This window comes from Antrihabitans spumae (assembly GCF_043944905.1).
GTDB lineage: Bacteria > Actinomycetota > Actinomycetes > Mycobacteriales > Mycobacteriaceae > Antrihabitans > Antrihabitans spumae.
This window is the reverse complement of record NZ_JBIMSN010000038.1, coordinates 1-54,858: the sequence shown is the minus strand read 5'-3', so window position 1 is coordinate 54,858 and position 54,858 is coordinate 1. Positions and strand designations below refer to the sequence as shown.

The 54,858-nt window shown below is 63.8% G+C and carries 59 protein-coding genes and 1 tRNA gene (1 of these 60 only partly in view); 29 read left to right on the top strand and 31 right to left on the bottom strand.

Annotated elements, in window-relative coordinates:
* On the top strand, positions 1-1,163 hold the 3' portion of the coding sequence (locus ACHIRB_RS09700; RefSeq protein ID WP_395113423.1) for an acyl-CoA dehydrogenase family protein. It extends 232 nt beyond the left edge of the window; 1,163 of the gene's 1,395 nt are visible here — the last part of the coding sequence; its start codon lies beyond the left edge, outside the window; it ends in the stop codon at positions 1,161-1,163.
* Between the two features lie 74 nt (positions 1,164-1,237).
* Here ACHIRB_RS09700 and ACHIRB_RS09695 read toward each other — a convergent pair whose 3' ends face one another.
* From ACHIRB_RS09695 to ACHIRB_RS09675, 5 genes are all read right to left on the bottom strand, one after another.
* Positions 1,238-2,176 (bottom strand): catalase family peroxidase, encoded by a 939-nt coding sequence (locus ACHIRB_RS09695; protein WP_395125467.1) that lies wholly within the window; start codon positions 2,174-2,176, stop codon positions 1,238-1,240.
* Between the two features lie 69 nt (positions 2,177-2,245).
* Positions 2,246-3,136 carry a hypothetical protein gene (locus ACHIRB_RS09690; RefSeq protein WP_395125466.1) on the bottom strand — a complete coding sequence of 297 codons (891 nt, stop codon included), beginning with the start codon at positions 3,134-3,136 and terminating at the stop codon, positions 2,246-2,248.
* Between the two features lie 33 nt (positions 3,137-3,169).
* Positions 3,170-3,982 (bottom strand): hypothetical protein, encoded by an 813-nt coding sequence (locus ACHIRB_RS09685; protein ID WP_395125465.1) that lies wholly within the window; start codon positions 3,980-3,982, stop codon positions 3,170-3,172.
* Positions 3,979-5,004 (bottom strand): hypothetical protein, encoded by a 1,026-nt coding sequence (locus tag ACHIRB_RS09680; protein WP_395125464.1) that lies wholly within the window; start codon positions 5,002-5,004, stop codon positions 3,979-3,981. Before ACHIRB_RS09680 ends, ACHIRB_RS09685 begins: the two co-directional genes overlap by 4 nt.
* On the bottom strand, positions 5,004-5,999 hold the full coding sequence (locus ACHIRB_RS09675) for a hypothetical protein (protein ID WP_395125463.1): 996 nt from the start codon (positions 5,997-5,999) through the stop codon (positions 5,004-5,006). The genes ACHIRB_RS09680 and ACHIRB_RS09675 overlap by 1 nt, the downstream gene beginning before the upstream one ends.
* A gap of 104 nt (positions 6,000-6,103) precedes the next feature.
* On the opposite strand from ACHIRB_RS09675, the gene ACHIRB_RS09670 reads away from it, so the two are divergent.
* The gene (locus ACHIRB_RS09670) at positions 6,104-6,226 is read left to right on the top strand and encodes a hypothetical protein (protein WP_395125462.1); all 123 of its coding nucleotides are present in this window, start codon (positions 6,104-6,106) and stop codon (positions 6,224-6,226) included.
* 7 nt (positions 6,227-6,233) lie between these two features.
* On the opposite strand, the gene ACHIRB_RS09665 is transcribed toward ACHIRB_RS09670, so the two are convergent.
* Entirely contained in the window at positions 6,234-6,416 is a 183-nt protein-coding gene (locus tag ACHIRB_RS09665) for a hypothetical protein (protein ID WP_395113430.1), read from the bottom strand.
* Between ACHIRB_RS09665 and ACHIRB_RS09660 the strand changes: the two genes are divergently transcribed.
* Genes ACHIRB_RS09660 through ACHIRB_RS09645 form a run of 4 tightly spaced genes read left to right on the top strand, consistent with a single transcriptional unit; the run spans position 6,415 to position 8,937 of the window.
* A complete protein-coding gene (locus ACHIRB_RS09660; protein ID WP_395113431.1) occupies positions 6,415-7,242 on the top strand; it encodes a lysophospholipid acyltransferase family protein in 828 nt (275 codons plus the stop codon). The genes ACHIRB_RS09665 and ACHIRB_RS09660 overlap by 2 nt on opposite strands.
* Positions 7,243-7,246: 4 nt before the next feature.
* Positions 7,247-7,684 carry a hypothetical protein gene (locus ACHIRB_RS09655; protein ID WP_395125461.1) on the top strand — a complete coding sequence of 146 codons (438 nt, stop codon included), beginning with the start codon at positions 7,247-7,249 and terminating at the stop codon, positions 7,682-7,684.
* A 58-nt stretch (positions 7,685-7,742) separates the two neighbouring features.
* Positions 7,743-8,351 (top strand): ClpP family protease, encoded by a 609-nt coding sequence (locus tag ACHIRB_RS09650; RefSeq protein WP_395113433.1) that lies wholly within the window; start codon positions 7,743-7,745, stop codon positions 8,349-8,351.
* 4 nt (positions 8,352-8,355) lie between these two features.
* Positions 8,356-8,937 carry a ClpP family protease gene (locus ACHIRB_RS09645; RefSeq protein WP_395113434.1) on the top strand — a complete coding sequence of 194 codons (582 nt, stop codon included), beginning with the start codon at positions 8,356-8,358 and terminating at the stop codon, positions 8,935-8,937.
* Positions 8,938-9,397: 460 nt separating this feature from the next.
* Here the strand turns inward: ACHIRB_RS09645 and ACHIRB_RS09640 are convergent, their stop codons facing one another.
* The gene (locus tag ACHIRB_RS09640) at positions 9,398-9,748 is read right to left on the bottom strand and encodes a helix-turn-helix domain-containing protein (protein ID WP_395113435.1); all 351 of its coding nucleotides are present in this window, start codon (positions 9,746-9,748) and stop codon (positions 9,398-9,400) included.
* 180 nt (positions 9,749-9,928) lie between these two features.
* Between ACHIRB_RS09640 and ACHIRB_RS09635 the strand changes: the two genes are divergently transcribed.
* The 7 genes from ACHIRB_RS09635 (at position 9,929) to ACHIRB_RS09605 (ending at position 18,469) form a co-directional block, all read left to right on the top strand.
* Positions 9,929-11,329, top strand: coding sequence for an FAD-binding oxidoreductase (locus ACHIRB_RS09635; RefSeq protein ID WP_395125460.1), 1,401 nt, complete (start codon positions 9,929-9,931; stop codon positions 11,327-11,329).
* A 107-nt stretch (positions 11,330-11,436) separates the two neighbouring features.
* Positions 11,437-12,543 carry a saccharopine dehydrogenase family protein gene (locus tag ACHIRB_RS09630; RefSeq protein WP_395125459.1) on the top strand — a complete coding sequence of 369 codons (1,107 nt, stop codon included), beginning with the start codon at positions 11,437-11,439 and terminating at the stop codon, positions 12,541-12,543.
* A 93-nt stretch (positions 12,544-12,636) separates the two neighbouring features.
* A complete protein-coding gene (locus tag ACHIRB_RS09625; RefSeq protein WP_199706008.1) occupies positions 12,637-13,287 on the top strand; it encodes an ABC transporter permease in 651 nt (216 codons plus the stop codon).
* Positions 13,280-14,524, top strand: a complete 1,245-nt coding sequence (locus ACHIRB_RS09620) for an ABC transporter ATP-binding protein (protein ID WP_395113438.1) — start codon at positions 13,280-13,282, stop codon at positions 14,522-14,524. The genes ACHIRB_RS09625 and ACHIRB_RS09620 overlap by 8 nt, the downstream gene beginning before the upstream one ends.
* Positions 14,525-14,574: 50 nt before the next feature.
* A complete protein-coding gene (locus ACHIRB_RS09615; protein ID WP_395113501.1) occupies positions 14,575-15,351 on the top strand; it encodes an ABC transporter permease in 777 nt (258 codons plus the stop codon).
* Positions 15,351-16,349, top strand: coding sequence for a glycine betaine ABC transporter substrate-binding protein (locus ACHIRB_RS09610; RefSeq protein ID WP_395113439.1), 999 nt, complete (start codon positions 15,351-15,353; stop codon positions 16,347-16,349). The genes ACHIRB_RS09615 and ACHIRB_RS09610 overlap by 1 nt, the downstream gene beginning before the upstream one ends.
* Before the next feature lie 41 nt (positions 16,350-16,390).
* Positions 16,391-18,469: an FUSC family protein gene (locus ACHIRB_RS09605; RefSeq protein ID WP_395125458.1), complete on the top strand. Its 2,079-nt coding sequence runs from the start codon at positions 16,391-16,393 to the stop codon at positions 18,467-18,469.
* A gap of 14 nt (positions 18,470-18,483) precedes the next feature.
* Here the strand turns inward: ACHIRB_RS09605 and ACHIRB_RS09600 are convergent, their stop codons facing one another.
* On the bottom strand, positions 18,484-19,683 hold the full coding sequence (locus ACHIRB_RS09600; protein WP_395125457.1) for a sensor histidine kinase: 1,200 nt from the start codon (positions 19,681-19,683) through the stop codon (positions 18,484-18,486).
* A 2-nt stretch (positions 19,684-19,685) separates the two neighbouring features.
* A complete protein-coding gene (locus tag ACHIRB_RS09595; RefSeq protein ID WP_395125456.1) occupies positions 19,686-20,324 on the bottom strand; it encodes a response regulator in 639 nt (212 codons plus the stop codon).
* 218 nt (positions 20,325-20,542) lie between these two features.
* Between ACHIRB_RS09595 and ACHIRB_RS09590 the strand changes: the two genes are divergently transcribed.
* Together ACHIRB_RS09590 and ACHIRB_RS09585 are read left to right on the top strand one after the other, a co-directional pair.
* The gene (locus tag ACHIRB_RS09590; RefSeq protein ID WP_395125455.1) at positions 20,543-21,493 is read left to right on the top strand and encodes an alpha/beta hydrolase; all 951 of its coding nucleotides are present in this window, start codon (positions 20,543-20,545) and stop codon (positions 21,491-21,493) included.
* A gap of 130 nt (positions 21,494-21,623) precedes the next feature.
* Positions 21,624-21,926: a putative quinol monooxygenase gene (locus ACHIRB_RS09585; protein ID WP_395113443.1), complete on the top strand. Its 303-nt coding sequence runs from the start codon at positions 21,624-21,626 to the stop codon at positions 21,924-21,926.
* On the opposite strand, the gene ACHIRB_RS09580 is transcribed toward ACHIRB_RS09585, so the two are convergent.
* The 5 genes from ACHIRB_RS09580 to ACHIRB_RS09560 all read right to left on the bottom strand — a co-directional run bounded on the left by ACHIRB_RS09580 (position 21,923) and on the right by ACHIRB_RS09560 (position 26,329).
* Positions 21,923-22,348: a hypothetical protein gene (locus tag ACHIRB_RS09580; RefSeq protein ID WP_395113444.1), complete on the bottom strand. Its 426-nt coding sequence runs from the start codon at positions 22,346-22,348 to the stop codon at positions 21,923-21,925. The genes ACHIRB_RS09585 and ACHIRB_RS09580 overlap by 4 nt on opposite strands.
* A gap of 111 nt (positions 22,349-22,459) precedes the next feature.
* Positions 22,460-22,975, bottom strand: a complete 516-nt coding sequence (locus tag ACHIRB_RS09575) for a VOC family protein (protein WP_395113445.1) — start codon at positions 22,973-22,975, stop codon at positions 22,460-22,462.
* Positions 22,976-23,000: 25 nt separating this feature from the next.
* Entirely contained in the window at positions 23,001-24,050 is a 1,050-nt protein-coding gene (locus tag ACHIRB_RS09570; protein ID WP_395113446.1) for an alpha/beta hydrolase, read from the bottom strand.
* Positions 24,051-24,191: 141 nt separating this feature from the next.
* Positions 24,192-24,938: a 3-hydroxybutyrate dehydrogenase gene (locus ACHIRB_RS09565; RefSeq protein WP_395113447.1), complete on the bottom strand. Its 747-nt coding sequence runs from the start codon at positions 24,936-24,938 to the stop codon at positions 24,192-24,194.
* Positions 24,935-26,329 carry an MFS transporter gene (locus ACHIRB_RS09560; RefSeq protein ID WP_395113448.1) on the bottom strand — a complete coding sequence of 465 codons (1,395 nt, stop codon included), beginning with the start codon at positions 26,327-26,329 and terminating at the stop codon, positions 24,935-24,937. Before ACHIRB_RS09560 ends, ACHIRB_RS09565 begins: the two co-directional genes overlap by 4 nt.
* Positions 26,330-26,428: 99 nt before the next feature.
* Between ACHIRB_RS09560 and ACHIRB_RS09555 the strand changes: the two genes are divergently transcribed.
* Both ACHIRB_RS09555 and ACHIRB_RS09550 read left to right on the top strand, forming a co-directional pair.
* On the top strand, positions 26,429-27,388 hold the full coding sequence (locus ACHIRB_RS09555) for a LysR family transcriptional regulator (RefSeq protein WP_395125454.1): 960 nt from the start codon (positions 26,429-26,431) through the stop codon (positions 27,386-27,388).
* A 75-nt stretch (positions 27,389-27,463) separates the two neighbouring features.
* Entirely contained in the window at positions 27,464-27,664 is a 201-nt protein-coding gene (locus tag ACHIRB_RS09550) for a CsbD family protein (protein ID WP_199705996.1), read from the top strand.
* 81 nt (positions 27,665-27,745) lie between these two features.
* Here ACHIRB_RS09550 and ACHIRB_RS09545 read toward each other — a convergent pair whose 3' ends face one another.
* The gene (locus tag ACHIRB_RS09545) at positions 27,746-28,345 is read right to left on the bottom strand and encodes an MTB12 C-terminal domain-containing protein (protein WP_395113450.1); all 600 of its coding nucleotides are present in this window, start codon (positions 28,343-28,345) and stop codon (positions 27,746-27,748) included.
* Between the two features lie 35 nt (positions 28,346-28,380).
* On the bottom strand, positions 28,381-28,818 hold the full coding sequence (locus ACHIRB_RS09540) for a DoxX family protein (protein ID WP_395113451.1): 438 nt from the start codon (positions 28,816-28,818) through the stop codon (positions 28,381-28,383).
* A 72-nt stretch (positions 28,819-28,890) separates the two neighbouring features.
* Between ACHIRB_RS09540 and ACHIRB_RS09535 the strand changes: the two genes are divergently transcribed.
* Positions 28,891-30,309, top strand: a complete 1,419-nt coding sequence (locus ACHIRB_RS09535) for an MFS transporter (RefSeq protein WP_395113452.1) — start codon at positions 28,891-28,893, stop codon at positions 30,307-30,309.
* 41 nt (positions 30,310-30,350) lie between these two features.
* Here the strand turns inward: ACHIRB_RS09535 and ACHIRB_RS09530 are convergent.
* Positions 30,351-30,421: transfer RNA gene (locus tag ACHIRB_RS09530), tRNA-Cys, on the bottom strand.
* Between the two features lie 48 nt (positions 30,422-30,469).
* Positions 30,470-31,612, bottom strand: coding sequence for an MFS transporter (locus tag ACHIRB_RS09525; RefSeq protein ID WP_395125453.1), 1,143 nt, complete (start codon positions 31,610-31,612; stop codon positions 30,470-30,472).
* A gap of 92 nt (positions 31,613-31,704) precedes the next feature.
* Here ACHIRB_RS09525 and ACHIRB_RS09520 point away from each other — a divergent pair, with 92 nt between their 5' ends.
* Positions 31,705-32,241 (top strand): MarR family winged helix-turn-helix transcriptional regulator, encoded by a 537-nt coding sequence (locus ACHIRB_RS09520; RefSeq protein WP_395113454.1) that lies wholly within the window; start codon positions 31,705-31,707, stop codon positions 32,239-32,241.
* A gap of 70 nt (positions 32,242-32,311) precedes the next feature.
* Positions 32,312-33,364, top strand: a complete 1,053-nt coding sequence (locus ACHIRB_RS09515) for an Hsp70 family protein (protein ID WP_395113455.1) — start codon at positions 32,312-32,314, stop codon at positions 33,362-33,364.
* A 72-nt stretch (positions 33,365-33,436) separates the two neighbouring features.
* Here the strand turns inward: ACHIRB_RS09515 and ACHIRB_RS09510 are convergent, their stop codons facing one another.
* The 6 genes from ACHIRB_RS09510 to ACHIRB_RS09485 all read right to left on the bottom strand — a co-directional run bounded on the left by ACHIRB_RS09510 (position 33,437) and on the right by ACHIRB_RS09485 (position 39,536).
* Positions 33,437-34,213, bottom strand: coding sequence for an enoyl-CoA hydratase (locus ACHIRB_RS09510; RefSeq protein WP_395125452.1), 777 nt, complete (start codon positions 34,211-34,213; stop codon positions 33,437-33,439).
* A gap of 3 nt (positions 34,214-34,216) precedes the next feature.
* The gene (mmsB, locus tag ACHIRB_RS09505) at positions 34,217-35,128 is read right to left on the bottom strand and encodes a 3-hydroxyisobutyrate dehydrogenase (protein ID WP_395113457.1); all 912 of its coding nucleotides are present in this window, start codon (positions 35,126-35,128) and stop codon (positions 34,217-34,219) included.
* On the bottom strand, positions 35,125-36,189 hold the full coding sequence (locus tag ACHIRB_RS09500) for an enoyl-CoA hydratase/isomerase family protein (RefSeq protein ID WP_395113458.1): 1,065 nt from the start codon (positions 36,187-36,189) through the stop codon (positions 35,125-35,127). Before ACHIRB_RS09500 ends, mmsB begins: the two co-directional genes overlap by 4 nt.
* A complete protein-coding gene (locus ACHIRB_RS09495) occupies positions 36,186-37,325 on the bottom strand; it encodes an isobutyryl-CoA dehydrogenase (RefSeq protein WP_395113459.1) in 1,140 nt (379 codons plus the stop codon). Before ACHIRB_RS09495 ends, ACHIRB_RS09500 begins: the two co-directional genes overlap by 4 nt.
* Position 37,326: 1 nt before the next feature.
* Positions 37,327-38,829: a CoA-acylating methylmalonate-semialdehyde dehydrogenase gene (locus tag ACHIRB_RS09490; protein ID WP_395113460.1), complete on the bottom strand. Its 1,503-nt coding sequence runs from the start codon at positions 38,827-38,829 to the stop codon at positions 37,327-37,329.
* 167 nt (positions 38,830-38,996) lie between these two features.
* The gene (locus ACHIRB_RS09485; protein WP_395125451.1) at positions 38,997-39,536 is read right to left on the bottom strand and encodes a TetR/AcrR family transcriptional regulator; all 540 of its coding nucleotides are present in this window, start codon (positions 39,534-39,536) and stop codon (positions 38,997-38,999) included.
* Positions 39,537-39,596: 60 nt separating this feature from the next.
* Between ACHIRB_RS09485 and ACHIRB_RS09480 the strand changes: the two genes are divergently transcribed.
* Positions 39,597-40,103: an LIC_13387 family protein gene (locus ACHIRB_RS09480; protein WP_395125450.1), complete on the top strand. Its 507-nt coding sequence runs from the start codon at positions 39,597-39,599 to the stop codon at positions 40,101-40,103.
* Here the strand turns inward: ACHIRB_RS09480 and ACHIRB_RS09475 are convergent.
* Positions 40,071-40,847 carry an SWIM zinc finger family protein gene (locus tag ACHIRB_RS09475; protein ID WP_395125449.1) on the bottom strand — a complete coding sequence of 259 codons (777 nt, stop codon included), beginning with the start codon at positions 40,845-40,847 and terminating at the stop codon, positions 40,071-40,073. The genes ACHIRB_RS09480 and ACHIRB_RS09475 overlap by 33 nt on opposite strands.
* Positions 40,844-43,654 carry a DEAD/DEAH box helicase gene (locus ACHIRB_RS09470; protein ID WP_395125471.1) on the bottom strand — a complete coding sequence of 937 codons (2,811 nt, stop codon included), beginning with the start codon at positions 43,652-43,654 and terminating at the stop codon, positions 40,844-40,846. Before ACHIRB_RS09470 ends, ACHIRB_RS09475 begins: the two co-directional genes overlap by 4 nt.
* A 168-nt stretch (positions 43,655-43,822) precedes the next feature.
* On the opposite strand from ACHIRB_RS09470, the gene ACHIRB_RS09465 reads away from it, so the two are divergent.
* The gene (locus ACHIRB_RS09465; RefSeq protein WP_395125448.1) at positions 43,823-44,527 is read left to right on the top strand and encodes an HNH endonuclease family protein; all 705 of its coding nucleotides are present in this window, start codon (positions 43,823-43,825) and stop codon (positions 44,525-44,527) included.
* 15 nt (positions 44,528-44,542) lie between these two features.
* Complete coding sequence (locus ACHIRB_RS09460) at positions 44,543-45,367, top strand: shikimate 5-dehydrogenase (RefSeq protein WP_395125447.1); 825 nt, start codon at positions 44,543-44,545, stop codon at positions 45,365-45,367.
* Positions 45,368-45,385: 18 nt separating this feature from the next.
* Here ACHIRB_RS09460 and ACHIRB_RS09455 read toward each other — a convergent pair whose 3' ends face one another.
* Complete coding sequence (locus ACHIRB_RS09455; protein WP_395113466.1) at positions 45,386-46,204, bottom strand: sulfurtransferase; 819 nt, start codon at positions 46,202-46,204, stop codon at positions 45,386-45,388.
* Positions 46,201-46,716, bottom strand: a complete 516-nt coding sequence (locus ACHIRB_RS09450; protein WP_395113467.1) for an O-acetyl-ADP-ribose deacetylase — start codon at positions 46,714-46,716, stop codon at positions 46,201-46,203. The genes ACHIRB_RS09455 and ACHIRB_RS09450 overlap by 4 nt, the downstream gene beginning before the upstream one ends.
* Positions 46,717-46,746: 30 nt before the next feature.
* Here ACHIRB_RS09450 and ACHIRB_RS09445 point away from each other — a divergent pair, with 30 nt between their 5' ends.
* A complete protein-coding gene (locus ACHIRB_RS09445; RefSeq protein ID WP_199705978.1) occupies positions 46,747-47,184 on the top strand; it encodes an acyl-CoA thioesterase in 438 nt (145 codons plus the stop codon).
* 15 nt (positions 47,185-47,199) lie between these two features.
* Here ACHIRB_RS09445 and ACHIRB_RS09440 read toward each other — a convergent pair whose 3' ends face one another.
* Positions 47,200-48,228, bottom strand: a complete 1,029-nt coding sequence (locus tag ACHIRB_RS09440) for a phosphotransferase family protein (protein ID WP_395125446.1) — start codon at positions 48,226-48,228, stop codon at positions 47,200-47,202.
* Positions 48,225-49,049 carry an SDR family oxidoreductase gene (locus ACHIRB_RS09435; protein WP_395125445.1) on the bottom strand — a complete coding sequence of 275 codons (825 nt, stop codon included), beginning with the start codon at positions 49,047-49,049 and terminating at the stop codon, positions 48,225-48,227. Before ACHIRB_RS09435 ends, ACHIRB_RS09440 begins: the two co-directional genes overlap by 4 nt.
* A 135-nt stretch (positions 49,050-49,184) precedes the next feature.
* On the opposite strand from ACHIRB_RS09435, the gene ACHIRB_RS09430 reads away from it, so the two are divergent.
* Positions 49,185-49,559 carry a DoxX family protein gene (locus ACHIRB_RS09430; protein ID WP_395113470.1) on the top strand — a complete coding sequence of 125 codons (375 nt, stop codon included), beginning with the start codon at positions 49,185-49,187 and terminating at the stop codon, positions 49,557-49,559.
* Positions 49,560-49,574: 15 nt separating this feature from the next.
* Here the strand turns inward: ACHIRB_RS09430 and ACHIRB_RS09425 are convergent, their stop codons facing one another.
* Entirely contained in the window at positions 49,575-50,051 is a 477-nt protein-coding gene (locus tag ACHIRB_RS09425) for an Lrp/AsnC family transcriptional regulator (protein WP_199705974.1), read from the bottom strand.
* A 181-nt stretch (positions 50,052-50,232) separates the two neighbouring features.
* Here ACHIRB_RS09425 and pdhA point away from each other — a divergent pair, with 181 nt between their 5' ends.
* The 4 genes from pdhA to ACHIRB_RS09405 are packed head-to-tail and all read left to right on the top strand — an operon-like array spanning position 50,233 to position 54,818.
* Positions 50,233-51,321, top strand: coding sequence for a pyruvate dehydrogenase (acetyl-transferring) E1 component subunit alpha (pdhA, locus tag ACHIRB_RS09420; RefSeq protein ID WP_395113471.1), 1,089 nt, complete (start codon positions 50,233-50,235; stop codon positions 51,319-51,321).
* The gene (locus ACHIRB_RS09415) at positions 51,318-52,289 is read left to right on the top strand and encodes an alpha-ketoacid dehydrogenase subunit beta (protein WP_395125444.1); all 972 of its coding nucleotides are present in this window, start codon (positions 51,318-51,320) and stop codon (positions 52,287-52,289) included. Before pdhA ends, ACHIRB_RS09415 begins: the two co-directional genes overlap by 4 nt.
* Positions 52,289-53,584 (top strand): dihydrolipoamide acetyltransferase family protein, encoded by a 1,296-nt coding sequence (locus tag ACHIRB_RS09410; RefSeq protein WP_395125443.1) that lies wholly within the window; start codon positions 52,289-52,291, stop codon positions 53,582-53,584. The genes ACHIRB_RS09415 and ACHIRB_RS09410 overlap by 1 nt, the downstream gene beginning before the upstream one ends.
* A 34-nt stretch (positions 53,585-53,618) precedes the next feature.
* Positions 53,619-54,818 (top strand): MFS transporter, encoded by a 1,200-nt coding sequence (locus ACHIRB_RS09405; protein ID WP_395125470.1) that lies wholly within the window; start codon positions 53,619-53,621, stop codon positions 54,816-54,818.
* Positions 54,819-54,858 lie beyond the last annotated feature (40 nt).

The window sequence follows — 54,858 nt, the reverse complement described above, 5'->3', positions numbered from 1 at the left end:
TCTGGGGTTGCGCTGGAATCGGCTTGGCCATCGTGATGCCCGCGCTTGCCCTTTCCTCCATCGGCCAGGCCGCGACGCCCGAGCAGATGCTGCGCTGGGCACCCGAGTGCTTCGGCGAACCCGGAAATTTGAAGATGGCCGCACTCGCGATCTCGGAGCCCGAGGGCGGTAGCGACGTCCGCAACCTGCGGACCACGGCACGGCGCGACGGTGACGACTGGATCATCGACGGCCACAAGATGTGGATCGGCAACGGCGGCATCGCCAACGTGCATGTCGTCAATGCGACGGTGGACCCCGACCTCGGGCACCGTGGTCAAGCGTTGTTCATCGTTCCCGGCGACACCGAAGGTCTCGAACTCGTCCGCAAACTGGACAAACTCGGCTGCCGGGCGTCACACACCGCGGAGTTGAAGTTCAACGGGTGCCGAATCCCCGGCGATCATCTGCTCGGCGGAGACGACAAGCTCGAGCACCGACTGCAGAAGGCACGCGACGCCGCCGAAGCCGTCGCCGGTGGGGCGGGCCGAAAGTCGTCGACACTGGGCACATTCGAACAAACCAGGCCGATGGTTGCAGCGCAGGCACTCGGAATAGCCAGAGCTGCACTCGAATACGCGACCGAGTACGCCAACCGTCGAGAGGCATTCGGCGGACCGATCATCGACAACCAGGGCATCGCATTTCCGTTGGCCGACATCGCAACTCAACTCGACGCCGCTCGCCTGCTGACGTGGCGGGCGTCGTGGATGGCCGCGACCGGTGCCGAATTCAGAAACGGCGAAGGATCGATGTCGAAACTCGCAGCGAGCGAAATCGCCGTCAAGGCAACCGAACGCGCGATCCAGACCCTCGGCGGCTGGGGCTACATCAGCGACCACCCTGTCGAGAAATGGTTCCGAGATGCCAAGTTGTACACCATCTTCGAAGGGACAAGCGAGATTCAGCGGATGGTCATAGGCCGGGCACTCGGCGCCGCCGACGGTGCGCCGCCGGTACACCTCGACCAAGAACCCGAGGGCAGCGATCTCGGCCGCCTGCTGGGCAGGGGCTCCCCCGCGCGAACACGAGCGGGATCGCTGGCGTTGTCGATGAAAGATCGTGTCCCGGAGCCGGTTATGCGACTCGCGATGAAGGCGTTGACGCCCCCGAATCGACGTTAGGCGCCTCCGTCGCTCGTGCGTCCTTTAGGAGGTGCGGCCCTCCGAAAGGACTCACGAGCGGCGGAGCCGCATCGTCAGTTGGGAGCGTCCGGGCCGCGACTGATTCCACTGCGCAACCGCACCGATTCGGAGTACGCGAGACTTCGGAAGTGCAGGATCGGATCGTCCGACGCTTCGATACCAGCGGTGACGCGCATCGGGTCGAAAACGACTACGTCGCCGTCGTGTTCACGTTCTGTTTCGAGCCCGACGATCTCCAACGTGCCTATCGTGACTCGTTCCTCGCTCGTCCACGCCACGGACGGGTCGACGGTCGAATCGTCCAGCCCGGCGATCTGCACCTGCAAGGTGAACCGGACCGGCGCCTCACCTAGGCGCGCATCGAGGTCGTCGTTCAGAAAGTCGTGCCCTTTGGACCGCGCTGCGAGCAACGAGATGAAATGCTCTCCCGCCTCCGGAACCCAGTGGTAGCGAACGAATCTCGAACCACCACTCGCATCGCTCCAGCGAAAGGCATGCAGCGCATGGTATTCGATTGTCGCGTAGCTGGCGGGGATCTTTGCGGCAACGGCATTGACCTTGAGCGTGCGAACGAGAGCTGGGTTCTGCGTCGCGTACTTGGCCAACCGCAGTGGTGTAGCGAGACCTGGCTTTGCCGCGCGTAGGAATTCGACGAAACCGTCGGGCGTGCTCGCGGTGAACAGGCGCGCAGTCTGCGAGGAAATGTCCGTCGTCTTGCCGTCCGGGAGCGTGAACTTCACGGCCATACCGCGGACGTGCGGAACGTTGTCCGCCCGCGTCGGGTCACCCGAACCGTTCGAGAACCGAACGAGCGCCGGAACCGTGCGTCCGTCGAGATGCGCCGCGCTCGACAGTGTTACCGCTGCCGATCCTGCCGTGAAGGTGCCTCGATACAGGGACCCCTTCGCATGCAATGCCCGAAAACCTGGATGCGCACCCTCGAGGTCGTGGATCGCGTCCATTGCTTCGCCGGGAGTGACCACCGTATTCACCTGCACCCTTGTCCAGCCCGCCGACCGCGAGCACAAGATTCGATCCTATGTCCGCGGGCGCAACGTCTCCTACTGTTCGGGTCCCAGTTCGACCACGGTTCCGGGATGCGCGAGTGACGCGACCGAAATCCTGCCGCCCTTCGCCTGGTCGATGACCTGCCCCTGCCAGGCAACGAAGCATGAGGCGGCCTCGCTGTTGTAGACCCGGTCGAGTATCGGGGTCAGCAGTTTCGCGAATTCACCTTCGGCATTGATCAACTGCGCGCGGTAGGGTCCGTAGTACGGCAGGATCGCCTCCAGCACAACAGCTTCCACACCCTGAACCTGAGTGATGATCGGATTTATCCACTGCAGGTTCGCGTCGATGACGGGTGCGATCTCAGCGAGCACCGGACCGACCAACTGCAACAGCGGTTGGTAGACGGATCCGAGCGCGAACGCCTCCGACGAGAAGGGTCCGGCCAGCGGTGCCAATCCGATCAACGACGCCAGTCCGCCCTGTTTGGCGGGCGCGGGCCAGCCGAGCGGGCACGGCGGCTGCGTATTGACGGGCGCCGTTTCGAAGGGGCTACCCGTGCCAGGAGGCGCTGTACCGAGCGGAACCGAACCTGGCGCGCCTGGCGTCGAGGGCGTCGTACCAGGTGTTGTGGTCCCAGGCTTGATCGTCACGGCCGGTGCGGCAGCGCTCGGACCTCCGAGCGGGACTGCCGCGGACGGCGCAGGACCACCGGGAGCCGGTGCGGCAGGCGGTGGCACTGCAGCGGGTGGTGCAGGCGCCGGAACGACAGCGGCTGCGGGGACCGCGTTTTCGGTTTGCGCCTGCGGTACGACGACGGCGACCTGGTCGCCACGTTCGACGGTCAACGCCGTGACTGCTACCGAGCTGCCAATGACGGTCAGGGCGGCGAGTACGCGGATTGTGCTCGCGAGCAAGGTGCGGGGGGCACTGGTCTCGGACATATGGGCGTCTCCTTGTGACAAGTTTCGCGGTCGTCAGTTGACGGGCGGTGGCGGACCGGGAGCGTTGGCGGATGGCTCGAAGACACCTTCCAGGTGCCAGACTCCGGTGAAGCCGTTGAACGGACCTCCGACGATCAAGCTGGTCCACTGCAGGGTGAAGCGCCGGGTTTCGGAGTCGTACGTGCCGGTTGCAGGCGGGCCCTGCACCGCGTCGGTCTGCGGGAGTTTCAGCCACTGCTTTGCGACCCAGTCCCAGACCTGCTGGACCTGCTCCGCGCCGGCTACCTGCGGACCCTCCTTCTCAGGAGGCTTCGGTGCACCTTGATTGAACTCTTGGTTGTTCCACGATGCCGCCCATGCCGAGACGTCTGCGGAGAGCGTCCCGTCGTTGTTGACAACCGATGGCGCCGACACCTGACGCTGCGTCTGCGGGTCGACGGGGTTGGTCGAGGTGCCGAACTCGACGGCAAAGAACCTGGTCGGCTTCGTGATCGACGCCGCGAGCGAGTTGCCATCTGCGAAAGCAGGATTCGGCTCACTCTGGAAGCCTCCCGTCCGCAGACCGCCTTCGGTGCCAGGTTCCAGCAGGGTTGTTCCACCGCCGAGAACCGGCGAATCACCGTTCGGCATGTACGGTCCCGCTTCCGGCGTTCCGCCCGGTTGGACCATTCGAAACCACGTTCCGGTGACGTCGTCGCCCGACACGGCGCCGGGATCGAGTCGGAACAATCCCACGAGGTTCTCCGGTCCGGTCGACGCGGTGTCTTTGTCCCCGTCGCTGCCACACGCGCCCGTGACGAGGGCGGCGATCACGAGCAGACTTCCGAGTGTTGTCCGGGCTCTCACTGCGAGCCACCTCCCTGAGTTTGCGAACGCGCACGGCGCGCATCTCGCACTAGATGAAAGATCGTTGCGGCGACGACGCCGACTCCTGGCAACAGGAAGAACCAGCCGAGTCGAGAGAAGGCGTCGAAACCGAGTGGTTTCGTCGACTCGTTCAGCGCCACAACAGCTTCGAAGTTCTCGACGTTGTCGTTCATAGTTCCGACCAGAGCAGCGAACGAGGAGGTCATAGGTTGCCACTGTTCGCCGAGGGAATCGATTGCACGAAGGTCGGCGTCGGGATGTGCCTCCCGGACCGCGCCTGTGAAACGACTGTCGAGCTCACCCTGGGCTGCGACGAGTGTGACGAAGTAGCCCTGCACTTTTCGGACCTCGTCGGTCGTCAGGATCGGACGGAAGCCGTCGAGCAGTGGCTTGCCCGCGGGGGCGTTCGCGAACAATCCGAATCCGAAAGGTATTGCAATCAAAGCCAACCCGACGAGTCCGGCAAGGATCCGTGGTACGCGAGTACGACGACGCGCCCGCCGAATGCCGATCGCGCCTGCGACGATCAACACGAACCCACTCAAAGCCAGGAACCACGGCAGCAGACCGAACGGCGGAATCTGCGTCAGGTCGGCGTAGTTCGATCGGTTCGCGTCGATCGCGTCGATCATCCGGGTCATGTCGCTCTGTATCAGCGGATAGTCGCGTACGAAGTTGTCGACGTAGGTGTAGGCGCCCGGCGCTTCGCCGTTTCGTTGTACCGCAACGATGTTCGTGCGAGCGGCGTCCAAGACTGTGAGGTTGTTGCGGTAGCCGTCGACGCTGGTTTCGGTCATGTACGGGGCGAACGACGCGATCATCGCCTCACCCTGTGCGGCTCTGAGAAACATACCGCTGAACAGCGGTCCGAGGATCAACGCTGCCCCGACGACCACGATCACGATGTACGGCCACGTGGAAGCTTCGGTTTCAGAGGACTTTTCGGGCGTCGGGAACGCGGGCAGTCCTTCGTATTGCGCAGTCGTCTGTGCCGACGACATCAGGATTTTCTCCGGCCGGCGATTCTGTCGGCGTTGAAGAACGCTCCCGCCGCGACGATTGCGACAACCAGTAGGACGGGCACTACCCACGCGGGCGCGTGTTCGCGACGCGGCAGATCGATCGTTCTGGTTGCCAGGGTTGGATCGGCGACGGACGCCGTTTGCGGGGCAGGCGCGACCGGTGCAGGAGCGGCCGGCGCTGGTGCGGCAGCAGCGGGTGCAGCAGCGGGCACTGGCGCTGCTGGCGCGCCGGGTGCTGCAGGCGCGGGTGCTGCCGCCGGTGCCGGTGCCGCTGGGGCCGCGAGGCCACCACCTTGGTATTGACCCGCGAGGTGCCACAATCCGGTGAAGTTGTTGAACGGGCCCCCGACGATCTGGCTCGTCCACTCGATCACGAAGTTGCCGGAGCCGTCGATCGAGCCGCTGATGGGGCTCGTCTTACCCGGGAAGCTGCCGCCCGGTTTCGGCGAACCCTGGTTGAAGACCTGGTTGTTCCAGGTGACGCCGAGACTGCTAAGGTCGCCACTCAAACTGCCGCCGTCGGCGAAGAGCTGCGGCAGAGCCGCGCCCGCACCGGTCTGCGGATCGGTCTGATTGGTTCCGGTTGCGAAGTCGACACCATAGAACCGCACCGGCGTCGTCACCCGACCCGACAGAGCGTTGCCGCCGCCGTCGAAGGCCTGCGCTGGTTGTTCCTGGTAGCTGCCGCTCACCAAGCCACCGTCGCTGCCTGCCGAGAGCGGAGTGACCGTCTGGTCGCTGCAACCCGAGTCGCTGTTCTGCAGGAACGGACCACTTGCGTCACCCGTCGGCAGAATCATCCGGAAGAAGCTGCCGGTGACGGAACCGCCCGAGCACACGCCGGGCGAGAGTGCGAATAGACCGCTCAGCGGCGCCGGCGCCGCGTGCGCCTGCGGAACAGCCGTCGCGAACGGTCCGAGAATTCCGACGCCTACCGTGGCCGCTGCCAGCAGTATCGCTCTCCTACGTCCCATGTGTCATGTCCTCTACATCCGCGTGAAGCGAGGGAACGCCTCGTGTCACGGCGCGCACTTCTCGCAGGTCACAGCCGCCCGCAACGCGGTGACGCGTCGTTGGCATGGCAGTAGAGACATCCGAACTCACCCGTGCGACCTTGTCGCCGGTTCCGATCACCCTGATCGAAACGGGCACGCGCGCGGCAGCTCGAAGGTCGGACGCGACGCCGTATCGCCGCAGCTGAGGGCGGTCTAGCCGGACACGACGTCGGTGGCGAGCAACTGCACGATCGAGCCGGCAACACCGTGACGTCGCGCACGGTCGACCAGCCGGCGAGTGACGCAGGACCAGCAAAGGAGCAACGCGTGTCCGGCGTCACGCCCGAAGTAGACTGACGCCCCGACCAGCACAAAAATCGAATCTGGAGTGTTCATGACCGCCTCGCCGCCCCCGACGGACGATGGTGGGCCGATCGAGATATCAGGCCGCGATCCCGAATTCATCAGAGCGATGCTGCCGCGTATGTGGCTAGCCGCGACCCTGTGGTTTCGAGCAGACGTCGACGGGTTCGAAAACGTGCCGGACGAACCTGTCCTGTTCGTGGGTAATCACAGCGGTGGCGCGAACATCCCCGACACCTTTGTCTTCGTACTTGCCTACAACACGTACTTCACTGTCAGCGGTCGGCCGCTGTATGGCCTCGGCCACGAAATCATCACCAGGATGCCCATCATCGGGTGGGCAAGCCGCAAGATGGGCGTCGTACCCGCCGATCCGGAGATTGCCGCGGCGATCTTCGAACGAGGCGGGTCCGCACTCGTCTATCCGGGCGGCGACGTCGAATCGTTGCGACCGACAAGGGACCGCAACAAGATCGTCTTCGACGGCCGCAAAGGCTTCCTCAAACTTGCTCACGCTGCCGGGGTGAAGATCGTTCCGGTCGTCGCGACGGGTGGCCAGGACACGTTCTACGTGTTCAACGACGGCCGTCGGCTGGCTCGACTGCTGCGTTTCGACAAGATGTTTCGCATCAAGAGCCTGCCGATCAGCCTCAGCATTCCGTGGGGCTTTCTGCCGGGCGATCTCCCCCACATTCCACTACCGGTGAAGATTCGAATTCAGGTGATGGAGCCCATCGATCTCGGAGAACGATTCGGCGACGATCCCGACTGGGACAAGGCGTACGACTACGTCACGAGCGTCATGCAGACCGGACTGTCGCGCCTCGGCGCCAAAACCGTCATTCCGTTGGTCGGCTGATCTTGTGAGCCAAACCGTGTCAGTTACCCGCCGGGTGCGTCGCGACGCCGATGTGGCTGGGGCATTTCTGTCCGACCCCCATCAGGTGCTCCCTCTCATCACCGGCCTCGGTCGATGGAGATTCGTCCGCGACACCGCCGACGGCGAAGAATGGGATGTGTTTCTCGACGTCGGCGCGATTCAGGTCGGCGGCCGGGTGCTGGTGACCAAGTCGGACGGCGCAGGACTCTCGTGGCAGACAATCCGCGGTACCCATCACGCGTTCGAAGCAACGCTCGCCTCCGACGGGGACGACAGCATTCTCACTCTGACCGCGACCTACACATTGTCAGGATTGGTCCTCGCCTGGGTGTCCGAGTTGCTCGGCCGCGGCATCGTGCAGCGACACCTCGAGGCCGCTGCCGAGGAAATACGCCACCACCTGGAGTACGAACTGGCTTGAGTCTGCCTACAGCAGACACGCGGCCGATTCCGGGCGGTGAGGCGGTACCAATGGAGGCATGACCGCACCGACACTCCCCGACCTGAACTACCGTGACCTATTGGCGGACAGACTTTTTCGCCAGCGAACCGTGATGCTCACCGGCGAGGTGAACGACGCCATGGCTGAACGTGCCTGTGCCGAACTCGTCCTCCTCGCCACCGCCGACGCTCAACGCGACATCGTGATCTACATCAACTCGCCAGGCGGTTCGGTGTCGGCTGGGCTCGCGATCTACGACACGATGAAGCTGATACCGAACGACGTCGTCACCGTCGCCATGGGCTTCGCAGCAAGCATGGGCCAGGTGTTGCTCTGCTCCGGTACCCAAGGTAAGCGAATCAGTCTGCGGCACAGTCGGATTCTGATGCACCAACCGTCCGCTGGCATCGGCGGAACAGCTGTGGACATCGCGATCCAGGCAGCGAGTTTGGAGCTGCTGAAACGGCAGTCTCAAGAGATCATCGCCGGCGAAACGGGCCACACCGTCGAAGAGATCGCTGCCGACAGCGATCGCGATCGGTGGTTCACCGCGGAACAAGCACGCGACTACGGCATCGTCGATCGCATCGTCACGTCGTTCGCCGAGATCGCGCCACACACAACCGCGCCCCGAATTGGATTGTGAAGCCATGTCCCAGTACACAATTCCCAACGTCATCGAACGAACACCGGCAGGCGAGCGATCCTTCGACATCTTCAGCCGACTGCTCAACGAGCGAATCATCTTTCTCGGCACCGAAATCGACGACGGCGTCGCGAACGTAGTCATGGCTCAACTGCTGCACCTGCAGGCAGACAGTGCCGACCGCGAGATCGGGCTGTACATAAACTCGCCGGGCGGATCCGCGACAGCGATGCTGGCGATCTACGACACCATGCAGTTCCTGAAGCCGACGGTCGCGACCTACTGCATGGGTCAGGCGGCGTCGGCGGCAGCCGTGCTCTTCGCGGCAGGGACGAAGGGCCACCGTCATGTGCTCGCCCACTCGCGGGTGCTGCTGCATCAACCATCGAGTCAGGGATCGGGAACCATCTCCGACCTAGCCCTGCAAGCGGCAGAGATCATGCGCCTACGAGCCGAGACGGAAGACATCCTGAGCAAACACACAGGTCAAAGTGTCGAGCGGCTGAGAAAAGACACAGACCGGGACCGGATCTTCACCGCTCGAGAAGCCGTGGACTACGGGTTGGCGGATTTGATAGTGGAGTAGTTGTGGCTGTGACTCTGGCGCTGTGACATTGGCTCGCTCCGCTCGCTGTGGCTACGGTGACACTGGCTCGCTCCGCTCGCTGGGCTCAGGGGTCTTCGTCACGCTCGCTTCCCTCCTCGTCCAGTCGCTTCGCTCCCTCCCTCGTCAGTCCACCGAGCGCGGACCCCTTCGCCGGTTTGCTTGTTCGGTATCGCGAACTGCGCAGCGCGCATTGGCAGTTCGCACCTCCAGCAACACTTCACAAGTGCTGCGCAGTGTAGGCACGCGTTGCGAAGCAGAACGTCACCTGAGACGGCGGAGGGTCAGCGTGAGCTGGACTGACGAACGGAAGGAGCGAAGCGACTGGAGGAGGAGGGAAGCTCACGCGTAAAAGACCCGTAGCCACAGCGAGCGGAGCGAGCCAATGTCACTGAGCCCAGCGAGCGGAGCGAGCCAAAGTCACAGAGCGGAGCGAGCCAGACTACGCAGCCTGCAACGTCGGCGTCCCCCATCGTGTGGTGCGGTTGGCGTAGGCGCCCCTCCTGCTGGATCGGGTGAGTAGATCTTCGATCGAGATTCCGAGTGCTCCGCAGATGGATCGCAGAATCTCGGAGGAGGGTTCTTTCTTGCCGCGTTCGATTTCGGATAGGTACTGCTTGGACATGCCGACCTGGGTGGCTACGTCGTCGAGGCTGCGGTCTTGGTCTCCGCGCTCTTCTCTGATGACTCGTCCGTAGAGTTCGCGAACCAGCGGAGCGGGTTCGGGTGTCGCGGGTGCATCCGACTGGTCGGGTGCGGTGGTCACCAGCGTCAGTCTGCGCTGAGATGTCATACCTCCGAATTCTTCCAGGCCACGACTCCGATCGCCTATCGTTTTCACTCTGGGCGGACGGCGGTGCTACCTGCGGCGTCAGCGAGGGATAAGCGGTCGGTAAGTGCCACGACGTTTTGTGTGCTGGACAGATCCGATCAACCAAAGATCCGGATTCCCATCTGGCACAAAAGGAAAAGTATGTCTACTCATATCGACGATCCGCAGGCCCTGCGCCCTCACAGTGTCGTCGAACGTTTGCGGCTGGTCGTTGCAGGTGAGGTCCATGCTCCCGGCACCGGCGGTTACGACCTTGCAAGTGCGACATTCAACGTAGCGACGGAGCATCATCCGGCGGCGGTTGTCGTCGCTGCGGACGCAGCAGATGTTGCAGCCGCTGTGCGTGTAGCCGCTGCGTCGGGTTTGACCGTCGCGGTGCAGGCGACGGGACACGGCGCGATGGCCGCGAAGTCGGACGCGATTTTGATCAACACGAGCCGCCTGTCGACGCTGTCGATCGACGTCGCGGCGCGAACGGCAACGGTGGGCGCCGGTGTTCGATGGCAGAAGGTTCTGGATGCGACGTCGCCGTTCGGCCTCGGCGGTCTGTGCGGTTCAGCGCCTGATGCAGGCGTCGTCGGCTACACCATCGGCGGCGGGATGGGCCCGATCGCCCGGACCTACGGTTTTGCCGCAGATCATGTCGTCGAACTCGAGGTTGTCTCGGCGGACGGCAGCATCAGCAGGGTCGACGAATCGACCGATCCCGACCTGTTCTGGGCAATCCGCGGCGGCGGCGCAGCGTTCGGCATCGTCACCGAGATGACGTTCCGCCTGTTTCCTCTCACGACGCTGCATGCTGGTGGGCTGTTCTTCGACATCGTCGACGCGCCGCGGGTGCTGCGTGGCTGGCGCGAGTGGGTCCACATGATTCCGGAGTCGGTGAGCACATCGGTCGCGGTGCTGAATCTTCCTCCGCTGCCTGATCTTCCGGAGGTGCTGCGGGGCCGAACGGTGCTGCACGTCCGATACGCGACCGCTGACCGCCGTGACGAGTACACCTCGATCATCGGCGCGATCCGAGCACTCGCGACGCCGCTGCTCGACACCGTCACCGATATCCACTACGCCGACCTCGGCGCGATCCATGCCGACCCTACCGATCCGATGCCGGTATCCGAGCGTGGGATGTTGTTGGCCGAGCTTCCGGTCGAGGCAATCGACACGTTTTTCGCGACAGTTGGTCCTGACGCGGAACTTCCGATCATCATGGCCGAAATTCGTGCGATGGGTGGCGCTCTCGCGCGGGATGCGGAGACTCCCAACGCGGTGGCGGGCCGGACCGCGGCATTCGCCCTTTTCACTCTCGGCATGAACGTGCCGCCGATCGCCGATGCTGTTGTGGGAGCACTGGATTCGATACTCGCAGCGATGGCGCCGTGGGGCACAGGTGGCTCGCTGCTGAACTTCGCAGGCGGTGTGACGGACGAACCTGCCCGTCGCGTGCACTCGGCATGGGGCGTCGAGAAGTACACGAGGTTGCGCGAGATCCGCGAACAGGTCGATCCGAAGGGAGTTTTCGCTGCCGCTGCGCGGTGGTGACCTGTGATCGTCCAGCTGACGTGATCCGGGCCACGTAACGTAGCCCGCGTTGTCGCCGCTACGGTTGCAAGCGCGGGCAACGCGGCCCGGAGCACGCGGAGGAATACATGACCAACTCTCGAATCGTCCTGTTCGGAGCGACCGGATATACCGGAAGACTCACGGCGGCAGCCCTTGTCGGCCGTGGGGTGGCTCCGGTCCTTGCGGGTCGTAACGCGGAAACACTCAGCAAACTCGCCGACGAACTCGGCGGGCTGGACAAAGCGGTCGCCGACGTCGGCGATCCGAGTTCCATTCGCGCTCTGATCGGTCGCGGCGACGTCCTGGTGACGACGGTCGGCCCGTTCCATCGTTGGGGCGCACCGGCCGTCGAGGCTGCAATCGATGCCGGTGCGCACTACCTCGATTCGACGGGCGAGCCTGCGTTCATCCGTAGGGTTTTCGAGCACTGGGACGGACCTGCGCAGTCAGCGGACATCGCGATGCTCACCGCATTCGGCTACGACTATGTTCCCGGAAACCTAGCTGGCGCACTCGCTTTGGAAGAAGCAGGCCCGGAAGCAACGTCCGTCGTCGTCGGCTACTTCACGCGCGGCGGCAACAGCGTCAGCCGCGGCACCCTCACGTCCGCAGCGCAGGCAGCGCTCGAACCGGGCTTCGTCTGGCGGGACGGCGAGCTACGTGACGAAACCGTCGGGCACGATTTGCTTCATCACCCCGCCGACCGGAAGCGCACACCGTCGTCGCTGTCCGTGTCTGCGACAGAGCACTTTTCACTCCCCCGTATCTATCCGAATCTGCTCGACGTGCGGGTCGGAATAGGCGTCGCCGGCGCAGCCACCATTGCGGTGTGGGCAGGTGGACGTGTTGTGCAGGAGCTACTGCGATTGCCCGGCGCGCGTGGGATCGCCCGCAAAGCGGTGATTGCGACGTTGCAGGGATCCGGCGGCGGACCCAGCGACGAGCACAACTCGAACTCCGGTTGCTTGATAACTGCACACGCCTTCGCCGCGGACGGCACCGAACTGGCACGCGTCACGCTCGAAGGTCCGAGCGTGTACGGGTTCACGGCCGAGGCGCTGGCCTGGGGCGCCGAGCAGATGGCGGGTGGCGTGGTGCAGGAGCGCGGCGCACTCGGTCCGGTCGAAGCCTTCGGCCTCCGCGGCCTGGAGTCCGGCTGCGCGTCGATCGGATTGGCCCCTTCGGGGTCGTGAGTCTTTTCGGAGGTCGGGCCCTCCGGAAGGACTCACGAGGCGCGTAGCGCCCTCAGGTTTACACCGTCTTGTACCCGGGTATACGCCGCCTCTATGGATGCCCTCTGGAATTTTGTCGTGAATCGGCGTCAGCAACTGTTGACCGATTCCTATCTGCATGTTTCCGCGGTCGTCCAATCGGTCGTCATCGCGACGATCATTGCGGTCGCAATCGGGATTCTCGTGTACCGAAGCCCGATCGGGTCCGCTGTCGCGACCGCGGTCGCCAGCACGATCCTCACCATTCCGTCGTTCGCACTGCTCGGCCTCCTCATCCCGTTTCTGGGACTCGGCGTGGCCCCGACGATCACCGCGCTCGTCCTGTACGCGTTGCTCCCGATCATCAGAAATACGATCATCGGTCTTGCGTCGGTCAATCCCGCAGTGACCGACGCGGCGCGCGGCGTCGGAATGAACCGCGTCGGAGTTTTGACGCGGATCGAATTGCCATTGGCGTGGCCGTCGATTCTCACGGGTATGCGAGTGAGCACCCAGATGATCATGGGCATCCTGGCCATCGCCGCATACGCGAAAGGCCCAGGCCTCGGCAACCTGATCTTCTCCGGACTGTCCCGCGTCGGTAGTCCGAATGCCGTGCCGCAGGCATTGGTCGGCACCGTCCTCATCGTCGTTCTTGCGTTGATTCTCGACGGGATCTACGTACTCGTCGGCCGATTCACAACATCTAGGGGTATCCGTGACTGACTCAGCCACAACGAAATCGACTGTCTCCGGGGTCGAGATAGTGCTCGAGTCGGTGACGAAGCGTTATGCAGGGCAGAAGGACGCCGCAGTCGACGATGTCTCACTGACTGTGCCCGCGGGCGAAATCGTTGTCTTCGTGGGCCCTTCGGGTTGCGGCAAGACGACAACGATGCGGATGATCAACCGCCTCATCGAACCCTCGTCAGGGAAGATCACCATCGACGGCAAGGACGCTTTGTCGATCGACCCCGACGAGTTGCGTCGCGGCATCGGCTACTCGATCCAGCAGGCTGGACTCTTCCCACATATGACGATCGCGAAAAACGTTGCGACAGTGCCCGGCCTGATCAAATGGGACAAGAAGCGCATCACCTCACGCGTCGACGAGATGCTCGACCTGGTCGGCCTCGATCCCGATACCTACCGCGATCGCTACCCGCGCCAACTCTCCGGCGGCCAGCAGCAACGCGTGGGAGTCGCACGGGCGCTCGCCGCCGATCCGCCGGTGCTGTTGATGGACGAACCTTTCGGCGCGGTCGACCCCATCACCCGCGGACTGTTGCAGGACGAATTGATGCGGCTGCAAACCGAACTCGGGAAGACGATCGTCTTCGTCACCCACGATTTCAACGAAGCAGTCAAGCTCGGCGACCGAATTGCTGTGCTGGGCAACCAATCCAGCATCATGCAGTACGACACCCCCGAGGCGATCCTCGCCAATCCGGCCAACGACATGGTCGCTGGGTTCGTCGGCGCTGATGCCTCACTGAAGCAGCTGACCCTCACTAGAGTTCGCGACGTCGAACTACTGCAGTGCCCGACGGTCACCGAAGACGATTCCGTCGACGATTTGCGGCGCCTCCTCGAAAGCCGCAAGCGCCAATGGGCTTTGATACTCGACTCCCGTAACCGGCCACTGCGCTGGGTATCTCCCGCGCACCTCGCGCACGCAACGACACTGCGGGGCGTCGGCCAGAACGTCGGCGAGATGGTTTCGACCCAGTCGACACTGCAGGACGCCTTGGAGGCCCTGCTCGCCGAGAGCACAGCATCGACCTGCGTGACGGGACGGCGTGGCGAATACGCGGGACTGATCACGATCGACACCCTCGTCGGGCATCTGTCATCGATGCGAGCAGAACACGCACACGACCACGACGCCGAGCCCAGCGACACCAAAGACAACGGCGCCACCACCAACAACGGCGACACCGAAGTCAGCGACGCTCCGTCATGAGCGCACCGACCCGGGCCGTCGACGACGACAACACGACCGCGCCTCCGGATATGGAGACCGCTCCCGACCTGAGCGGCAAAGAGAGGTCGGCAGCGAAGCGTGCGGACCGTATCCGTCTGCTGGCCCAACCGCTGCTGGTGGCGGTTCTCGTTGCAGGCGTTCTGCTCTGGGCATTCAGTCGCGATCTCACCGCCACGCAGAAGGGCAGCATCAGCCTCTCGAATATCGCAACGCTGACGTGGCAGCACGTGCTGATCACGATCGCGGTCGTCCTGATCGTCGTCGTCATCGCGGTACCACTCGGCACATTGCTGACCCGCCCCGGCTACACACGGCTGGCACCGTTCTTCGTCGGTATCGCGAATGTCGGTGCTGCAGCGCCCGCTATCGGTTTGCTGGTGCTGTTCTATCTGGCGACGCGGACGACGGGGTTCTGGATCGGCGTGCTCCCCATCGCGTTCTACTCGTTGCTTCCGGTGCTGCGCAACACAATTCTCGGCTATCAGGAGGTTGATCGGACGTTGATCGATGCCGGTCGCGGCCAGGGTATGTCGCCGATGACAGTGCTGCGGCGCGTCGAGTTTCCGATGGCTGTGCCGTACATCCTTGCCGGCCTGCGCACTTCGCTCGTACTTGCAGTCGGCACCGCGACGCTGTGCTTTCTCGTCAGTGCGGGCGGTCTCGGCATTCTGATCGACACCGGCTACAAACTCCGTGACAACGTGACCCTCGTTGTCGGCGCGGTGCTCGCGGTTTCCCTTGCGCTGCTCATCGATTGGGTCGGCGCGCTCGCCGAACAGTTCCTCGGACCGAAGGGACTTCGCTGATGCGCGGGACGCACGATCGCCGTCTCCGGCGACGCCTCGCGGCCGTCGCAGTAGCTGCAGGGCTTGCCTTTGTCGCCTCCTGTGGACTGCAATCCGGCGGTGCCCTGCCACTCGAGGTCGGGCCGGGGAGCATCCAACCGATTCCAGAACTCGAGGGTCTGAAGATCACCGTCGGATCCAAAGACTTTACCGAACAGATCACACTCGGCTACATCATCGAGTTCGCGCTGGCCGCCGCGGGCGCGGATGTCCGTGACCTGACGAATATTCAGGGCTCCAACAGCACCCGTGACGCGCAACTCAACGGCCAGATCGACCTGACCTACGAATACACGGGTACGGGCTGGATCAACTACCTCGGAAACGAGACGCCGGTCCCGGGTTCACAGGCTCAGTTCGAGGCCGTTCGGGATGCAGACTTGGCTGCCAACGACATGGTCTGGGCGGTACCCGCGCCGATGAACAACACGTACGCCATCGCCATGAACCGGCAGACCGCGGAGCAGACCGGCGTGAAGACCCTCTCGGATTACGCGCAGCTGATCAACAGCGACCCTGACGCGGCGACGACCTGCGTCGAAACCGAGTTCAACGTCCGACAGGACGGCTTTCCCGGTATGGCTGCGAAGTACGAGTTCGACGCAAACCGAGCCAAGCGGCAGATCCTGCAGACCGGCATCATCTACCAGGCGACGGCAGACGGTACCCAGTGCAAGTTCGGCGAGGTGTTCACCACCGACGGTCGCATCATCGCGCTGGATCTTGTTCTGCTGGAGGACGATCGACAGTTCTTCCCCAAGTACAACCCCGCGCTGGTGATGAAGAAAGACTTCGCCGAGGCTCATCCCCAGGTCGCGGACGTGATGACACCGATCTCCGCACGGCTTACCGACGAGGTCATGACCGAACTCAATCGCAAGGTCGACGTCGACGGCACCGAACCCGCGGACGTCGCACGCGACTGGCTCGTCTCCGAAGGTTTCGTGACGAAACCGTAGGACCGATCGCCCCTGCGGGTCGCGTGCACGACAATCGACGAATGGCTCATACGACGTTGGCCGGTGCGGTGCGCTTTCTCGTCGTGTCCGACCCCGGTCGCGTGCGACTACGGAGTGCAACTGCGACTACGTTGTCGGTCATCAAAGCGATGGCCACACTGCTGACCTTCACCCATCTCGTCGATCAGCCGATCACCGTTGCCATGCTCGGGACCGTCGTCGCGATGCAGTCGTCCGCGGCGGTCAAGGATCGTGACCAGCACAGCCGCGTCGTCACCACGTTGCTGTTGTTCTTTCCCGCAACTGGTGCGGTCCTGACGGCGGCGTTGCTGTCGCATCTGGGTCCGTTTGCAGATGTCGGTTTCATCGTCGTGTTGTTCACAGCCGTGTGGGTGCGACGCTACGGCCCTCGGGGCAATGCGCTCGGGATGGTCGCGTTCATCTCCTACTTCTTCGCTCTGTTCCTCGCCGCGTCCCCAGAGCAGGTGCCGATACTCGCGCTCGCCATCGGAATCGGTTTGCTTGCAACATTGTTCGTACGAACCGTCGTCCTGCCCGACCGCCCGAGAGTCGAAGTTCGCCGGCTTGCGCAAGCGCTGCGCGCCGCGTCCATCTCGGTCCTCGAGGTGGCATCGGATCGCAGCGCTCGCGACTTGGTCACGCTGCGCCGCAGGCTGGATCGGCTCGGCGAGACCGCACTGCAGATCGACGACTGGCTCGATCGGCACGACGCAGCCCAACTGCTGAGCGTCACCAACGAAGACTTGGCATTTCGGGTCTTCGACGCACAGATCGCGACGGAGCAACTCGTCAGCGCGCTGTGGGCACTCGACCCGGACAAGGCGTGGCCCGCGGGGCTCGGCAATGCGACAACCGCACTCGGATCCGTTCTGCAGCGCTACCCATCCAACGACCAACTCCGAGCGGCACGCAAACTGGCTGCCGCGGCGGCGGACAAGGCCGACCCGTCGACCACCGCGGGTATCGCGACGATCGTCGCCCAACGAGCGCTACAGGCGCACATCGCTATTCATCACATCACCACCAACGCGTTACAGGCGGACAGCAGCGCCGATCTGCCGCCGAAGCCCACCGACGCCGAGGAGGAGGAGAAAGATCCAGGCCTCGACCCGAGCACGAAAGCAGCGATCCAGGTGGCCGTCGCGACAAGCGCGGCAACCGTTCTCGGCGAATTGATCTCGCCGGACCGTTGGTACTGGGCAGTGCTGACAGCGTTTCTTGTCTTCACCGGTGCATCGACCCGCGGCGAAATCCTCACCCGTGCAGGGCATCGCATCGTCGGCACCATTCTCGGCATGCTCGCAGGTGTGCTCCTTGCCGCACTTGTCGGCAACAACGCCGCGGTGCAGATCGTTCTTCTGCTTGTCTGCATCTTCTGTGCGTTCTACCTGGTGACGGTCGCCTATGCGTTGCTCACGTTCTTCGTCACCGTCATGTTGGCGATGCTCTACGGCCTGCTCGGCGACTTCAGTATCGGCGTCCTCGAACTGCGGATAGCGGAGACTGCGGTAGGTGGAGCGGTCGGCATTGCCGCGGCGTACTTCATCTTCGCGACGGGAACGCGATCGACCCTCGTCGACAAGGTCGACACCTATCTCGACCGCATGGAGGACGTCATCGACGCAGGTATCGCGTCCGTGGTCGCTCCGGGCGGCGATACCGAACTCGTCGCGGAGACAAGGAAACTCGACAACGCGCTGAAGGAAGTCCTCACCGCAGGCAAGCCGCTGGCTCTGGGTCCGACGTCACGCAGCCGACGCGGCGCGAAACGGTTGGTCCGAGTCCTGCAGGTCAGCAACAGGTCCCTGCACGCACTTGCTCGATCCGGCGTCAATGCGTCGCGCGCCGACAGCGACACCGCGCCGTCGGAGGCGACCTCGGCCGCGCTACGCGACGCCGCCGCGTACGTCCGCGGGACTGTCGAGACCGTTCGCAAAGTTGTCGCGGGTGAACCGGTGGAGACGCCGGAGAAAGTCACGGAGACAACGATCTTGGACGTTCTCCGAAGTTCGACCAAAGCAGCAGGGCCAGTGCGGGGTGCGGTTCGCTCACTGAGCACTCTCGAACGTGCGCTTGCCGAGGCTACGAAGCGACTGTGACGGGTTCTCGACGATCAGAGGTCGGCGGCGTCGGTCGGCATGACGATGGAAATCGTTGTGCCACGCCCGATGTCGGAGTCCAGGTCGACGTCGCCGCCCATTGCGTCGATGCGAACCAGCAGTGACGCCAACCCGATGTGCCCGTCGGCAACGCACCTGTCGAGCGTCGAGGTATCGAACCCCGTCCCATCATCGGTGACGGTGAGCGTGATCGCGTCGGGCGTTGCGGCGAGTCGCACGTCGACCAGTGTTGCTCTCGCGTGTTTGTGCGCGTTCGCCAGTAACTCGCGGACGGCACGGTAGAGCAGCGACTGGGATGCCGGGCGACCGACCTCGGCCAACTCGGCGACGATCTCGAAGTCCACCCGTTCGGCGTACTGCCGCACGAGTTCTCTAGTCGCGGCGGTCAACCCGAGTTGTGCAAGCACCTGGGGGTGCAACGCAGTGACCGTGGACCGCAACTGTTTTGCGGTCTCCTGGATCGCCGCATCGACGGCGTCGAGCGCAGGATCGGGACTGCGCTCCCGTACCTCTTCTAGGTCGAGTCGCGCTGCGAGGAGGTTCTGCAGCGGACCGTCGTGCAGGTGCTCGGCCAGCTCCCGGTTGTGTCGCTCGTCCGCCTGCACCGACTCCGACACCAACCGTCGGCGCACGTCCAGCAAAGCGGCAACCCGAGCCGAACGCCGCGCGAGCACAAGACACAGGCCCGTCGTTGCGGCAGCGAGCCACAGGAGGAACCCGAAGTAGAGGTACACGACGTTCGGCAACCCGACCGTGTCGTCACGCTTCGAATAGACGATCCACACCGAGAGATAACCGACCGCCGTACCGATCCCGAGGAAGGCCGTCAGTTCGGGGCGATTCTGAAATGCCACGGAGATCGGCAGCAGAAAGAACACCGGCAGCAACAGCGACGTCGCTCCCCCTGAGCTCAGGCACAAAGCGAGCACAGCGAGCACGTCGATTCCCGTCGACACCCACCCGGCCCACGGCCGCACCGGTCCACGCAGTACGACGATCAACCAGACCACCGCGGCGCCGGCGTAACAACCGAGCAGACCGCTGTACACGGCGGGCAGCCACGGATCGACGTCGGCGATCGGTCCGAGTGCAACGATCAAGCCGATGAGCGGCACCCGAAGAATCGCCGAGATTCGGACCGACTCCGTCGCGAGATACTCGACGATTCGATCGATGCGGGACCGACCGGTCATCATCACTCCAGCAGACCGCGACGCATCGCCTCCGCGACAGCCGACGCGCGATCCCCGACGCCGAGCTTCTCGTACAGGCGTTGCACATGGGTCTTCACGGTCGACGGTGCGAGGAACAGCTCGCCCGCAATCGCCGGAATGCTGTGACCGCGGGCGATCATGCCGAGCACTTCCCGTTCCCGTTTGCTCAACGACGGTCCGGCGGGTTCGGTCCGCCGCTGGATTTCGCCGACTAGACCGGCTGCGATTGCAGGTGACAACACCGAACGACCGTTGGCGCAGTCGAGAACGGCGTTGACGATCTCGGCGCGCGTCGATTCCTTGGGAAGAAACCCTGCCGCACCCTCCTGCAGCGCGTGATAGACGATCGCCGACTCGTCGTGAGCCGACAACAGCAGGACCCGGGTCGCCAACTCGTCGCGACGCACCGCGGCGGCAACCTGGGCGCCGTCGAGTCCAGGCATCCGGTAGTCCAGCAGCGCGACCTGGGGTGCATGTTCCTTGATCAACGCGAAGGCGGCTATGCCGTCGTCGGCCTCGGCAACGACGTCGACCTGGCCGCTCGACACGAGTGCGCGGACAACACCGTCGCGGAACAGCGGATGGTCGTCGCCGACGACGACTCGCACCTTGTCGGTCATGTTCTTCTCGATCCCTTAGGCCCTATTCGTCGAACCGGAATACAGCGGATCATCTGCACCTCCAAAGCTTTTCACGCCGACGGTGGGACGTCTCCGAATCGCCGATACCTCACCCTCGAGTTGAGGTTGAAAGATCTCGGTGGAGTCGCCGATTTGTGACCAGCCTGTTACTCTGCCTGGGATCAATCCGATCGGGGACTGAGGCAAGGAATTTATTGATGGCGATACGTCGCGCTCTTATTTCAGGGGTCGTCTCAGTTTTGGCGGCAGTATCCCTGGTCAGTTTCACCAGCACTGGCGTCGCGCAAGCCGACTCACAGGTCGTCTATGTGCACTCTGCATCGATGAACAAAGACATTCCGGTCAAGATCCTCCGGGCTGCAGGCGACGGACCCGCTCCGACCCTGTATCTGCTCGACGGTCTGCGCGCACCGGACAACGACAACGGTTGGCTGATCAACACCGACGTCGAAGCTTTCTTCGCCGACAAGCGCGTCAACGTGGTCATTCCGTTCGGCGGCGGTGGCACGTTCTACTCCGATTGGGAGCGCCCCGACCCGAAGCTCGGCGTCGTCCGCTGGGAGACGTTCCTGACGAAGGAACTCCCCGCCGTGATGGCTGCAAGCTACGGCAGCGACGGCGTCAACAATGCAATCGCCGGATTGTCGATGAGCGGCACGTCCGCACTGAACCTCGCAACACATCGCCCCGACCTGTACAAGGCTGTGGCGTCGTACAGCGGCTACCCGACCGCGAGCAGCCCCGGGTTCGCACAGGGCATTCAGGTCTCGGTCGCGCAGATGGGCGGCAACCCGCTGAACATGTGGGGCCTGTGGCCGTCCGGCAGCTGGCTCCGTAACGACCCGCTGCTCAACGTCGGTGCGCTTCGCGGCAAGGCTGTCTACATCTCCTCCGGCGCAGGTTCGCCCACGAGCGATCCGACCGTCAACCCTGCGAGCTCGAAGTTCGACGCGGTGAAGTTCGCGCAGATGGTTCCGCTGGAAACCGCGGCAGGTCTGAGCAGTCAGCTCTTCGTTCCTGCGCTGCGTGCAGCCGGTGTCAATCCGACCGTCCGCATCACGGCCGACGGCACGCACTGGTGGAACTACTGGCAGGCCCGTCTGCACGAATCTTGGTTCAGCACCATCGGACCGGCCCTCGGCGCCTGACACGCACATTCGATTCCACGCAGCGGTCCCGGAGATTCGTTCTCCGGGGCCGTTCTGCGTTTGTGGTGCAAGAGTGGGGTAGACCGGACTCAGCACTTCCCCACGAACCCCCAAACCTAAGGTGACCGAATTGAGCAATCTGAATGTTGTCGCGATCATCGAAGCCAAGCCCGATGGCGTCGAGGCTGTTCGTACCGCTTTGTCGACGCTTGTCGTCGCGACCAGAGCCGAGGAAGGCTGCGTCTCGTACGACCTGTCCGAGTCGCTTGCGTCGCCGGGCACCTTCGTCGTCGTCGAGGTGTGGCGTAGCGAGGCCGATCTCGCCGAGCATGCCGAATCTGCACATATGAAGGCCGCTTTCGCTGCGGTCGGCGAGCTGCTCGCGTCAGCGCCGGCGATACATCCGCTGAACCCAGTCGACGTTTCCGGCTAGGCCAATTGGCCGATGCAGTAGCCCTCGGTGCCCGGTGCCAGGACGAAACTTCGCGATTCGGTGCGCTCGTAGCCTGAGACGTCCACGACGACGACGAAGTAGTTCTGATTGCGGGCCTGATAGAAGTGGATGCTCGACGGATCGTAGGACCTGATATCGAGCACCAGGTCTTGCTCATGCGCGAACGGCGGACCGTCGTGTTCTACGACTCCGGTCGGACTCCATTCTCGATCCGGTGCGCAGACGTACGGATAGTCGGCGACCGCTGCGCCGTAGAGGCGGTGGTCGAGGTAATTCGAGACAACCCAACCTGGATCGGTGCCCCGTGCCGGCTCCGCGGCGGCGGGACCGCCGGCCAGCAGCAGCGAAGCGGCCGTCAGGAGTGTCGCTGCCAGAGTTCGTTCGGCGAGAGAGGTAGGCATGACGGCGGTCCTTTCACCAGCGTCGGGATGTCCTACAACTGTCGCCGCTGCCCATGACGACCGACAGTGCCCACAGGGTGGTCGATTCGCCACCCCTGTGCGGCTTCGCCGCTACAGGACGTGACTGCCGTACATCTCGCCGAGTGGGTCGGCGATCAACTCGATCCGCGCACCATCCGGATCTCGGAAATAGAGCGACACACCGCTGTGTTCGGCGAGTTCCACCTCGGCGGCGATCAGCTTCTCGCGTAGTCGTTCCCACCGTGACGGCTCGACGCTGATTGCCAGGTGATGCAATCCGCCGAGGACCTCTTGGTACGGCCCCTGATCGAGTCCGGGAAAGTCGAAAAACGCCAGCAGGTTGCTGTTGCCGATGTCGAAGAAGAAGTGCGACGAACCTGGGTAGTCGCGGTTCTCGATCAATTCTGTCAACGGGAATTCGAGAATGTCCTGATAGAAGCGAACGGTCGCCTCGACGTCGGTACTGATCAGTGCGGTGTGATGCAGTCCGCGCGCCGACGACGGCGGTCGCTGGTCCGCCGGTTTCAGGTGCCGGGCGCGAATCTGCTCACGCTGCTCCTCGAACTTCTTGGAGCGTTCCTGCTCCGCCGCCGAGTGGTTCGTCATCGGTTTCTCCTCGTACGGACGTGCGTTATGCGATACCGAGCGGACCGGCGAGCACGGGCCAGGAATCCTTGAGATCGTCTTCCCAGTAACCCCACGAATGTGTTCCGGTCGGCCGGAAGTTGTAGTGCGCGGGGATCTGCAGTTCGTTCAGGCGGTTCATCAGATTGTGCGTGCAGAAGTTGGTCGCCGCCTCGATGGCGCCACCGATGATGATCTGGTTCGCAAGCCCTTCGACGCCGGGAAGCGAGTGCGGGTCGCCGAGATTGTCGTGGATTCCGGGGATGCCGGAGCCCGTCGAGATGTACATGCTGAGGCCACGCAGTTCCGCCGCGCGCAGGTAGGGGTCGTTCTCCCGCCACAGCGGGTCGTCCGGCGCGCCGTACATGTTCTCGACCTTGCCGCCACCCCACCACACGGTGATGCCGACAGCCCGCTGGCCGACCGGATCGCTCGTCTGCGCGCAACCGCTGTAGGCCGCGACGCTTTGGTACAGCCCAGGGGCAGCGATCGGCAGGTTCAGGACGGTCGTGCCCGAGGTGGACAGTCCGGCGATACCGTTTTTGCCGTTCGTTCCGAGTGCGGCGTCGATCAGCGGAGGAAGTTCCTTCGTGAGGAACGTCTTCCACTTGTTGTTGCCCAGAACCGGGTCGACGTTCTTCCAGTCCGTGTAGTAACTCCATGCGCCGCCGACGGGCGAGACGACGTTGATGTCCTTGTCTTCGAGGAACTTCAACGCGTCGGTGCGGAGCTTCCACTGCGCGGTACCTTCGCCACCGTCGGCACCGTTGAGCAGGTACAGCACCGGGCGCGGCTGGCTGGTGTCGCGCGGGCGCTGCACCTGCACCGGAACATCGACGTTCATCGACGTCGCATGGACGGTGATGACCAGCGAACGGGAATCCTCGACCTCGACGGACTTGATGTAGGTACCGTCGGGTGCAGTGACGCGAGATAAGACGTCACCGTTGGCAATGATGGGGTCAGCCCCGGACGGACCCGCGGCAACGAGCGGAGCCGCGACGAGCGCTCCTGCGATGACGGAGATCTTCGTCGCGAGCCAGGCTGATCGGCGCATTGGTCTCCCACGTTGTCGGTACACGAATGACTGACACCCTAACCTTGTCGAGCAGTCATCTCGCACCGTTACGTCCTCGACGAGGCCGCCGAACACGTTGCGATCGTCAAACGAATTGGTCACGGTCGGCCGCCTGCTGCATCAGTGCGCCGACCAGCCACCGTCCATCGTGTACGACGCTCCTGTGACCATGCCTGCGTCCGCGCCGGCCAACCAACCCACCAACGACGCGACTTCGGCCGGCTCGACGAGACGCTTGACCGCACTGTCGGTCAACAGCACCCGCTCGAGTACTTCTTCCTCCGAAATGCCGTGTAGGCGAGCCTGATCGGCGATCTGGTTTTCGACGAGGGGTGTGCGCACGTAGCCCGGGTTGACGCAGTTGCTCGTCACGCCGCGCGCACCACCTTCCAGCGCAGTCACTTTCGACAACCCCTCCAGCGCATGCTTCGCCGTCACATAGGCAACCTTGTTCTCCGACGCCCGCAGACCGTGGACCGACGAGACGTTCACGATGCGCCCGAAGCCCCGCTCGTACATGGTCGGCAATGCGGCCCGGACGAGCAGAAACGGAGCTTCGACCATCAAAGTGATGATCTTCCGAAATGCTGCAGGATCGAAATCGACTATGGGAGAGACGGTTTGGATGCCCGCATTGTTGATCAGGATATCGGTGTCGAGTACGAGGTCCTCCAGCGCGGCGACGTCGACGAGGTCGATCGGCCATGCCTCTCCCCCGATGTCGACGGCGACGGACTTGGCACCGATCTCGTCGACGTCAGCGACCCTGACGTACGCGCCGCGGGCTGCAAGACGTCGTGCGCACGCTGCGCCGATCCCGCTCGCTCCGCCGGTGACCACAGCGGTCCGGCCTTGGAGGTCGGTCACCGCAGCCCGACCTTCGCGAGTTCCTGCTCGCTGGCGATCGCCTTTGCGTCGGCGATGTCGAGCGATTCCAGCGACAGACCCCTCGTTTCTCGCGAGACGACAACGGCGACCGTGGTGATGGCCGCAGCAACGGCGAGGTACCACGCGATCGGGACCGACGAGTTGTACTTGTCCAAGAGACGAACGGCGATGATCGGGGCCAGCGATCCGGCGACGATCGAGGTGACCTGATAGCCGAGTGACACTCCGGAGTACCGCATCCGCGTTGGAAACATCTCGGCCATGATCGCCGGCTGCGTCGCGTACATAAATGCGTGGAACACGAGTCCGATGATGATCGCGAGCATGATCACGAAGTTGTGGCCGCTGTTCATCATCGGGAAGGCGAAGAATCCCCAGGTGCCCGCGGTCAATGCGCCCGCCAGATATACCGGCCGTCGTCCGACCCGATCCGACAATCGTCCCACCAGCGGAATCACCGCGAAGTGCACAGCGTGCGCGGCGAGCATCCACCACAGAATCGTCTTGGTGTCCGCGCCGACCTCGACCTTCAAATAGGTGATGGTGAACGTGACGACGAGGTAGTACATGACGTTCTCACCGAATCGCAGACCCATCGCGGTGAAGACACCGCGCGGGTACCGCTTGATGACCTCGACAACGCCGTAGGACGCTGCCTTGATCTGCGCGGCCTGCTGCTGTGCCTCGATGAAGATCGGCGCGTCGGTGACCTTGGTGCGGATGTAGTAGCCGACGAACACGATCACGGCGGACAGCCAGAATGCGATGCGCCAACCCCAGCTGAGGAAGTCTTCGTCCGACAGAGTGGTCGTCAGGGCAAGGAGAACGAGGGTCGCCAACAGGTTGCCTGCGGGAACACCGGCTTGCGGCCAGCTCGCCCAGAATCCTCGACTCTTGTTCGGACTGTGCTCGGCAACGAGAAGTACCGCACCGCCCCACTCACCTCCGACGGCGAAGCCCTGGATGAAGCGCAGCGTCACAAGCAGCGCGGGCGCCCAGTACCCGATCTGGTTGAACGTCGGCAGGCAGCCCATCAGGAACGTCGCGCTGCCGACCAAAATCAAACTGAGCTGGAGCAGCTTCTTGCGGCCGTATTTGTCGCCGAAGTGACCGAAGACGATGCCGCCGATGGGCCGCGCCGCGAAGCCGACCGCATAGGTGACGAACGCGGCGAGGATGGCGTCGAGTTCGCTGGTGTCTTCGGAGAAGAACACTTTGCTGAAGACGAGTGTTGCCGCCGTGCCGTAGAGAAAGAATTCGTACCATTCGACGACGGTCCCCGCCATCGACGCCGCGACGACCTTTTTCAGGCCTTTCGGCGTATCCGGGTTGTTCTTGCCGTCCCCGCGGACGGGCGCATCGACTGACATCGTTGTTCTCCTCTGTGACGGTGCTCGCCATCGTGCGCAGATGTGGCCTGTCGCACACTTGGGTGTTCCCGAGTATCGATGCACATAATCACGACAACAATGCCCAAACTCGCACCTCGCATCTGCAAAAATGCAGAAGTGGCTGCTGAGCGCTATCCAAGCGCGGACGACTTGCTTGTGCTCCTCGCTGTCGGCCGGTCCGGCAAGTTCAGCGCGGCAGCCGAGTCCCTCGGCATCAACCACACCACCGTCGCGCGCCGCATCGCTGCATTGGAACGGATCCTCGGCGATCGAGTACTCGCCCGCAGTGCGGGCGGATGGGAACTGACGACGCTGGGCCGTGAGGCGGTCGCGGCCGCCGAAGACGTCGAATCGGCGGTGCGGGTGCTCATCTCGAGTGGTGCGGCAAACGAACTCGAAGGCGTCGTCCGAATATCGGCGACCGACGGCTTCAGCGCCTACATCGCCGCGCCCGCTGCTGCGCGGGTGCAGCGCACACATCCGAAGGTGACGGTCGAGGTCGTCGCGACCACCCGCCGCGCATCACAGCAGCGGTCGGGCCTCGACCTGGAGATCGTTGTCGGCGAACCGCAGGTGCATCGCGCGGAGGCGCATCTGCTCGGCGACTATCGACTCGGGCTGTATGCCGCGCCGGAGTACCTGCGCGCGAATCCGAAGCCGACCTCGGTCGACGACCTCGACCGTCACGCACTCGTCTACTTCATCGACTCGATGCTGCAGGTCGACGAACTCGACCTCGCACCGAGTTTCGCGCCGTCGATGCGCCGGTCGGTGACGTCGACCAATGTCTTCGTGCACGTGGAAGCAACACGTGCTGCCGCGGGCATCGGGCTACTCCCCTGCTTCATGGCCGATCGCCACGACGACCTGGTCCGCGTATTGCCGGACGAGGTCGCCGTTCAGCTGAGCTACTGGCTCGTGGTGCGCTCCGAGACTCTGCGCAGGCCTGAGGTCGCGGCCGTTGTGCAGGCAATTCGCATCCTGATGGTCGAGCAGAAGGATGTGCTGCTCGGCGGGTCTCACGCCTCGCCGGTGTGAGCGTTAGAGGGACGAAGTAGGCGGGTAGTCACCCTCAAGGGAGAGATACTCCCGTCGAATTCGTTGGAGCCCAGCATGAGTGGAACAGACAAGTTTCGTAACAAGGTCGACGAAGTCTCGGGTCGAGTCCAAGAAGAGGTCGGCAAGGCCACCGGGGATTCCAGCATGCGGGCGCGAGGGCGTCGCAAGCGGTCGGGCGCCAGCCTGAAACAAGCGGCCGAAAAGGTCAAGGACGCATTCCGCGGCGGGACGCGGCGGCGAAATCGCCGGGTTTGACCGCTGGCCTACCCCCGCGAGCGGGCTGTCAGTGTTGCGATTTCGCCGAAAAGTGAGCGCTGAGAGCCCGTTCGTCGCAGGTCAGTAGTCGCCGGTCAGGTTCGCATAGGAGACGAGTGTGTCCTGGCTTTCGCGCGACAGCTTCCAGGTGCCGTCGACGTTCTTCCAGGTGACCGGTATCGGGAAGCACTGACCGAGGCAACTCTGCAGATTCGCCGACAACACGTCGCCCGAGACACTCCCACCGCTGACCGACCACGTGTAGCCGGGGATCAGCGCAATGCGATCGCGAACGATAGTGATGGAACCCGGATCGCCGGACTCCAACTCGTTCGCCGAGCCGTTGAGCGCAGCTTGCAGTTTCCCTTGCAGTTCACCGTCGGACGGGACCGCCGGCACAACGATCGCTTCTTCGGTGACGGTCGTCGGCGCGACAGTTGTCGTCGGCGGCGCGGTGGTTGTAGTGGTCGGCTCCGTCGTCGTGGTGACGGGCGGCGGAGGGGTCGTCTCGCTCGACGGCGGTTGAGTCGACGATTGCGGCGCCTGTGTCGTCGTCGCACTCACGCTCGTCGTAGCGGCAGCCCTGTCCGAGCTGTCGCCACTGTCGTTGCTGCAGGCGGTCAGGGTCAACGCCACCATCGCAGCGATCGAGGAAGCCACAAGAGTCCGTCGGATAGTCATGTCGATTAGGTTAGCCTAACCAGATCGGACGGTGGCTAGCTGGTAGCTGAGTTTCCCTTGACACGTTGCCTCACAACACTCCACGCGTCGGTGGCAAGGAGCGCCCACGCAACGAGGACGGGCTGGAACAGCAACCGAACACCGCGCGCAAGGTCGGATTCGAGTCCGAAGGCATCCCTGTGTTCTACGAACTGAGCGATGTTGCCGGGAAAGATCACGATGAAGAACGCCGCGGTCGCCAGACCGACATACGCGCGAGCGGGCAGGCGCCACGTCAAGAGCAGCGCCGCACCAAGGCAAATCTCGACAACACCTGACGCGAGAACGACGAAGTCTGCGTCGAGCGGGAACCACGTCGGCACCTGCGCTTGGAACTCCTCTCGCAGCACGGTCAGATGTCCGATGCCTGCGCCTGCGAGGGCTGCGCCGAGCACGGCTTGGGCAAGTCGTCGTAGGTTCTGCGTCGTATTCACGAGTGGATTCAACACGACGCCCGCGCAGGCAATTCCGATATACCGGCAATTCGAAACACGTAATATCGCCGAATGACCCAGCAAGGGGTCCCCGCAGCGTTGGATGCACGAGCGCGGCGATGGACGCTCGTCGCAGCCTGCCTGACGCCCGCGATGGTAGCGACCGACACGCTTGCGGTCGCCGTCGCGCTGCCCGCGATGGAGACCGGACTCGGTCTGTCGTCGGAAGTCGCACTCCTGGCGGTCAACTCGTTCGTCCTCGCCGAGGGAGCACTGATAGTCGCGTCGGGCCGCCTCGCCGACATCCTCGGACGTCGGCGCATGTTCATGATCGGGTCCGCGCTGTTCGTCGTCGCAAGCGTTCTCGTCGGTTCGGCCTGGAACGGCCCGTCTCTCATCTTTGCCAGAGCGCTCGAAGGTGCAGGCGCTGCACTGTGTTTCACCTCGAGTCTGGCCATGTTGGCCGACGCCTATCCGCCAGAGGAACGCGCCAAGGCCATCGGCTGGTGGGGCACGGCGGCCGGTGCAGGGCTCGGCTTGGGCCCGATTCTCGCGGGCATTCTGATTGCCGTCGAAAGTTGGCGGCTGGTGTTCTTCCTATCCGTGCCTGCAGGAATAGCAGCCATCGTGCTCGCTGGACGTTTCGCACGAGAGTCCCGCGACACCACGCCCGGTCAGCGGATCGACTACCTCGGGCTCGCACTCATCGCGGTCGGTGTCTCGACCCTGACCCTCGCGATCCTCGAAGGCGCCAACTGGGGCTGGACCTCCCCTGCCGTCCTCGTCCTCTTCGTAGCGGGAATCGCACTGCTGGTCGCATTCGTCGTCGTCGAGCAGCGGATCAGGTCGCCACTCGTCGATCTTGCGTTGTTCCGGATACGGAGTTTCGCGGGCGCCAGCGTGCTTGCCCTGCTGATTCTTGCGGTGGCCATGATGTTCATGGTGTTCGGATCGTTGTATCTGCAACGTGTGCGCGATCTTTCGGCGCTGCAGGCCGGCCTTGCCTTTCTGCCGTTCACGCTCGCCTTCTTTGCATCGTCGCAAACGTCCGGCCGGATCGTCAGCCGCATTGGAGCACGCGTCCCTGTCGTCGTCGGTGCGGTCGTGACGTTCATCGGCGCGGTCGCTGTCACCCGTCTCGACGCCACGACGCCGCCGTGGCTGGTCGCGGCAATCTTCCTTGTGCTCGGCTTCGGAATTCCATTGGTATGGACGCCGATCGGCGTCGTGGCGCTGGACGCTGTGCCGTCCGAGCGTGCCGGGATGGCAAGCGGCGTCAATCTGACCTGCAGAATGTTCGGTGGTAGTCTCGGGATCGCTGCGGGCGCAGCGATTCTCGGCAACGACGCGACCGGACGCGTTGCGCCCGAGGAGTTCCTCGACGGATTCAGGTCGGTGATGTGGTTCGTCGCCGCACTTGCGATCGGCTGCTTGGCGACCGCATTGCTGACTATCGGTCCCGATACAGCACGGCCGAAGCTGGGCAAATAGGGGCCTTCACGAGAGGGCCTTCACGAGAGGGCCTTCACGAGAGCGAGTGACGGGATTCGAACCCGTGTAAACGGCTTTGCAGGCCGGTGCCTTGCCTCTCAGCCACACCCGCGTCAACTCGAACTATGCCGTCCTGCCAACGGGCGCAACAGCATTGCGATCACGCTGATTCCAATCCGTCTCGCCGCAGGCGCACCACGATCCACACGCTGACCGCCGCGGCTAGGATGCCGAACGACGCGGACACGACGGCAAATGCCGCGCTGTCGAGAGCGAACGCACCGAGGACAGTCGTGCCGATGGCGGTGCCCAGGTACAGCGCGGAGTTGTTCCACGCCACCGCCGGACCGCGACGCTCTGCTGTGACGGTCGTGAGGAAGACCTGGCTTGTACTGAAGAATCCCGCGCCCGCGAAGGCCGACATCGCAAATCCGGCCATACACAGCCACCAGACAGGCGCGGTCGTCGCAACGGCCAATCCGACTGCGAGCAGTAGTGCCCACCCGATACCGAGCAACGGGGCGGGACGACGAAGCCTCGCCCACCAGTCGACGATCGGGCCGGCAACGAGCGAACCCAGAAACGACCCGATCCCCACGACGGCACCGATGAGCCCGAGAAGCCCTGTCCCGAAACCGAACTGGCCCGCGAAGATCGCTCCGGCGTACGCGTAGGTGCCAAGCCTCGCAGCTTGGGCGGCAGAGTTCGCGGTGAGGATCAGTCGGAAGATCGGCTGGCGCCACAGGCCTGCCGAAAAGCGTAGTGCCGCTTTCAGACCCGGTTCGCGTCGAGCCGTAGCCGGGGTCGGTCGCAGGCGCACTGCAATCAGCGATCCCGACGCGATCAACCCGAGTGCGAGCACCGCGAAGGCCCAACGCCAGCTGGTCCCAGCGGCAAGCAACGTTCCGAGTGGGACGCCTGCGATCTGCCCGCCCGCGTAGGCAGCGGCGCCGCGGGCGATACCTCGTCCTCGTTCGTGCGGTGCCGACGTTTCGGCGAGGTAGGCCCAGATCGCCGGACCGACCAGTGCGCCGCCCAATCCACCGATGACTCGGCCAACGAGCAGCACTGCGAGGCTCGGGGCCGCAGCGCACACAAGCACGCCGACCGTCATCACCGCGACGCCGAGCAGGATCACCTGACGCTTCGGCCGATGCGCGGTGAGCGCTCCGAACAAAGGACTGACTGCCGCGTAGGACAACCCGAACGACGTGACGACCCACGCAGTCGACGCAATGCTCGTGTCGTAGGTAGCCGCGATGGCAGGCAGCAGCGGCGGGAGCAGAAACAGATCCGATCCCATAAGAAAGAACACGCTGTGTAGGAGCGCATGCTGCGACCAAGGCGTGCCCGATCTTTCGGGGCCCCTTTCCTCGCGCATGCGATGATCGAACCATGCCCCCACCGCAGCGCCTTCCGCTCGATCCGATCGAGGAGGCCCACAGACAGTGGACCGAGCATGGGTGGGGAGAAGTCGCAGACGGTATGGCAGCTGTCACGTCAGTGATGCGCGCGCAGCAGATCATGATGGCCCGGGTTGACGAGGTCCTCAAGCCGACGGGCCTCACGTTCGCTCGCTACGAACTGCTGACCCTGTTGAGCTTCAGTCGATCCGGGGCGTTGCCGATGGCCAAGGCCAGTGCGCGGTTGCAGGTCCATCCGACGAGCGTCACCAACGCCGTCGACCGGTTGGAGTCGGCGAACCTTGTCAATCGCGTCCCGCATCCGAGTGACCGACGCGCGACGCTGATCGAAATCACCGATGCGGGAAGGAAGTTGGCGTTGGAGGCGACCGAAGCGCTCAATGCGCGTGTGTTCGCCCGCCCGGGGCTCGACAACGAAAAACTGGATTCGCTTGTCCGCATTCTTGCCGAACTCCGGCAGACAGCTGGCGATTTCGACGCTGGGCCCAATTCGACGAAATGGTCCTGACGACCACCGTCGAATTATCAAGATCAACTCTTGTCTTGGATTCTGAGCACGGAGGCGTCAAGATAGGGCCATGGTCGTGGTGCTTGGCGTATCTGCGGGGGCGAGTGGCGCCCGCGCAATCCTGTCGCACGCCGACCAGCCGCACCAACGGCCGATCGATCAGTGCGTCGTTGCCCGCCGTCCGGGCGCCGACGTCGGCGAAGCCGTTGCCGTTGCGATCGACGCCATGCGCGCGGCCGCATTCGAACGTGGGGAGCTGATCGCGGCGGTCGCGATAACGCACCGCAGCGATATTCAGGCCGACGCGATCCGAGCCGCACTACGCTCCGATCGCACACCGACCGTGCTGGTCAAGGAGTCCGCTGCCCAGCTGCGCTACCTGCGATTCACCGGGCGACTCCCCAAGTTCGGCACGGTGGTTCTCTACGACCTCGGCAGCTCGGGGCTGACCCTCACCCTCGCGGACTGCGCGTCGGGGACAGCTCTGCGCACCCGGCGCAGCACTGTGCTCGGTGGCGACGAGTACGACGCTCAGGTGCATCGAAAGCTGGTGAGTGCGGGAGTCGACGTCGACCTACCGACCAGTCGACGCTACAAGGAGACCCTCAGCGCCGAACGTATTGTCACGGTTGAGGATCCGACCTCGTCGCAACGAACAGTGTTGACGCGCAGCGATCTTGCGCAGTTGCAGATGGCAGGTGTGCAGCATTCGGCATCGTTCATCAGACATCTGATCGAAGAGACGGGCGAAACCCCCGAAGCCGTTGTGCTGCTTGGTGGTTGTACACACAACCCTTTGATCGCCGACCGACTCGAAGCGACGCTGAACATACCTGTGATCGTCGAGAACGAACCGGAAGAAGTATCGGCACGCGGAGCAGTCGTCCTCGCAGGCGACCGACCTACTCGCGTCGTCCGCGTTGCGCGGGCGATCGGCGCCGCCGCACCGGAGGCGAAGGCAGCGTCGCGGCGAAAGCTGCTGTCCGCCTGTGCCGTCGCGGTGGTGCTGGTCGCGACGATCACCGGCGTGATGCTGACGAAGGAAGATTCCGGCAGCGCGGAACAACTCCCGGCGCCGGCACCGATGGAAGTTGCCGGCGTTCCGACGGATCCGTTCGAATAGAGGCCGCTCCGCGGCTCGTGAGTCCTTTCGGAGGGCCTGCCCACCAAAACGACTCACGAGCGGCGTAGCCGCCTACTTGTGCGTGAAGTTCGGCTTGCGCTTCTCGACGAAGGCAGCCATACCCTCTTTTTGGTCGTCGAGGGCGAACAGCGAATGAAACACCCTGCGCTCGAAGCGAAGACCCTCACCGAGTGTGGTTTCGAACGAACGATTGACCGCTTCCTTCGCAATCATCGCGACCGGCAACGACATCGACGCGATCTTCTCCGCCGCCTTCAGCGCCTCGTCGAGGAGTTGGTCGGCAGGCACGATGCGCGACACCAAACCGGCCCGCTCGGCCTCTTCTGCATCCATGTTGCGGCCGGTAAGGATGAGGTCCATCGCCTTTGCCTTGCCGACTGCACGCGTAAGACGCTGCGAGCCACCGATTCCCGGGATCACCCCGAGCGTGATCTCGGGCTGACCGAACTTCGCGTTGTCGGCGGCGATGAGGATGTCGCACATCATCGCGACCTCACACCCGCCACCGAGTGCGTACCCGGCCACTGCGGCGATGGTTGGCTTGCGCGCATTGGCCAGCCGATCCCAACCTGCGAAGAAGTCGGTGCCGTACATGTCGATGTAGGTCTGCGGCGCCATCTCCTTGATGTCGGCGCCTGCGGCGAACGCGCGCTCGGAACCGGTCAGCAGGATCGCGCCTACTTCGGCGTCGCCTTCCAATTCGTCGAGCGCCGCGACGACATCCTTCAGCACCTGCGAATTGAGAGCGTTGAGCGCCTTCGGCCGGTTGAGCGTGATGACGCCGACGCGGCCTTTTCGCTCGAGCAGGATGGTTTCGAAATCGGTCACAGGTCAGGCCCCTTCAGAACGCTTGCGGATGTCGGTCACGATAGCGGAGAAGTCCAGACCGCCCCCCGACTCCTGCTTGAAGCGGTTGTAGATCTCCTCGGCCTGCAGACCGAGCAAACCTTCGACACCGTTGGCGCGCAAAGCATTCGCCGCGAGACCGAGGTCCTTGTGCATCAGCGCGGTCGCGAAGCCGGGCTGGTAGTCCTTGTTCGCCGGGCTCGCAGGCACGGGACCTGGCACAGGGCAGTAGGTCGTCAACGACCAGCACTGACCCGACGCGTTCGACGCAACATCGAAGAACGCCTGGTTGCTCAACCCGAGCTTCTCCCCCAACACGAACGCCTCGCTGATCGCGATCATCGAGATACCGAGCACCATGTTGTTGCAGATCTTCGCAGCCTGACCGACGCCAGCACCGCCGCAGTGAACGACCTTGGCGCCCATCACGTCGAGCAGCGGTTTGGCTGCTGCGAAGTCGTCTTCCGAGCCGCCGACCATAAACGCCAGGGTGCCTGCGGCAGCACCGGCGACACCACCCGAGACCGGCGCGTCGACGGCACGGTGACCGGCCGCGACGGCAAGTTCGTTGGCGGACTTGGCATCTGCGACGTCGATGGTCGAGCTGTCGATGAACAGCGTGCCCGGCTTCGCGGCGGCGAGCAGGCCGCCGCTGTACAGGTCGAGAACGTGTTTGCCACTGGGCAGCATCGTGATGACGACGTCGGCGTCAGCAGCCTCGTCCGACGAGGCGACGACGGTGACGCCGTCCTTGGTGGCCTGCTCCAGCGCAGCGGGCACCAGGTCGTAGCCGAGCACCTGATAGCCGGCCTTCGCCAGATTGGCAGCCATCGGGCCACCCATATGACCGAGTCCTACAAACCCGACCTTCACGTCTCCGGGCGTTGTGTCTGTCATCGCGTTCCTTCCACAGTGCTGTCGGGTGCTGCCAAGCCGAGTTCGAGTTCGCCGAGGTCGGCAAAATAGGCCTCGACGTGGGAGTCGGATACTTCTTCGAGGTTCGCAGGTGACCACTGCGGATTGCGGTCCTTGTCGATGACCTGCGCCCTGATGCCCTCGACGAGGTCGTGAGACTTCAAGCAGGCCAGTGACACTCGGTACTCTTCGTTCAACACTTCTTCCAAACTTGCCGCGTCGCGCGCGTTCCGCAACGACCGCAGCGCAACCTTCACCGCCGCAGGTGATTTCGCCAGGATCTGCGCAGCTGCCTCGGCCGCCTTCGGTTCCGCGTGAGCCTGCAACCTGGCGACGATCTCTTCGACGGTGTCCGCCGAGTAGCACTCGTCGATCCAGCTCTGCTGCGCAACCAACTCAGATTCCGGCAAAGCCACGGCGAACTTGCCGATCGCCTGCTCGACGGATTGCTCGGCCAGCGCTTCGAGCAACGCAGGCACATCTGCCACCGGCACGTAGTGGTCCGCGAAGCCACATGCGATCGCGTCACCGGCGTTCATCCGTGCGGTGGTGAGCGCGACGTGTGTGCCCAACTCCCCAGGCGCCTGCGCGAGAAGTAATGTGCCGCCGACGTCGGGTACGAACCCGATGCCGACCTCCGGCATACCAATTTTCGATCTTTCGGTGACGATCCGGTCGCTGCCGTGCGCCGAGATGCCGACGCCGCCACCCATGACGATGCCGTCCATGACAACGACATACGGCTTCGGGTAGCGCGCTATCAGGGCGTCGAGGATGTACTCGTCGCGCCAGAAGTCGGCCGAGCCGGATCCGTTGTCCTGCGCATCGTGATAGATCGACACGATGTCGCCACCCGCACACAATCCGCGGTCACCCTCGCCGGTTACAACGACGGCGCGGACCTCGTCGTCATCGTGCCAATCCCGTAGTGCCGCAGTCATTGCCAGGGCCATGGGATGGTTCAGAGCGTTGATCGCCTTCGGCCTGTTGAGCCTGATCAGCCCAAGTCCGTCGCGTTTGTCGATCAGTACGTCGTCGGTCATACGTTCCCCACTACCGAGCGGGCGATGACCACCCGCATGATTTCGTTGGTGCCTTCGAGTATCTGGTGCACGCGGAGATCGCGGACGATTTTCTCGACGCCGTATTCGGCGAGATAGCCGTAGCCGCCGTGCAGTTGCAACGCCTTGTTGGCGACCTCGAAACCGTTGTCGGTCGCGAATAGTTTTGCCATTGCACACAACTCGACGACATCGGCGCTACCGTCGTCGAGTGCCGCAGCGGCACGCCAGAGCAACGTCCGCGCGGCCTCCAAGTCGGTTTTCATGTCTGCCAACTGAAACTGCAGCGCTTGCGAATCGAGGAGCCGATTGCCGAAGGCTTTGCGCTCGGCCAGATACGACACAGCTTTGTCGAACGCAGCCTGCGCACCGCCGATCGAGCACGCCGCGATATTGATGCGACCACCGTTCAGCCCGGACATGGCGATTCGGAAACCGTTGCCCTCGTCACCGATCAGGTTCGACGCCGGAATCCGAACGTCTTCCATGATCACCTGACGCGTCGGCTGCGCATTCCAGCCCATCTTCTTCTCGTTCGCACCGAAGGACAGTCCGTCGACGTCCTTGGGAACGACGAATGCCGAAATGCCCTTGGCGCCAGACGCTCCCGTGCGTGCCATGACAACGTAGACGTCGGATGTGCCTGCACCCGAGATGAACTGCTTGACGCCGTTGAGAACATAGTCGTCACCGTCGCGAACGGCCTTGGTACTCAAGGCCGCCGCGTCGGAACCTGCACCCGGCTCGGTGAGGCAGTAGCTCGACAGCAACTCCATCGACGCCAGACCAGGAACCCACTGCTGGCGCAGTTCCTCGGACCCGAACTTGTCGATCATCCAGGTCGCCATGTTGTGGATCGAGACGTAGGCGGCGATCGTTGGGCAACCGATAGCCAACTGCTCGAAGATTCGGACGGCGTCGAGCCTGGTCAGACCCGAGCCGCCGACGTCTTCGTTGATGTAGATGCCGCCCATACCGAGCGCTCCGGCTTTGCGAAGCACATCCACCGGGAAGTGCTTGGTCTGATCCCATTCGATTGCGTTGGGCGCCAAGTACTCCATGGCGAAGTCCCGAGCGGTGTCGGTGATCGCCCGCTCGTCTTCGGAAAGTACGAACATGTCAGTCCATCGTCGGGATGACGAAGTGATTCGCATTCTCCTTGAGGCCCTTCGGCCACCGCTGCGTCACCGTCTTGGTCTTGGTGTAGAAGCGAATCGAGTCGGGACCGTGCTGATTGAGGTCTCCGAATCCGGACCGCTTCCAGCCGCCGAAGGTGTGGTACGCGATCGGCACGGGGATCGGCACGTTGATGCCGACCATGCCGACCTGGACGCGGGTTGCGAAGTCGCGCGCGGTATCACCGTCACGCGTGAAGATGGCGACGCCGTTGCCGTACTCGTGGTCGTTCGGCAGACTCAGCGCCTCTTCGTAGTCCTTGGCGCGCACGACCATCAGAACGGGTCCGAAGATCTCTTCCTTGTAGATCCGCATTTCCTTGGTGACGTTGTCGAACAGCGTTGCGCCGGCAAAGAATCCGTCTTCGGAACCTTCCAGCTTGAAGCCACGGCCGTCGACAACGGCAGACGCACCTTCGTCGACGCCGATCTGGACGTAGTCGTTGACCCGCTTGAGTGCATCGGAACCGACGAGCGGACCGAAGTCGACGCCCTTCTCGTCCGAACGACCGACGTTCAGCTTGCCGACCCGCTCGGTCAGCTTCTCGACGAGGCGATCCGCGGTTTCCTTGCCGACGGGCACCGCGACCGAGATCGCCATGCAGCGTTCACCGGCAGAGCCGTAGCCGGCGCCGATCAACTGGTCGGCGACGTCGTCGAGATCGGCGTCGGGCATCACGATCGCATGGTTCTTGGCGCCGCCGAAGCACTGCGCCCGCTTACCGTTCGCCGTCGCGGTCTCGTAGATGTACTGAGCGATCGGTGTCGACCCGACGAACCCGACGGCCTTGATCCGGTCGTCGTGCAGCAGCGTGTCGACCGATTCCTTGTCACCATTGACGACGTTGAAAATGCCTGGCGGCAGCCCGGCTTCGATGAACAGTTCAGCGAAACGCAGCGGCACCGACGGGTCACGCTCGGACGGCTTGAGGATGAAGGCGTTGCCACAGGCGATGGCCGGGCCGGCCTTCCACAGCGGGATCATGGCGGGGAAGTTGAACGGCGTGATGCCTGCGACGACTCCGAGCGGCTGCCGCATCGAGTAGACGTCGATGCCGCCTCCCGCGCTCTCGGTGTACTCACCCTTCAGCAGGTGCGGGATGCCGACGGCGAACTCGACGACCTCGAGGCCACGCTGAATGTCGCCCTTCGCATCGGGAACGGTCTTGCCGTGCTCGGACGACAGCAGTGCGGCGAGCGAGTCCATCTCGTCCTGAACGAGCGCAAGGAACTTCATCAGCACGCGGGCACGACGCTGCGGATTCCAGGTCGCCCACTCCTTCTGCGCCTCTGCAGCGTTGGCAATTGCGGCCTCGACCTCGGACTTCGACGCGAGCGGAACACGCGCCTGCACCTGTCCGGTGTTCGGGTCGAACACGTCACCGAACTTGCCGGACGTGCCCGACACATGCTCGCCACCGATGAAATGAGTTAACTCACGCGCCATTTCTTCAAATCCGTTCTTGTTGGTCTCGGCTCTGTGTGCGGCTCGCCTTGTCGTGATCTCGGGACGGCAGCGCACCATCTGCAATATGTTGACATCCTATAGTTGGACATCCATGTATATCAAGGTGGTGATCCGCATCACCCTGATCGAGCATAGTCGCGCCTGATTCAGCGCGGGTCGGCCGCGTCGATCACCGTCCGGTACAGCACCGCCAACTCGGCCGGTGGCACCGGAGGAAGAATGTGTCCAGCGCCGAGGAGCAGCAGGTACAGGACTTTCGCCATTCGATCGGCGGCGACGGCATCGCCACTCAGCTCGAGCCACAGCTCGCGTAGATAGTCGATGCGTACCCGATCGACCCTCTCTTTCGCCGCTCGAGCCTGCTCGTCGTCGAGCGCCCACGCCCGCACGGCAACCTCGACATCCCAGCCTTCTTCGCTGGTGAGCACGACGTTCATCAACTGCTCGAGTCGCTCCCGACCAGTGCCCGAGGTCGCTTCGACCTCAGCGATGTACCGAGTCGTGTGCAGTTCTTCGAAGTATTCGAGCAGCGCGACCTTGAACCCGGGCACGCCTGCGAAGTGGTAGTAGAACGAGCCGGTGGAGAGTCCCGCGGCGTCGACGAGCCGCTCGATCGTCAACCCGCCAGGCCCGGCACGACCCAGCAGATCCAGTCCGGACGAGAGCCATTTTTCCTTGCTCGACACGATGCCCAGCCTATAACATAATTTTTATTATAGCGATTCCCGCCGACCGGAAGGTTCATCGTGTCCATCACCGCAGACCGCGCCAAGCAGCGCTCACCTCGTCAGAGATCGTGGACTCGTCGCCTCAACGAGGTCGCCGCCGGATCGATCGGATTGATCGGAGTCACCCACATCCTCGTCATCCACGTCTTCGACGGCCCGAAACCCGCAGACGAACAGCACATCGCCGAGCTATCCGCAGTCGCGACGACGTCGCTTGCCGAAGGTTTCGGGCGCGAGCTCAGCGTCCTCGGCCTCAATACCGGCTACAGCGTCGGAACAGGCGTCTTTGCAATGACATTCGCGATCCTCGTTGTCCTCGCTGGGCGAGCCGCACCCGCCATCGTCGGACGGACGCTCTTCACGCTCACCTGCTTCGCAACTGCAGCGGCCTTCCTGGTCATATCGATCCTCTACTTCCCGGAACCTGTGACGGTGCTCGCCGCACTCGGCACCGTGTTGTTCGCCGCGGTGCTTGCGCTGGACGAAAACCGTTCAGCCGGAGAGCCTGCCGTAGAGAGCCGATAGTTCGCGGACCGCTGCGGCGACTTCCTTCTCCTCCTCGGAAACCGCTCGCAGTGCGCGCCGCAATATCGTCGGGTCGAGATCGTCCATCGCTGGCCGATGCGGAACAGTCGGCAACGCGGGCAACACGGTCCGATCGCCGTAGAGATCGTCGTCGTCGACCTCGGTATCCGCCTCGACGCCACTGATCAGCGAATCCACGTCCACGCCACGCAAAGTCAAGATATCCAGCGGTCGCTCATCGACGCGCTCGGCCATCAGGTAGGCGACCGCAGCCACATGTTTGCACGGCCAACCCCCATCGGGGCACGTGCAGTCGAAGTCCAGGTCGCTCGCACTCGACGGAAGCAGCAGTGGACCCAAATCCTTTGGAACCGAACCTGACACGATCTCGGCGAGCATTCCCGGCGAGCGACGAACAACGTCGACGATCTCGGCGACCTGGGCCGAGTCCAACGTGCGGACCGAAAATACGGACGTGAACGGTTCGGGCTGACTGCCTTGCACCTCCGCTGTGACCGATCCGGCACCAACGTCGAACGAGACAACCTGCCCCGAGCGCGCATACGTCCGTCCGCGCGCAAGCCGACCGCTGTCTGCCAGCGCCTCCACCGAGTCGATCAGCGCACGACCCCACCACGTGCTGCCGAAGGCACCTCGACGATTACGCGCTTCGATGCCGCCGACGACGCGTTTGCGCGGACCGAACTGACTGAAGTCGGTGACGCGATCTCGTGGTGGACTCATTCGCCGACCGCATCGTCGCCGAGTCGCAACAACATTCGCAGCTCGTCGGTTCCCAGTTCGGTGATCCAGTTCTCTCCGCTGCCGACGGCGATGTCGGCGAGTTCCTTCTTACTTGTGAGCATCTCGTCGATACGCTCCTCGACCGTTCCGATGCACACCAGCTTGCGGACCTGCACGTCCCGACGCTGACCGATCCGGAACGCACGGTCGGTCGCTTGGTTCTCGACCGCCGGGTTCCACCACCGGTCCAGATGCACAACGTGATTCGCGGCCGTGAGGTTCAGTCCGGTACCACCGGCCTTGAGCGACAACAGCATCAGCGGCGGACCCCCGTCTTCTTGGAATTCGGTCACCATCGCGTCGCGTCGCAGCTTGGACACACCGCCGTGCAGGAACGGTACGTCCACCCCGAACCGCTCGCGGAAGTACGGTGCGACGAGTTCCCCGAATTCTCGAAACTGGGTGAACAGCAACGCTTTCTCGTCGTCGGCGAGCACCGAATCGAGAATGTCCTCCACCAGACCCAGCTTCCCGGAACGGTGTTGCCCGCGCCGCAATACCGCGGACCCGTCGCCGAGCAGGTGGGCGGGATGGTTGCAGACCTGCTTCAGGCGAGTGAGCGCAGCAAGGACAGCACCCTTGCGGCTCATGCCTTCCGATTTGTCGATCTGGCGCAGCATGTCGTCGACAACCGCTTGATACAGCGTCGCCTGCTCGGCGGTGAGGTTGGCCCGCACCGTCATTTCGAACTTCTCCGGCAGATCGGTGATAACGGTCGGATCCGTTTTGACGCGACGCAGGACGAACGGAGCCGTAATCGTCCGAAGCCGGGCGGCAGCCGCCTGGTCGTGTTCACGTTCGATCGGGACGGCAAACCGGGCCCGAAACCCCTGCGGCGTGCCGAGCATCCTGGTATTCGCGAAATCGAGTATCGACCGTAGTTCTTCGAGCCGGTTCTCGACGGGAGTTCCGGTGAGCGCCAACTTGTGCCGGGCAGGTACGGCACGGGCGGCCCTGGATTGGGCGGTCGCAGAGTTCTTGATGTGCTGCGCCTCGTCGAGAACGATTCGATCCCAGGCCATCTCGCGAAACTGCTCGTTATCCTTCGCGAGCAACGCATACGTGGTGACCACCAGGTCGGCAGCGGCAGCCGCTTCGACGAGTGCGGGTCCAGACAACCTGCCCGGACCGTGGTGAACGAGCACACGCAGGTCGGGCACAAAGCGCTCCGCCTCACGTTGCCAGTTGCCGACCACCGACATCGGACAGACGAGAAGGGTCGGATTCTCGGCCCTCTCGTGCGCAAGCAACGCAAGCACCTGCACTGTTTTACCGAGGCCCATATCGTCGGCGAGCACGGCACCCAAGCCGAGGTCGCTCATGAACGCAAGCCAGTCGAGTCCTCTGCGCTGATACGGTCGCAGCGTCGCATTCAGACCGGCAGGTACAGCGACCTCGGCCGGCTTACGTTCCGAATCCAGCAGTGCGCCAACCCAACCCCGTGTCGTGATCTCCTCGACCGGTACCGGCGGCGACTCACCGCCGAGTACGCCGATCAGGTCACCGAGGGTCGCATCCGTCGCCGTGTGTGCGGCAACGTATCGAGCAGCGCGCGCCAACGCGGCGTGATCGGCCTGCACCCAGTGTCCGCGCAGGCGAACAAGATCGCCCTTCGACTTCGCGAGCCGAGCCATTTCCTTCGGCGAAAGGACGATGTCGCCGAGCGCCAATTCCCAGTTGTAGGAGACGAGCTCCTTCATCCCCACTGTGCTCTTGTTCGCAGCCACCGCCGCTGGCGCACTGACCTTGAGCCGCAGCGTCGGCGAGGCGATGCTCCAGGCCCGAGGCAGTAAAAGATTTATCCCGTTGGCACGCAACACCTCCGCGCCGTGTGCGACGAGATCGGTGACAACCTCGGTCGGCAACAGCAGGTCGAGGCTGCGTGAATCCGTCGGCACGTCGCGCAGTCGCGGGTACGCCGACATCGCGTCACCCAACTTCCGAACCGCGATCCGCAGCTGTGCGGGATCGGCTCGACCGAGTGGAACAGGCTGCGGGGCTTCCCCTTCCGGCCGCAGACAGACCTCGAGTCGCCACAGTGCGTCGGAAGGGTCGCCGCCGTGGTCGTCGTCGTCGATATCCTCGTCGTCTGGTTCGAGCAGGCGTAACACCAACTCTGGCTCGTCGACGGTGAGCGTTTCGCGCCACTCTTCGAGCAGGTTCGCAACGCGGTGCGTCCCCTCGTCGAGTGCTCTGCCGTCGATGAGCGACCGCAACATGGGCGAGGTCGCCGGACTGGTGTCGGGACCGAGGACGATCCGCACGATCGGGTCCGCAAGTTCGGCGAGCAGGTCGGCAAGCACCTTCGGGGCAGGCCCCTGGGTCCGCTGAGCAGGCGGCATCGCAGCGGCAAGTTCGGCCAACCAGGCCCGCTGCTTCTCGCCGCCGACGAGCCGCCAGCGGGTCCACCACTCCCCCTCGGCGCGGAACACCTCGGGAACGACGCGACCGGCGCGGACCCAGCGCTCGATGCCGCGCGCGACATGCCGCAGGTAGACGAGATCGCCGGAAAGGCCCGCGGTCGACGTCGTCCCGAGCAGTAGGTCGGCGGCGGTTTGCGGGGCGCAGGCAATCGCGGGAACCTCGTCGACGACCACGCCGGTTGCATCAAGTCGGGGCACCTCGACCCGACGTCGAAATTTGGCGTTGTGGATCAGTTCCCCGAGCGGTCCACCGGGCGGGTCGTCGCCCATATCGTCGCGCCACAGGAGCAGCCCCGAACCCGGGGACCACAGACCGTGCAGCATCGAAGCAATCATAGGCGGCTCCGCCGCTCGTGCGTCTTTTCGGCGGGCCCGACCACCAAAAGGACTCACGAGGCGCGTAGCGCCTTCGCTCTGTCGGTGGGTACGTGCACACTGGTCGCTCTGTACTAACTTGTGCAACCGGACAGCCGAAAGCGAACACGGGGGGACATGACACGTCGACGGCTGCGCATCGCCGTCTGGTGCGCCGCGCTGCTCGCCTTCGCGGGCTGCACCGTGCTTGCACAACGCACCGAGGCACCCGCACCCGGAAGTCCTGATCGCGCGCAGATCGAGCAGTTGCTCGCGGCTGTCACGGTCGTACCCTCCCGCCCCAACGCAGCCGACTACCAGCGCGGCTGCAAGGTCGGCGAAGGTTGCGTCTTCGGTCCGTCCTGGTCCGACGACACCGACGCGCCAGGCGGCCACGACGGTTGCGATACCCGCAACGACGTTCTCGGCGAACAGCTCACCGATGTCGTATTCCGGCAGGGCACGCGCAACTGCGTCGTACTGTCGGGCCAACTCGCCGACCCCTACTCCGGCAAGACCGTGCCGTTCAGCAAAGCCAATGCCGGCGACATCCAGATCGATCACGTCTACCCACTCGCTGCCGCGTGGGATTTCGGCGCTTCCACGTGGCCACTGGAACGACGGATGGAGTTCGCCAACGACACTCGGTACAACCTGCTCGCCGTGACCGGGTCGATCAATCAGGGCAAAAGTGATGACACACCGCAGGATTGGCTGCCTCCCGACGGGGCGTATCACTGCTTCTACGCAGGGAAGTACCTCACGGTCGCAGTGCAGTATCGGCTACCGATCAGCGAGGCAGACAAATCAGCGCTGACCCGCGTCGCCAAGGGCTGCGACTGAGCTAGCGTGAGAGCCGTGGACCATGCGCGCACCATCTCGAAAGACACGACGTTGTGCATATCGCTCGCCGCCAGGCCGAGCAACATCGGAACTCGGTTTCACAACTACCTGTACAACGAGCTCGGGATCGACTTCATCTACAAAGCCTTCACAACTCCCGATCTCGCGGCGGCAATCGCCGGGATCCGAGGCCTCGGCATTCGCGGCGCTTCGGTGTCGATGCCGTACAAAGAGGACTGCATTCGCTACATCGACGTCATGCACGATTCGGCCGCAGCAATCGATTCGGTCAACACGATAGTCAACGACGACGGCACCTTGCATGCGTACAACACCGACTATCAGGCGGTCGTGAATCTGTTGCACGACAACGACGTACCCGCCGACTACTCGTTCGCGGTCGCGGGCAGCGGTGGCATGGCGAAGGCATGTGTCGCAGCCCTGTGCGAGGCGGGCCGCATCGACGGCATCGTGATCGCTCGCAACGAAACTGCCGGTACCGCACTAGCTGGGAAGTACGGTCTGCGCTGGCAGTCCGAACTCGCCGAGCAGCGACCCCAGCTGCTTCTCAACGCGACACCCGTCGGCATGGACGGCGGACCCGAAGCGTCTGCGCTCCCCTTCCCCGAAGACGCTGTGAGTGCTGCCGAAGTCATCTTCGACGTCGTCGCAAAACCACCGGAGACGCCGTTCGTCCTGAGTGGCAGGGCACTTGGCAAGACCGTGATCACCGGAGCTGAAGTGATCGCCCTACAGGCCGCCGAACAGTTCGAGATCTACACCGGTGTGCGACCGAGCGCCGACCTCATCCGGGCAGCATCCGAATACTCCCGATCCTGACAGCATCTTCCTCAAAACCTAAGCATCAGTGGCGACTTCACGACTCGGGTCGTTCGACCACTGCGACCACGAACCCGCGTAGAGCGCGGCGTCCACCCCGATCACGGCAAGCGCCGCAATCTCGTGGGCGGCCGTCACACCCGAACCGCAGTAGACGGCTACCGGACCATCGAGCGCGCCGAATCGGTCGCGCAATACGTCGACCTTCGCAAAACGACCTGAGCTGTCGAGGTTTCCGGCGGTCGGCATGCTCACCGCACCCGGTATGTGTCCGGCTCGCGGATCGATGGGTTCCTGTTCGCCGCGAAAGCGTTCGCCCGCACGGGCGTCCAGCAACACCCCCGTCCACTGCGCCGCAGCGTCGATATCGATGACGGGCATTGCGCCACCTGACAATTCGACGTCACCCTCTGCTGGCGGCGGTTGTGTGCCGGACTGTAGCGGATGGCCCGTTGCTACCCAGGCAGGAAAGCCGCCGTCCAGAATCCGAACGTCGGTCAGCCCACCCCACCGCAACAGCCACCACGCACGCGCGGCAGCCATGCCACCGGTCGAGTCGTAGACGACCACCGAGGCGCCCTGCCGAATTCCCCAGCGCCGCGCACTGACCTGTAGATCGGCCGACGACGGCAACGGATGCCGACCTGCCTCCGGCGAGGGCGGGTCCGCCAATTCCATTTCCAGGTCGACGAATACGGCGCCTGGAATGTGCGCGTCGAGATAGTGCGCGTGACCGTCCGGGTCGCCGAGCGCCCAGCGGACGTCGAGCAGGACCGGACCGTTGCCGCCGGCGACAGCATCTGCCAATTCGTCAACCGATATCAAAACAGCCGTCATGCAAGACCCAATTCCGCTCGAAGTAGTTGCGCCATCGGCGAACCGAACGCGACGAACGTAACCCTATGGACCTTCGTCCCAGCAGCACGCACCGCCGTCACCGCCTGATGGACCGCATCACCGTGCGGCCAGCCGTACACGCCTGCCGAGATCAACGGAAAGGCAACGGTCCGCGCACCGACCTCGTCGGCAACCTCCAGGCTCCGCGTGTAGGCCGAACGCAAGATCGCCGACCTGTCCTCGCTCGCCGAGTACACCGGGCCGACAGTGTGAATCACCCAGCGCGCCGACAACCGTCCCGCCGTCGTCGCAACGGCGTCACCAGCAGGCAATCCGTTCGGCAGCACGCTCGCCCGAAGCTGCCTGCATTCGGCCAGTATTTCAGGCCCGCCCGCGCGGTGGATCGCACCGTCGACACCGCCGCCCCCGAGCAGCGCGGAGTTCGCGGCATTCACGATCGCATCGACTGTTTGTGTCGTGATGTCGCCCTGAATTACCTCGATCTCGGTCATAAAACCATCATGCCGCTATCGTCGTCATCGATGACATCGAACTTGCGCGCCGACGCCTACCCGGTGCTGTGGCCTGTCCCGACGCGCTGGTCGGACAACGATCACTACGGTCACGTCAACAACGTGACGTACTACTCGTACTTCGACACCGCCGTAAATGCGTGGCTGATCGAGTCGACAGGGACCGACATCCGGAACCTGTCTGCCATCGGCGTCGTCGCCGAGACGTCGTGCAAATACGTCAGCGAACTGTCGTTTCCGGACAAACTGCAGGTCGGGCTATCGATCGAACGACTGGGCAACCGCAGCATCGTCTACGCGCTAGCGATCTTCCGAGACAGCAGCGCCGGCCTCGAACTCGCCGCGACCGGACGTTTCGTCCACGTCTACGTCGACGCCGTGACTCGGATACCCGTGCCGATTCCGGAGCCGATCCGCACCGCCGCGCTTACGATCGTTCGCCAGTAAGGCGCGGCAATACTCTTAAAGTCCGACTTCGTCGGCCGTGGCGATTGCACGCGCGATGATGTCGTCGACCATCTTCGTCGACACGTCCATCACGCCACGATTTCTCGGGTCGTTCAACAGCCTGCGCAAGATGCCCTCGGCAATGATCGACACCTTCCACAGCGCAAGCGTGTGCCAGAAACCGAGCGCCGACGGGTCCCTGCCGGTCTGGGCGAAGTAGGCGTCCGCGAGTTCGGCGCGGGTGGGAAAGCCGTCGAGAGTCGACGACATAAATGGTCCGACGTAGCCTTCGCCCGCCTGCGGCCAGTACGCGAGCAGCGCGCCGAGGTCGGCGAGCGGATCACCGAGTGTGCACAGTTCCCAGTCCACAACGGCTGTGACCCGACCATCGACGATCGAGGTGATCACGTTGCTCAGGTGGAAGTCGCCGTGGACCAACGTGAGTTCGCGCTGTTCGGGTACGGCGGCGCGGAGGCGCTCGGCAAGTCCTTCGACACCGGCGTGCTCGCGGGTCTTCGACTTGTCCCACTGTCCGCTCCAGCGTTTGAGCTGACGCTCGGCGTAGGGCTTGTGGCTGGCGAGGTCCACCAGCCGGGTGGCATCCAGATCGACTGCGTGGATGCTCGCGAGAGTGTCCGTCAGCGACGCGCCGATCTGTGCGCGACGTTTGACGGTGAGCTGTTCGGCGACCGCGACGTCGTCGACGACCGTGCCGTCGACGAAGCTCATCAGCATCATCGGCGCGTCGGTCACCGCAGGATCTTCGGTGAGTCCGAGAACCTTCGGCACCGGCACTCCGGTGTCCTGCAGAGCTGTAAGGATCCGGTGTTCCCGCACCACGTCGTGTGCGGAGGCGAGCAGCGTGCCGAGCGGTGGTCGACGTAACACCCAGCTCGCACCTGCCGCATCGGTGACCAGATAGGTGAGGTTGGACTGGCCGTTGCCGATCCGTCGGAAACTCAACGGCGCCTTGGCATTCAGCCCGAGCGCCGTGGTGATCCAGCCCGTGACGGCGGCTTCGTCGATACCGACCGCGGTGCTCATACGCCGTCCGCCGCGAGCAGTGCCTCCTGGTAGCGGCGCATGCCGAGAATCCAGCGGTCGTAGTCGGAACCCTTGTGGCGGTAGAACTCCAGCACCTGTGGATGCGGCAGTATCAAGAACCGCCCGTCGGCGACGGCGTCGACGACGATATCGGCGACGTCTGCTGGATCGAGCACTTCACCCGCGGTCCGCACTGCCCGGGCTGCAAGTTCGGCGGAGGGGTCACCTGCCGAGAAGCCGGTATCCAGAAGCGCCGTCTGCACTCCCATCGGGCACAGGCAGCTGACGCCGATTCCCTTGCCGCCGTAGGTAACCGACAGCCATTCCGCAAAAGCGACCGCACCGTGTTTGGACACCGAATACGGCGCCGAGCCGAGCTGGGTCAACAGCCCGGCTGCCGATGCTGTCGTCACGAAATATCCGCTGCCACGCTCGACCCAACCCGGAACTAGCAATTTAGCGGCCCGAACATGGGCCATGACGTTGATTTGGAGCGCCGCGTTCCACTGCTCCTCCGTGCTGTCCAGACCCAGACCACCGGCGATGCCCGCGTTCGCGAAAAAGAGGTCGACCGGGCCGAACTCGGCTTCGGTGCGTGCGATGAGGTCGCGCAAGGTGGCCTCGTCGGCCGCGTCACCGGCCGAGAAAATCACGCTGTCGGGATGATCGACGGCGATCTCGGTCGCAACACGCTCCGCAGCCGCACCGTCGAGGTCGGTGACGACCACTCGCGCGCCACCCGCAGCGAGGCGCCTTGCCAACGCGGCCCCGATCCCTGCGCCGCTTCCCGTGACTATCGCAACTTTGCCGGAGATGTCCACGTGCCGAATAGTAGGCGGCTCCGCCGCTCGTGCGTCCTTTCGGTGGGCCCAACCACCAAAAGGACTCACGACCCGCTTGCAGCTGTAACTACCGAACCAGCAATGCGGGACCGCCCCGGGTGATAGGAAAATCCCATGTACATCGCGGCCGTTGTGTGTTCCGTCGTCCTCGCGCTCGCCGCGGTGGGTTCCGGACTACCGAAAGTTCAGCTTCGTGGTCAGGTGTGGTCGCGATTGCGCGGTCGTGGATTCAGCGCGCGGACCGTACGTATCGTCGGCGTCGTCGAACTTGTCATCGCAGTTCTTCTCGTTGCCGGTCTCCTCTTTCTGCCCGTCACGATCTTTGCCTGCGTCGCCTTCGGTGTAGTTCTGATCTGGGCGGTCGGACAGCACGTCACCTACGGCGACTACGGCAATCCCGACAGCCAGAAGGAAGCGTTCATCCCGCTCGGAGCGCTGGGATTCACGGTCCTGACGCTGGTAATCGTGATCGCGGCAAGCGGCGGTTAGTTCCCGGCGCTAGCTCTAACGTCGCTGTTCGGCAAGACGTTCGAGCAAAGGTGCCAGTCTCGTGCTGACGAGCTCCCTCATCACCAGCGCCATATTCGTTCGTTCGACGCCCGGTATCCGCAGAATTCGTCCCGCGACGAGGTAAAGGTCGTCGGCGTCGATTCCGACGACCTTCACCGAGAGGTCGGTCAGTCCCGATATGCCATACACCTCGATGACTTCGGGTATTTCGGCGAGCGCGACGACCACCGAATCCAGCTGATGCTGATCGACAACTGTCGCAACGAGCGCGGTCAACGGATAGCCGAGCGCACGTGGATCGACCCGTCGATCCACCGAGCCGAGCGCCCCGCTTTCCTCCCATTTCGCGATCCGCGCCTGGACGGTATTGCGGGAAAGCCCGAGCCGCTGAGCGAGTTCGACACCGGTCGCTCTCGGGTTGCGTCCAAGGGCAAGAAGCAGCTTCGCGTCTGTCGCATCCAAAGTTGACATATGACGCAGTATGACACGCAGTTGTTACCTGCGACTGTGCATTCTGCTCAGTTCTGCGAACTCCACTTGCGCATTGCGCATTATCGTGGATCCTGTGAAGTAGGACACACCACAGTCCGCGACATACCGCTAGCGACCCGCTGGACCCACAAAGTCCGCCGAGCCTGTCAGGAGGTGCACGATGGCCGACAAACCCGCCTACCCGGTGCAATTGGTGCAACCGGACGGCAGAAGAGTGCTCGACCGCGAATACGCACCACTCGTATCCGACATCGGCGGTGAAGAACTCCGCGACCTCTACACCGACCTCGTGGTCGTCCGCCGAATCGACAGCGAAGCCACCGCGCTGCAACGCCAGGGCGAACTGGGACTCTGGGCACCGATGCTCGGTCAGGAAGCCGCACAGGTCGGTTCGGCGCGAGCACTGCACCCCGACGACTACGTCTTCACCAGCTATCGCGAACACGCGGTCGCCTACTGCCGTGGCGTGGATCCGGCGGTCCTCACCCGGATGTGGCGTGGCGTCGCACATTCCGGCTGGGATCCGGACTCGGTGAACATGACCAACCCGGCGATCATCGTCGGCGCGCAGGGTCTGCACGCGACTGGCTACGCATTTGCCGCGCACCTCGAAGGTGCGGAAATCGCGACGATCGCCTACTTCGGTGACGGCGCGAGCAGCCAGGGCGACATCTCCGAGGCGCTCATCTTCGCCAGCAGCTGGAGTGCTCCGGTCGTCTTCTTCTGCCAGAACAACGGCTGGGCGATAAGCGAGCCGGTCCGTCTGCAGAGCGCGACACCGATTGCGCAGCGCGCCTTGGGTTTCGGAATCCCTGGCATTCAGGTCGACGGCAACGACGTTCTCGCGGTCCTTGCCGTGACAAGGCAGGCGATCAAACGGGCCCGCGAAGGCGGTGGCCCGACGTTCGTCGAAGCAATCACCTACCGCATGGGTCCGCACACGACGTCCGACGACCCCAACCGCTATCGCTCGCGTGCCGAGACCGAGGAGTGGAAGGCGCGCGACCCGATCGACCGCGTGCGACGACTGCTCGAGCGCGAAGGCCTGATCGACGACGCGTTTCTCGCGCGGGTACAGAACGTGGCCGACTCGGTGGCCGCACGACTGCGCTCGGCAACGATCGACATGCCCGACCCCAAGCCGGAACAGCTTTTCGACAACGTCTACGCGACGCAGACACCACTGCTCGCCGACCAAAGTCGCGACTACGCAGCATATTTGGACAGTCTGGAGGAGGTTCGATCATGATCACCCTTGCCGGAGCACTCAACGCGGGGCTCCGCCGAGCGCTCGAGAACGACCCGAAGGTCGTGCTTATGGGCGAAGATATCGGCAAACTCGGCGGCGTCTTTCGCGTGACCGACACCCTGCAGAAGGACTTCGGTGACAAACGAGTCATCGACACCCCGCTCGCCGAATCCGGCATCATCGGAACGGCTTTCGGCACGGCGCTGCGCGGATTCCGCCCCGTCTGCGAGATTCAATTCGACGGGTTCGTCTACCCAGCCTTCGATCAGATCGTCTCTCAGGTTGCCAAGATCCGATACCGCACCGGCGGAAACGCCAAGGCGCCGCTGACGATTCGTATTCCGTTCGGTGGTGGCATCGGCGCGGTCGAGCACCATTCGGAATCTCCCGAGGCCTACTTCGCGCATACAGCAGGTCTGCGCGTGGTGGCTCCAAGCAATCCTGCCGACGCGTACACGATGATTCAGCAGGCGATCGCGCTCGACGATCCCGTGATCTTCTTCGAGCCGAAGCGACGCTACTGGGACAAGGCCGAGGTCGATCTCGACGCAGCACCGACCCTGTCGCTCGACTCCGCACGGGTCGTCGTGCCAGGAACGGACGCGACGATCGTCACCTACGGCGGCACCGTCACGACCGCCGTCGCCGCCGCGAAAATTGCAGCGGAAGAGGGACATTCGCTCGAGGTTATCGATCTTCGATCGATCTCGCCGATCGACTTCGACACCATCGAAGCCTCGGTCCGCAAGACCGGCCGATTGGTGATCGCACACGAGTCACAGGTATTCCTCGGGATCGGAGCCGAGATCGCCGCACGAATCTCCGAGCGCTGCTTCTACCAGCTAGAGGCACCGGTCCTACGGGTCGGCGGCTTCGACATCCCCTATCCCCCAGCCAAACTCGAATCGCATCACCTGCCGAGCCCCGACCGCATCCTGTACGCGGTCGACAAGACGCTGGCCGCCTGATGCCGCAGCTCGAATTCCGCATGCCCGATCTCGGCGAGGGTCTGACCGAAGCCGACCTCGTGACGTGGCTGGTCGCCGAGGGCGACCACGTCGAACTCAATCAGACCATCGCCGAGGTCGAGACCGCCAAGGCAATGGTCGAACTGCCGTCGCCGTACGCGGGCATCGTCGCCGAACTTATCGTCGACGCCGGCGATACCGTCCCCGTCGGTGCGCCGATCATTCGCGTTGCGACGGAAGGGTCCGTTCCCGAACCCGCGGATCCTGTTGCGGAAGAGCTGGACCCCGTCGAACCTGCTCTCGTCGAACCCGCTGCCGCAGAACCGAAACGCCAGCCCGTGCTCGTCGGCTACGGTCCCGGCGCCGCCGAGAAGAGTCGCCGTCGCAAGCCGGGGTCGGTGGTGAAGATCCACGACGTCGCCGAACCGGCCATGGCGGTGGATCACGCGCGACCCGACGCCAAGCCGTCTGCCCGCAAACTAGCCCGCGAACTCGGCGTCGACCTCGCCACCGTCACGCCCGCCGGCCACGCCATAACCGTGGACGATGTACGCGGACAGGTCGATTCGACAGCCACCGCACCGACGAACTCCGACCGCGAGACCCGAACCAAGATCGCCGGAGTCCGCAAGTGGACCGCCGAAGCGATGGTGACAAGCTCGCAGACGATTCCGCATGTCACCGAGTTCGTCACCGTCGACGTCACCGCGTCGGTCGAACTGATCGAGCAGCTTCGTACGACGAAGGCGTTCAAGGATCTCAAACTGACGCCACTCGCCTTGGTGGCCAAGACTATTCTCGTTGCGCTGCAGGCGCATCCGAGCCTCAACTCCAGCTGGGACGAAGCGGCACACGAGATCGTCACCAAGAACTACGTCAATCTCGGTATCGCCGTTGCCGGTCCACGCGGCCTACTCGTTCCGAGCATCAAAGAGGCGCAGGCCATGAGTCTGCTCGACCTGACCGGCGAGATCACCGCCCTCGCCACCAAGGCACGCAACGGCGAAGCGACACCCGCCGATCTGCGTGGCGGCACCTTTTCGATCACCAACATCGGGGTCTTCGGTATCGACTCGGGCACGCCGCTGATCAACCCGGGCGAAGCCGCGATCCTGTGCCTCGGCTCGATCCGCAAACGTCCGTGGGTGGTCGACGACGAATTGGCTGTCCGCTCGGTGACGACACTCGGACTGTCGTTCGACCACCGCCTCGTCGACGGTGAACAGGGCTCGAAGTTCCTCGCCGATGTCGCCGCGATGCTGGAGGACCCGCTGACGCTGATCGGTCGCGCCTGAGAAGGTACATTCGGATCGCGTGCCTCCCCAAACGATCGACAAGCCACTCCGCATTGCGCGGGTCAGCGTCTTCGGGATCTTCGGAGTCAACGGTTTCATCCTCGCTCTGTGGGTCGTCCACATTCCGTCGATCCTCGATCGCACCGGAGTGTCGAAAGCGTCCCTCGGCCTGCTTATTCTGCTCGTCGCCGCGGGAGCGATCGTCGGAATGCAACTGGCAGGTCCGCTTGCGGACAGGTTCGGCAGTCGGCCGTTGGTGGCAGGGTCCGGCGCTATCGTTTCGGCGAGTGTGATCGGACCCGGCCTCGCCAACAATGCCGTCGAACTCGGCATCGCGTTGGTGGTACTCGGCTTCGGCAACGGCGCGCTCGACGTGTCGATGAATACGCAAGCGGTGTACGTCGAACGTGCGTACGGCCGTCCGATCATGGCTGCCTTCCACGCCTTGTTCTCGTGTGGCGGTGTTGCCGGTGCCCTGCTCGGCGCCGCCACCTTGGCCGCCGGTTGGGACATTCGAGTGTCGCTACTTGTCGGCGCCGTGATCGGAATCGTTCTGGCCGCGCTGTTTTCGGCCCGACTACTGCCGCACGTGCAACCCGAGCACAAACCTGCGGCGACGGGCGCGCCGAAACAACGCCCGTCGAGCAGGGTCTGGGCACTCGGCGCGATCGCGTTCTGCGTGCTCCTCTGCGAAGGCGTCGCGAACGACTGGAGTGCGCTGCAGGTCAAAGAGGACCTCGGAGCGTCCGATGCAACGGCAGCGCTCGCATTCGGAGCGTTTTCGACATTGATGACGGTCGGGCGGTTCGGCGCGGATCGTGTCGCTGCTGCCATCGGCCCGGTAGCGGTCGTCCGGTACGGCACGTTCGTCGCCGCGCTCGGTATGGGCATGGTGGTGACGTCAGGCTGGATCGGGCTCACCCTGGCTGGCTGGGCGTTGTTCGGACTCGGGCTTGCCGGCGCAGTGCCGCAGATCTTCACCGCCGCAGGCAACCTCAGCAAAGACGGTGCCGGAGTGAACATGTCCAGAGTGTTCGGGATGGGCTACCTGGCGTTTCTTGCCGGTCCCTCGCTCATCGGCTGGCTGACCAAGGTGATTCCGCTGACGACCGCGATGCTGGTGCCGTTCGTCGCGGTGCTTATCGCGGGCGTTTTTGCCGGGGTTGTCAGACCGCATGACGCTCAGGGCCCACTATCGGCAGTTTCGGACGGGAAACGGGCTGTTGCGAAATGAGGGGCGCACTGTCGTTAGCTTTACTAACGTTGCGCGGATA

Excerpts from the sequence above, each read along its gene's own strand:
- ACHIRB_RS09690 (WP_395125466.1), bottom strand. The coding sequence starts at position 3,136 with ATGTCCGAGACCAGTGCCCCCCGCACCTTGCTCGCGAGCACAATCCGC.
- ACHIRB_RS09680 (WP_395125464.1), bottom strand. The coding sequence starts at position 5,004 with ATGTCGTCGGCACAGACGACTGCGCAATACGAAGGACTGCCCGCGTTC.
- ACHIRB_RS09675 (WP_395125463.1), bottom strand. The coding sequence starts at position 5,999 with ATGGGACGTAGGAGAGCGATACTGCTGGCAGCGGCCACGGTAGGCGTC.
- ACHIRB_RS09670 (WP_395125462.1), top strand. The coding sequence starts at position 6,104 with ATGGCAGTAGAGACATCCGAACTCACCCGTGCGACCTTGTCGCCGGTT.
- ACHIRB_RS09660 (WP_395113431.1), top strand. The coding sequence starts at position 6,415 with ATGACCGCCTCGCCGCCCCCGACGGACGATGGTGGGCCGATCGAGATA.
- ACHIRB_RS09665 (WP_395113430.1), bottom strand. The coding sequence starts at position 6,416 with ATGAACACTCCAGATTCGATTTTTGTGCTGGTCGGGGCGTCAGTCTAC.
- ACHIRB_RS09650 (WP_395113433.1), top strand. The coding sequence starts at position 7,743 with ATGACCGCACCGACACTCCCCGACCTGAACTACCGTGACCTATTGGCG.
- ACHIRB_RS09645 (WP_395113434.1), top strand. The coding sequence starts at position 8,356 with ATGTCCCAGTACACAATTCCCAACGTCATCGAACGAACACCGGCAGGC.
- ACHIRB_RS09640 (WP_395113435.1), bottom strand. The coding sequence starts at position 9,748 with ATGACATCTCAGCGCAGACTGACGCTGGTGACCACCGCACCCGACCAG.
- ACHIRB_RS09635 (WP_395125460.1), top strand. The coding sequence starts at position 9,929 with ATGTCTACTCATATCGACGATCCGCAGGCCCTGCGCCCTCACAGTGTC.
- ACHIRB_RS09630 (WP_395125459.1), top strand. The coding sequence starts at position 11,437 with ATGACCAACTCTCGAATCGTCCTGTTCGGAGCGACCGGATATACCGGA.
- ACHIRB_RS09625 (WP_199706008.1), top strand. The coding sequence starts at position 12,637 with ATGGATGCCCTCTGGAATTTTGTCGTGAATCGGCGTCAGCAACTGTTG.
- ACHIRB_RS09615 (WP_395113501.1), top strand. The coding sequence starts at position 14,575 with ATGGAGACCGCTCCCGACCTGAGCGGCAAAGAGAGGTCGGCAGCGAAG.
- ACHIRB_RS09610 (WP_395113439.1), top strand. The coding sequence starts at position 15,351 with ATGCGCGGGACGCACGATCGCCGTCTCCGGCGACGCCTCGCGGCCGTC.
- ACHIRB_RS09605 (WP_395125458.1), top strand. The coding sequence starts at position 16,391 with ATGGCTCATACGACGTTGGCCGGTGCGGTGCGCTTTCTCGTCGTGTCC.
- ACHIRB_RS09600 (WP_395125457.1), bottom strand. The coding sequence starts at position 19,683 with ATGACCGGTCGGTCCCGCATCGATCGAATCGTCGAGTATCTCGCGACG.
- ACHIRB_RS09595 (WP_395125456.1), bottom strand. The coding sequence starts at position 20,324 with ATGACCGACAAGGTGCGAGTCGTCGTCGGCGACGACCATCCGCTGTTC.
- ACHIRB_RS09590 (WP_395125455.1), top strand. The coding sequence starts at position 20,543 with ATGGCGATACGTCGCGCTCTTATTTCAGGGGTCGTCTCAGTTTTGGCG.
- ACHIRB_RS09580 (WP_395113444.1), bottom strand. The coding sequence starts at position 22,348 with ATGCCTACCTCTCTCGCCGAACGAACTCTGGCAGCGACACTCCTGACG.
- ACHIRB_RS09575 (WP_395113445.1), bottom strand. The coding sequence starts at position 22,975 with ATGACGAACCACTCGGCGGCGGAGCAGGAACGCTCCAAGAAGTTCGAG.
- ACHIRB_RS09570 (WP_395113446.1), bottom strand. The coding sequence starts at position 24,050 with ATGCGCCGATCAGCCTGGCTCGCGACGAAGATCTCCGTCATCGCAGGA.
- ACHIRB_RS09560 (WP_395113448.1), bottom strand. The coding sequence starts at position 26,329 with ATGTCAGTCGATGCGCCCGTCCGCGGGGACGGCAAGAACAACCCGGAT.
- ACHIRB_RS09555 (WP_395125454.1), top strand. The coding sequence starts at position 26,429 with ATGCCCAAACTCGCACCTCGCATCTGCAAAAATGCAGAAGTGGCTGCT.
- ACHIRB_RS09550 (WP_199705996.1), top strand. The coding sequence starts at position 27,464 with ATGAGTGGAACAGACAAGTTTCGTAACAAGGTCGACGAAGTCTCGGGT.
- ACHIRB_RS09545 (WP_395113450.1), bottom strand. The coding sequence starts at position 28,345 with ATGACTATCCGACGGACTCTTGTGGCTTCCTCGATCGCTGCGATGGTG.
- ACHIRB_RS09535 (WP_395113452.1), top strand. The coding sequence starts at position 28,891 with ATGACCCAGCAAGGGGTCCCCGCAGCGTTGGATGCACGAGCGCGGCGA.
- ACHIRB_RS09525 (WP_395125453.1), bottom strand. The coding sequence starts at position 31,612 with ATGGGATCGGATCTGTTTCTGCTCCCGCCGCTGCTGCCTGCCATCGCG.
- ACHIRB_RS09520 (WP_395113454.1), top strand. The coding sequence starts at position 31,705 with ATGCCCCCACCGCAGCGCCTTCCGCTCGATCCGATCGAGGAGGCCCAC.
- ACHIRB_RS09515 (WP_395113455.1), top strand. The coding sequence starts at position 32,312 with ATGGTCGTGGTGCTTGGCGTATCTGCGGGGGCGAGTGGCGCCCGCGCA.
- mmsB (WP_395113457.1), bottom strand. The coding sequence starts at position 35,128 with ATGACAGACACAACGCCCGGAGACGTGAAGGTCGGGTTTGTAGGACTC.
- ACHIRB_RS09500 (WP_395113458.1), bottom strand. The coding sequence starts at position 36,189 with ATGACCGACGACGTACTGATCGACAAACGCGACGGACTTGGGCTGATC.
- ACHIRB_RS09495 (WP_395113459.1), bottom strand. The coding sequence starts at position 37,325 with ATGTTCGTACTTTCCGAAGACGAGCGGGCGATCACCGACACCGCTCGG.
- ACHIRB_RS09490 (WP_395113460.1), bottom strand. The coding sequence starts at position 38,829 with ATGGCGCGTGAGTTAACTCATTTCATCGGTGGCGAGCATGTGTCGGGC.
- ACHIRB_RS09475 (WP_395125449.1), bottom strand. The coding sequence starts at position 40,847 with ATGAGTCCACCACGAGATCGCGTCACCGACTTCAGTCAGTTCGGTCCG.
- ACHIRB_RS09470 (WP_395125471.1), bottom strand. The coding sequence starts at position 43,654 with ATGCTGCACGGTCTGTGGTCCCCGGGTTCGGGGCTGCTCCTGTGGCGC.
- ACHIRB_RS09465 (WP_395125448.1), top strand. The coding sequence starts at position 43,823 with ATGACACGTCGACGGCTGCGCATCGCCGTCTGGTGCGCCGCGCTGCTC.
- ACHIRB_RS09455 (WP_395113466.1), bottom strand. The coding sequence starts at position 46,204 with ATGACGGCTGTTTTGATATCGGTTGACGAATTGGCAGATGCTGTCGCC.
- ACHIRB_RS09450 (WP_395113467.1), bottom strand. The coding sequence starts at position 46,716 with ATGACCGAGATCGAGGTAATTCAGGGCGACATCACGACACAAACAGTC.
- ACHIRB_RS09445 (WP_199705978.1), top strand. The coding sequence starts at position 46,747 with ATGACATCGAACTTGCGCGCCGACGCCTACCCGGTGCTGTGGCCTGTC.
- ACHIRB_RS09440 (WP_395125446.1), bottom strand. The coding sequence starts at position 48,228 with ATGAGCACCGCGGTCGGTATCGACGAAGCCGCCGTCACGGGCTGGATC.
- ACHIRB_RS09430 (WP_395113470.1), top strand. The coding sequence starts at position 49,185 with ATGTACATCGCGGCCGTTGTGTGTTCCGTCGTCCTCGCGCTCGCCGCG.
- ACHIRB_RS09425 (WP_199705974.1), bottom strand. The coding sequence starts at position 50,051 with ATGTCAACTTTGGATGCGACAGACGCGAAGCTGCTTCTTGCCCTTGGA.
- pdhA (WP_395113471.1), top strand. The coding sequence starts at position 50,233 with ATGGCCGACAAACCCGCCTACCCGGTGCAATTGGTGCAACCGGACGGC.
- ACHIRB_RS09415 (WP_395125444.1), top strand. The coding sequence starts at position 51,318 with ATGATCACCCTTGCCGGAGCACTCAACGCGGGGCTCCGCCGAGCGCTC.
- ACHIRB_RS09410 (WP_395125443.1), top strand. The coding sequence starts at position 52,289 with ATGCCGCAGCTCGAATTCCGCATGCCCGATCTCGGCGAGGGTCTGACC.